The organism is Bartonella sp. CL70QHWL (assembly GCF_042194855.1).
Classification (GTDB): domain Bacteria; phylum Pseudomonadota; class Alphaproteobacteria; order Rhizobiales; family Rhizobiaceae; genus Bartonella.
Genome location: NZ_JBHINJ010000007.1, coordinates 1 through 57,671 on the forward strand (window position 1 = coordinate 1; position 57,671 = coordinate 57,671).

Here is a 57,671-nt window from a genome sequence, read left to right on the forward strand (position 1 = left end):
AACAAAAAGCGCGTTGCAATCACCTGTTTTGAAGCCAATGTATGCATGTGTCATAGAGGACAACTCGCATTAGCTCTCACTCAATTGCCTGATTGGAAATATGAAATTAAGCACATCTAAAAAATAAACTTACAGATTTTTTACATATGGAGGTGTTTCTCTTCACAAATGCCTCCTAGCACCCCCACCCTTCTTAACACTTTCAAGTAATGCGTGATTCACGCCACACGTGAATTGCATCTCAATGTAAGGAGAAAAGATATGGCGCCTCGTCCAGCTGCTATAACGCAACCAGCCATTGCACGCGCTTTAAGAGAAGCTAAAAAACAAGGTTGTGAACTCGTAGAAATCAAACCTACCGGTGAACTGCTTATCTATCTTAAATCCGATATTCCACTACCAAATTCAGTTAACCACCCAGACAAACTTTTAGACTTGTCAAAGAATGAATATTACGAAACCGCACTCTCTAAGATGTAAAATACCATGCCAAAACCACGTCCTCCTCATCTTGTCAAAGAAGTCACACGTCATGGTAAAATTATATGGTATGTACGTATTGGTCATGGACCACGTATTAGAATACGCGGCACCTATGGAACGCAAGAGTTTGTTGATAACTACAAAAGCGCACTTGCCGAGTTACAAGGGCTTATACTTCCTAAATCAAAAACTGGTAAGCTAGTCGAAGGTTCATTCGCATGGCTCCTTAAACAGTATTTTAATAGCTCCAATTGGCATAACCTCGCTAAAGCCACAAAGAAACAAAGAGAATACACTCTTATGAAAGTGTGCGATACTATAGGTCACATTTCATACCAAGCAATCGAAAAGAAACATATCATAGCCGGTGTTGAACGGCGCAAAGAAACACCAGCAATGGCTAGAGACTTTCTACAATCCCTAAATGGGCTTTTTAAATGGGCAATTGAACAAGGACTTTTGGAAAGCAACCCTACTTTAGGTATCACAAGACCTCCTCTTAAAAATAAAGAGGGCTTTCCCGTTTGGACAGAAGAAGATGTTGAAAAATATTACCAACGCTGGTCACATGGTACCCATGAACGCGTTTGGATTGATGTTCTTTTATATACGGGTCTGCGTCGTGGTGATGCGGTCCGCATTGGCTGGAAAGACGTCAAAGATAATATCATTCACATCAAAACAGAAAAGAGCCAATTTAAAACAGATGTCTTTCTCCCAATTTTGCCAGAATTAGCCAAAACGCTTGAAGTTGGTCCTATTGGAGAAGAAACATTCATTTGTGGTAAACGCGGGAAAAAAATACCCAAAAAAAGCTTCGGAATTACATTTTATAATGCTTGTACCCAAGCAGGTATCAAAAAATCAGCGCATGGCTTAAGAAAATTAGCAGCAACACGCGCAGCTAACTCTGGTGCAACAGTATCACAACTCAAAGCACTCTTTGGCTGGACAAATGACAGTATGGCATCTCTTTATACCAAGAGCGCAGATCGCAAAAAACTCTCCCTTGAATCGATACAAAAGCTCCAAAAAAGTTAGGGATAGAGATAAAAAAACATAATAGAATCAATAAGCACCTAATCCCTTACTACAAATATAACTTTTTGATTTAATTATTATTTGTTACCGTTGCTAGAAATAACAATGAAATAATGAGCTCAAATATTGATGAATGAAACGGAAGGTTTAAATTGAAAATATTAATTCCAGATGACTATCAAAAAGCCACCCTAACATTACAGTCTATTACAAAATTAATGAAATTGCATGAAGTGCTGGTTATAAATAATTTAGCTAAAGAATGTGATTTAGAAGATAAGCTCAAAGAGATAGATATTCTTATCTTAATCAGAGAGCAGACTATAGTTGATAGAAATCTTCTCCTGAAACTGCCAAATTTAAAATTAATCTGCCAAACAGGCCCTATAGGTTCACATATTGATATAGAAACTTGTAGAGACTTAGGAATTGAAATATTAGACGGTGGTGGAGATCCAACTTCTGCTGCTGAATTTGCGTGGCTCTTAATTATGTCTGCGCGTAGAAAACTCTGTAAATCTGTATCTGATATGAAAAAAGGACGATGGCAAACAACATTTGGCAACCAAATGAAAGGGGCTACTCTTGGAATATTCGGGTTTGGCCGTATTGGTAAAATGGTTGCTCAATATGCTCAAGCTTTTGGCATGTCCATTTTGGTTTATGGGAGCGAGCGTTCAACGCAAGAAGCAAAAAATTTAGGTTATCATTTTACGCATTCAAAAGATGAATTTTTTACACGTCCTGACATTATATCCGTCCATTTACGTTTAAGCGATAAAACCAGAGAAATCATAAAATTAGATGATCTATTGAGCATGAAACCTCATGCTATTTTTGTCAACACAGCGCGTTCAGCTTTGGTTGAAAAAGGGGCGATAGAAAAAAATACTAAGTTTGGAAAATTCAACTTACTTTGCACTGGATGTTTATGACAGCGAGCCAGTATATGAGAGCAAATTATTGCAATCAGATAGAGTTCTTTGCACACCGCATCTGGGCTATGTGACTGAAGAAAGCTTTGAGAATTATTTTGAAAAAGCTTGCCAAAATATAGCGTCTTTTATAAAGAGCGCTTAATGCCGGCTGAGCCAATGTTTGTAAAATTTATCTTATATCGCTAGCCTATCAAATTTGCACGACACATATTGGCTGGACAGATGACGCCATGTCATCTCTTTACACAAAGAGCGCAGACCGTAAAAAACTCGCTCTTGAAGCTATAAAAAAACTTCAAAAAGATGAGGAATAGAGGCAAAAAAACGTAATAGAATCAATAGCGAATAAAACCCTCACTATTAATATAACTTATTGACTTAATTATTATTGAGTATCCATACGGTAGTATTGAATATTCGGTTGAGTTAAAAAATAGCATTTTCGCTGCTACCACATAGAATATTGACAATTCTTATGAACAAAAAGGGGTCTATTACCCCTAGACCATATTTAATCTTTGAAAACCTTCCTGTTGATAGACAAATTAATACGTCACCTAATCCTTATAATTTAGATGCGTCTTGTAAAAGTGGCTATATTAGCGAAAATTTAATTATGATGTTTTCTTTAGTGATCGGAGAGCCTTATTCAATTAAGTTTGAAGGCGAACATATAGTAAATAACCTGCTTCCTTTAGAGGATAATAAAAAAGATTATACAGAATTAGGATCTGAAGTTGAGTTAGATTTTCATACAGAAAATGCTGCACTAAAATTTATAACGGGTTTAAATTTATCTCTTAAAGGGGATACTTTTATCTGGTGTTCGCAATGGCGTTGATGGCCCGTTAACGAGAATAGTCTGATGCACGTCTAGCTTTAAAATTTTTAAGTGAGGAGGATTTGAGTAGCTTAAGGGATAATTTATATATAATTAATGTTCCCTATAGATGGAGAAAAAATGGGGTAACCTCTACAAGTAAAGTGCCCCTAGTTCACAGGGACAGTGAATTCCCTGATATCAGCGCTGTTTTTTATCCTGGCATGTTAGAACCACAGTCAAAAAAGCCAAGGAAGCTTTAGATCATTTTTATGAAGCTATTAAGGCTGTATCTTTTGGAATTGATGTACCACTAAGGAAGATTATTATACATTGATAATAGAATGGCTCTACACTCTAGAGATAAATTTTCTGGATCATTTGATAGTTATGAAAATCCAATGCGATGGATTCAAAGAGTGTTTGTGTCTGCAGATTTATGGAATCATAGATATGTAGAACAAATAAAAGAAAGAGTATTTGATTTTCAATGCTAATGTCCTGATAATGATATAATGGTGAGTATTATTCTGGTTTATATATTGACGATACATCTCATATGTATAGGTTTCTCCCGCATAATCAGATGAGGTTACTACCTAATTATAAGCTATGGTGGCCAATTGATTTTCTATGGCTGCATTTGATCTTTGTTATTTTTTCCCTTCCTTCAAGCCGCTAGGGGGATTCCCCTATCAAGCCCTTGAAAAAGCGATTTGGAGTAATTTCATAAGGCGAAACCAAAACATAGTGACAAACTTTTCTATTGTTTTCACAAGTATGACGGTTTGCATGGTTGCCCCCTTCAAGCATAGTGGATTTTTTTCTTGCACGATGGAATCTTTCATATATGAGACAACATAATTAATTTATAACAGATAATTCAATGTATTATCTAAAAAATGCAACGAAATAGCTATTAATGTGAACATATGAATTAAAAAAACAAACATCGCGTACAAATAAATTCAAACATAATTGTGCACACGACTTATAACATTTTTTAGATGAACAAATAATAATACACCCCATGTCTTTAAACAAAGAATGAAAATCATAAAATGAGCTCTAAGGATAATAGGAACTCTCCACAAAGAAGAGACAGAGATGAGGACTCCAAAGACTTCATCATCACTATCCTTCACCATTTTGTTAACATATTAATTTTATACAAGAATCTTTCCCTCGGAAGAAATAGCATTTGCAATAGCTTCTTCGCTTGCCTCATCGGGTAATAACATCTCATTATGAGCACATCCCGATGGGATCATAGGAAAACAGTTTTCTAAATGATAAACACGACAATCAAAAAGAACAGGCTTATCACAGTCAATCATCTGCTGAATTTTATCATCAAGTTCATCGGGTTTTGAACAATGAATTCCCACGGCTCCATAAGCTTGTGCCAATTTCACAAAGTCAGGCATAGATTCCGTATAAGAATGAGAAAGACGATTACCATGCAGCAATTGCTGCCACTGGCGAACCATCCCCATATACTGATTATTTAAAATGAAAATTTTTACAGGTGTGTCATGCTGAATAGCTGTTGCAAGCTCTTGAATATTCATCTGAATGGAGGCATCACCAGAAATACACACAACAAGCGCATCAGGATGTGCTATTTGAACACCGATAGCCGCCGGAAGACCATACCCCATCGTTCCAAGACCACCAGAAGTCATCCAATGTTTTGGTTCATCAAAATGATAATACTGTGCTGCCCACATCTGATGCTGTCCGACATCCGTTGTAATATAAGCATTCGCATCTTTGGTAAGAGCATAAAGTCGTTCAAGAGCATATTGCGGCATAATGACATCTTTTTTCTCCGCATATGCCAATGAATTACGAGCTTTCCAACGGTTAATTTGCGTCCACCACGCCTCACGGACTTCACTGTTAAACGCTGGTTGCTGTATTTTTAAGAGTTGCGTCATATCTCCTAAAACACAAGCCACATCACCAATAATTGGAACTTCTGCTTTTACAATTTTATTGATGGAAGAAGGATCGATATCAATATGAATAATACGCGCATGAGGTGCAAATGCATCAAGGCGCCCCGTGATACGATCATCAAATCGTGCTCCAACAGCTAACATGACATCACAATCATGCATGGCCATATTAGCCTCATAGGTTCCATGCATTCCAAGCATTCCAAGCCAATTTTTACCGGAAGCAGGATAAGCACCAAGTCCCATTAATGTTGAAGTAATCGGAAAATCCCCCAATTGAACCAAATTACGTAAAAGCTGTATAGCTTTCATCCCCGATGAAATAACACCACCACCAGAATAAATAATAGGGCGTTTTGCCTCAACTAAAAGAGAAACGGCAGATTCAATAGCCTTAGTATTCCCTTTCAACGAGGGAAAAGAATGTAAAGACTCCTGAACTTGAGGTGCTCTATAAAGTCCTGAAGCAAATTGAACATCCTTAGGAATATCAATCAAAACCGGCCCAGGACGACCTGATTGAGCAAGAGAAAAAGCTTCATGAATAATAGCCGCAAGATCATTGACATTTTTAACCAGCCAATTACGCTTCGTACAAGGCTTTGTAATTCCAACTGTATCAGCCTCTTGAAAAGCATTTGTTCCAATCACCGTTGTTGACACCTGCCCAGAAAAACAAACAAGAGGTATCGAATCCATAAGAGCATCTTGCAAAGGTGTCACAGCATTCGTTGCCCCTGGACCAGAAGTCACAAGCATAACCCCTACCTTCCCTGTGCTGCGTGCATAGCCTTCAGCCGCATGCCCTGCAGCTTGTTCATGGCGCACCAAAATATGCTGGAGTGTATCTTGGTGATAAAGAACATCAAAAATAGGCAAAACAGCCCCACCAGGATAACCAAAAATATGTTCAACGCCTTGATCTATAAGAGCCTGAACCACTATTTCAGCGCCCGACATTATTTTTCCATCTGCACTCTCTTGCTTTCTTGGATCATTTCTCATTTTTCCCACTCACCTACTTTATAGGACAATAAAAAAGCCCCTAACGGAGCCCATAAAAAAAGCCCCCAAAGGAGCCCATTACACAACACATACTGTATGATTACCCCCCATTATTCCAACGTATAAAATATATAAAAAATTCCTTGTAGACAGATTTCTAATTCCATTGATACCATTCGTCAATAAAAAATTATATTTTCTAAAAAATTTCTTTTTTACGAATTATCTTTTATCTTTCGAAAGTTTCTTTGCAAGGCTCCAGCTCTTTTATCAAAAAGTAAGCATCCATTCTTCATCAAATTGATTACGAAACCATGTCATTTGTCTTTTTGCATATCTCCTCGTTTGTATTTTCACCGCTTCAAGAGCACTCTCAAAGCTTCTATATCCATCCAAATAAGCCATAAACTCAGGTATACCAATAGCCTTCATTGCTGGTAATGAAGGGGAAAGTTTAAGTTTTTTCATAGCCACCACTTCTTCTAAAGCTCCTCTTTCAATCATAGAATCCAAGCGTTTATGAATACGTTCATAAAGCAAAGGACGTGGTGGCATGAGAAGAATTTTTTCGGTCAAATTCGGCGCAATGAGAGGTGTTGTTTTTTGTTTCTGCCACCAACTGAGCGTCTTACCGGTTGCATCATAAACTTCCAAAGCACGGACAATACGCTGTCTATCATGCGAAGAAATTTTTTCAGCAACAACAGCATCAATCTGCAACAACTGGCGATAAAGACTTTCAGGTCCCTCTTTATCAAGCAGCAAACGCCACTGCTGCCGCACAACATCTGGAACATGAGGGACTTCCGAAATCCCCTCTAAAAGAGCACGAAAATAAAGTCCTGTTCCACCAACAAAAATAACTGATCTTAAAGAAAAAGTAGCCAATAGCTTCTCGACATCATACAACCATTGCCCTACTGAATAGTTCAAAGTAGGACTCACATGACCATAAAGATAATGGGGAACAATCGCGGTGTCAGCCTCCCCCGGCCGTGCCGTTAAAATATTTAAAACATCATAAACCTGCATTGAATCAGTATTAATAATGAGAGCATTCTTTTCTTGAGCCATTTGCAAGGCAAGTTCTGACTTCCCACTTGCCGTTGGCCCTGCTATCAATGTAATTGTTCTTTGTGCCATAAATAGCAATTTCTCCCAATCAATAACTTATTGCAACATACAGACACCCCCAAAGCCACTATCTTCTCTCCATTATCATAGAGTAAATACTTCAAACAAAAATACGAACACAAATTCTCTTCAATACAAAGAAAATCCTATGAAACTTATAAAAAAGAAAAAATAGACTTAAGAACAACACCAAAGGAATTTCCAAGCATTTTTTGCTATCATAATTCAATAACAAACCACAGCTATAATAATTTTGTCCGTTTAGGCCATTAAAAACATACTCTTTGTCATCATTTATGAAAATAATACTGAGCTTAACCTATACAATCAAACAGCTTTATTTTTTCCTATAAAAACAGCATGCTACTCTGATTTATAATAGGAGATTCAGAAATTGTCTTCTTCACGCTCTTTTTTTATAACTATTTTTTCATCCATCACCAAGAAAGGTGTAAATATATATATATAACTAATTTAGTCTAATATGATTTTTCTCTGAGAGAGCTTTTTTCAAACTGAAGTGAAAAAACGTTCTCTATAGCACACAAAATACAATCACAAAGTGCTAAAATTCTCACTAGATACAACATTATTTATAATAATAATTGACTTAAATACAAAACATAGATCTCCTATGCACTATTTTAAAGCCTAAGCTGTTGCAAAGTTGGAAATCTAGCAAATCTATGATGGTAGCAACTTGTACTTTTATTTAACGCAAAAATAGAGCTGCCCAATGAATTTTATATTGCACACCCCATGCTCTCTATCGTGAAATGAATTTGAGAAATATTGGACATCACATGCCTAGCTTGCAAAATATCCCATATACTAAGGCTGATAAAAAACAAAAAATAATTTTTAAGGATCAATCCATTAGGAGCGTTACGAACCGTAACTCTCCATCTGGACGCGCTACAATAAATAGAGCATTTTTTCGTCCAGCTTCACGTAATTTATGAATACGTTTTTTAGCCTCATCAATTGTTGTGATAGAACTCTGATTGATATCAACAATCACTTCACCAACGCGAATACGCTTTTTATCCGCTGCACTATTTTGTGCAACAGATGTCACCACTAGTCCTCGAAGTTTATCTGAAATTGAATAACGATGACGCAAATCCTCCGTCAGTTCAGATAACGTCATTCCCATAAATTGCATTGTCACGTTTTTCGACAGATCTTGATTTTTTTTATCATCAACTTCTTCTTCTGTATCTTCATTTGGATCTGTTTCAATCAAACGTCCAAGCTTAACTTTTACTGTTTCTTCTTGCCCATTCCGTAAAACAGTAACATCCACCACCTTTCCTTCTGAACTTTCTGCAACTAAACGCGGCAAATCACGTGCATGCTTAATTTTGGAATTACCAAAAGAAAGAATAACATCTCCAGTTTGTAACTGGCTATTATCTACATTATTTTCTTCCGTCTGTTCTATTTTACCAGCCACCAATGCTCCCACAGCATTGTCCAATTTTAAACTTTTTGCAATATCCTCTGTTACCGGCTGAATACGAATAGCCAACCAACCACGTCTTATTTCTCCAAAATCACGCAATTGATTAATAACAGAAAGAGCCATATCCGATGGAATAGCAAATCCAATACCGATAGATCCTCCCGAAGGTGAAACAATTGCTGTATTAATGCCAATGACTTCACCATTTCTATCAAATAACGGACCACCAGAATTGCCCCGATTAATTGCTGCATCTGTTTGAATAAAATTATCATAGGGACCAGCATTAAGATCACGGTTACGCGCAGAAATAATACCAACCGTCACACTTCCACCAAAACCATAAGGATTACCAATAGCCATAACCCAGTCACCAATACGTGCTTTTTCTGAGTCACCAAAACGCACAGCTTTTAATTTTTTACTTCCTGCATCGACTTGAAGCAACGCCAAATCAGTTTTGCTATCCTTTCCAAGAAGCTTTGCCTTTAGTTTTGTACCATCCGTAAAATTAACTTCAATATCATCAGCATCAACAATAACATGATAATTTGTAACAATAATCCCCTTTTGCGCATCAATCACAAAACCAGACCCTAAAGAACGCACCTTTTGAAATTGACTATCTTTTTGAGCATCTTTGGGTGTAAAAAAATCACTAAAATATTCCTCCAGCAATGAATCTTTTGGGATAACGGGTACCGAGGTATTTTCATCCTGTTCTGTTCCTTCAACAGTCTGTGCCGTGGAAATATTCACAACTGTTTCCAAAAGCTCAGAAGCTAAATCAGGAATAGAAAGCAATGCCTCGCTTGTCTCTGCTCCCCAAGACAAACCTGACCCTGATAGAAACAAAGTCACACAAAAAACAACTCTTGTGATAAAAAACTTTAAAAACGTATTTTTACTCACGACACTTCTATCCATGACATGCCTTTAATCAAAGATGCAAAGAGCCCCACTAAATTTATCTACATAAAACCAGCACGGCTCGATACTCTCTACCACTTTTACCATAAAAGAAAATGGTCACAGATCATTCTTTTCATGCAAAATCTCGTATCTGCAATCCATTATTTTATCTATTCTCTCCCGATTTTGGATCAGTTTTACTAATGCCAGTATTCATTGTCGGTAAGAATGCTTTATTTGCCTGCGGCGGATTACGAAAATAGAAAAAGAAATCCTCATTTGGAGAAATCACCATCGGTGTTTTCTCTAAATTCTTGTATTGTTCCATCGCCAACCAAAAATCGTAAAAAGACGGACTAGCCTCCCTCGCATTCAATAAAAGACGAATACTTTCAGCCTGACCTTCACCACGAGTAATTTCAGCATCACGCTTTGCCGCTGCTACAATTTCTTCATATTCACGATTAGCTTCTGCTACAATACGATCTCGCTCTTGTTGACCACGAGCACGGATATTTTCCGCAGCAGCTTCACGTTCAGCTGCCATTTGCCGATAGACATCTTCTGAAACAGCATCAGTCAAATCGGTTTTACGAATACGCACATCAACAATGGTAATACCCAACGAACCTGCATCTACAGAAAATTGCTTCTGTACTTCAGCCATCATCGCGCCTCGTTCATCCGATAAGGCTGCTTTAAATTCTCGCTTACCATAAACAGCGCGCAAAGCGTCAATAAACCGTGGTGCAAGGTTTTCACGTGCCGCAATTTGTGGACGCCCAGAAGCAATGCGCTGTAAAAACAACTTAGGATCTGTAATACGGTAAATAAAGAACGCATCCACCTCATAATACGCACCACCACGAACCTGTACAGATTGTGTAGGAACATCGTAACGCAATAACCGATTATCAACAATGATCATCTTATCGATAAAGGGCGCCTTGAAATAGATTCCAGGATTAGATTCTACCTGAACAATTTGTCCAAAACGCTTAATTGCTACTTGTTGACGAGGATAGACGATAAATACGGACATCCACAAAATCATCAAAACAAACACTATAGCACTAAAAACAAACAAAAAGCGAGATTGCTGCATAATTAATCTCCTCCAGAAATACGAGAATCTAAGAGTAACGCAGGACGCGCTGATGTTGCCTTTACTTTTTCCGATGACTTGCTACGCAACAATTCGTTCAAAGGTAAATAAGGCACCGCTGGAGAATTTGCCTGATCAAGAACCAGCTTATTTGGTGAAGAAAGAATCCGCCCCATCGTCTCCATATAGAGACGATAGCGAGCAGCTTCTGGTGAAATCGCAGCCTCACGAGCTATCGCCTGAAAACGTTCAGCACGCCCTGTTGCCTCTTCAACCATTTGTGCCTTTTCACCTTTTGCGATTTCCCGTGTGCGTGAAGCTTCACCATTTGCTAAACCAATTTTCGTAAAACGCACACGATTCCCCTCTTCAATCATTCTTCCACGTTCCTGCTCCGCCTGCTGAACAGAATTAAACGCAGCAGCAACCTTTGTCGGAGGAGCAGCTTCACTGATAGACACACGGCTTATTTCAACACCAAGTTGATATTTATCTACAGTCAACTGAATAATCTTTCTGACGTCATTAGCAACTTCTTCTTTCTTGTCACGTAAAACATCATCAACCGGCCGCGAACCAATGACCTCACGCATTGCACTCTCAGCAACTTGGCGGACTGTTCCCTCTTGATCATTCACATTGAATAAAAACTGACTAGGGTATGAAATCCGATAGTAAACGGAAAAATTAACATTAACGATATTCTGATCACTTGAAAGCATTAAGCCATCACTTTGTTGCGCCTGACCAGGCTTCCCACCAATCGCAATTGTTTTTTCCGTTAAAGGTACTTTCATATAGGTCTCAATTGGCCAAAAATGAAAATGCAACCCATCACCAATAATGCCTTCTTTAGGGATGCCAAAGCGCAACTCTACCGCTTGTTCATTTTGCTGAACAATATAAATTGACTGGTATAGCCAAAAAAACACAATAAGCAGAAGGAATAAAACAGAAAAACTGCTTCTCCCGAATTGTTTAAACTGATCCTGCCCTTTGCGCAAAATATCATTAAGATTAGGACCATTTTCGCCACCATTACCGCCACCAGAACCAAAGAGATTCTTAGCTGGTGTTTTTTTGTCACCACTGTTTTTATCGCCACTCCACGGGCCACCACCATTTTGATTTGTCCAGGGCATTATCACCTCTTTAACTGATTACCACTACTCGAACACCAACCATTTGCTTGATCTTATAGGGTGTCTCTTACCTCATTACAATACAACTGATAACCCCTTCCACTTCATATTACAAAAAATTATTTCCGCTCATAAACAACAAAACGTGTCGGATGACTATCTTTATCCCCTTTTGGAATATCTTGTGTTTGCACAATAGTCCACTTTTCTTTATCAAAAACAGGAAAAAAACTATCACCTTCTATAGAAGCTAAAACTTCTGTAAGAAATATTTTATCAGCCATATGCAACCCTTGTTGAAAAATTGCACCACCACCAATAATAAAAATTTCCTCTACATCATTTTGAGAAGCAACGCTTGTTGCAAGAGAACAAGCTTGCGATAAAGAGTGAGCAACAACAGCCCCCTCAGCACAAAAGGTACAATCACGCGTAATGACGATATTTGTACGCCCTGATAAAGGTCTCCCGATAGAATCCCAAGTTTTTCTTCCCATAATAATGGGCTTACGCAACGTCAAAGCTTTAAAGCGTTGCAAATCCGTCGATAAATGCCACGGCATTGCACCTTCACGACCGATAACACCATTTTCTGCAACAGCAGCAATTAAACAAATGGAAATCGTCATATTGCTACCGGCGCTTTAATATGAGGTTGTGCTTCATAATTAAGCAACTCAAAATCCTCAAATTGAAAAGAAAAAAGATCTGTTACCGCTGGATTTATGCGCATACATGGCAAAGCATTTGGTATACGAGACAATTGATATTTTGCCTGTTCAAAATGATTAGAATAAAGATGAGCATCTCCCAGAGTATGAATAAAATCGCCTACTTTAAGACCGCTTACTTGCGCAATCATCATCGTTAGCAATGCGTAGGATGCAATATTGAATGGAATACCTAAGAAAATATCCGCCGAACGCTGATAAAGTTGACAAGATAATTTACCCTCCGCAATGTAAAATTGAAAAAGACAATGACACGGAGGTAACGCCATTTCCTCTATTAATGCAGGATTCCAAGCTGATACAATCAAGCGACGAGAATCTGGCGTTTCCTTAATCATCGTTAAAAGATTGTTAATTTGATCAATATGGCGTCCATCAGGAGCAGGCCAAGAACGCCACTGATAACCATAAACAGGACCAAGATTTCCCTTTTCATCAGCCCATTCGTCCCAAATCGACACACCATGCTCTTTCAACCAAGCGATATTTGTATCGCCTTTAAGAAACCACAAAAGCTCATAAATAATTGAACGTAAGTGTAGCTTCTTTGTTGTCAACAACGGAAATCCTGCTTGTAAATCAAAGCGCATCTGATACCCAAAGATAGATCGCGTGCCAACACCCGTTCGATCTGTCCGATCAATACCCTGATTTAAAACATGAGATAAAAGAGCAAGATATGACTTCATAGGGCTATTATGTCCGATTCTTCTCATTATAGAAAATAAAAACTGTAAAATCCGTACAAACATAATTCAAATCTTTTTCCAAAAACATCTTACACAAGAAATTATCATGATCTGACTAAATTTTTGATGCAAAAGATAAAATACTATAGACAGCTTCTAAGAAAATGACATAAATGAACAAAGATGGATAAACATCAAATAAAGGGATCGACTATGGAAAAACAAGAAGCTTTAAAACCACATGATACAAGAAAACGTATCTGGGCTATCGTGTCCAGTGCATCAGGTAATCTAGTAGAATGGTATGACTTTTATGTTTATTCCTTTACATCCATTTACTTTGCATCACAATTCTTTCCCTCAGATGGCAATGACGTTACGCAACTTTTAAAAGCGGCGGGTGTTTTTGCTATTGGTTTTCTTATGCGCCCAATCGGCGGATGGCTTTTTGGCTTCATTGCCGATCGTTACGGACGCAAACGCTCAATGCTTATCTCTGTTTTTATGATGTGTGGTGGTTCGTTCTTAATCGCCCTACTTCCTACCTATGAAACCATTGGAGTGGCAGCAGGAATTCTTTTACTTTTACTCAGAATGCTTCAGGGGCTTTCTGTCGGTGGTGAATATGGTACAACAGCAACTTATATGAGCGAAATCGCCCTCAAAAATCGCCGTGGATTTTTTAGCTCTTTCCAATATACCACACTGATTGGTGGTCAACTTCTAGCCAGTCTCGTTATATTCATTTTAGCGCTTTATCTCACCGAAGATCAGCTAAAAGCGTGGGGCTGGCGTATTCCATTTGCCATTGGTGGATGCGGCGCAATTGTTGCGATTTATCTACGCCGCACACTCCATGAGACAACGACCAAAGAAAGTCGTTCTAGTGCACAAGCTGGTAGTATTAGGGGACTTCTGAGCAACCACCGAAAAGCTTTTTTTCTAGTTATCGGCTTTACCGCTGGAGGATCGCTCACATTTTACACCTATACGACTTACATGCAGAAATATCTGATCACAACCACCGGCTTTGATAAACATACAGCCACAACTATAATGACTGCTGCACTCTTTGTTTTCATGTTACTCCAACCCCTCTTTGGTTCTCTCGCAGATAAAATTGGAACAAGAACTTCTCTCCTTATTTGGAGTGTCTTATCTATTATCTTTACCATTCCTGGACTTAGTATGATTGGTAATACTGATAGTACATGGATTGCTTTATCAGTCATTACTGGAATGCTCTGCATTATGAGCTTTTATACATCTATCTCTGGCATTGTAAAATCAGAAATGTTTCCCGCTTCAGTACGAGCGATAGGAGTTGGGCTCTCTTATGCTATTGCCAACGCACTGTTTGGCGGTTCTGCTGAATATGTCGCGCTTGGATTAAAAGATCTTGGATATGAATCTGTCTTCTATTTTTATATAACCGGCATGATGATTATTGCATTCATTGCTGTTCTCTTAATGCCAGATGCTCGCAAAAAAGGGTATTTACAAGGAGACGATATTCATTAACCTTTAATGTTAACAAACAAGGGTTTCAACAAAAAAAGCAAAGCCCAGTATTCTGGGCTTTTTTATATTCTTTCCAATAGAAGTTTAAAGCTCACAGTTTTTTATCCCTTCAAACACTCTAAAGAAGCAATGTTCCCTCCTACACACGCCGCTTATAAAAACAAATGGCTTCATATTATTATGTAATAAATACTTCTTTTGCTGAATTTAATTCACTGAAGATAAAAAACTTTTGATTTATTTTAATATTCCCATTCCCACTCAACGTTGAAGAAAAGTGATTATCTTTCAAGAAATTTTATCAATAATAAAGATTACACTCATGATTTTGTTTAATACGTTCTTAATAGTACCCCCTCATGCAAAACAAATCCTTTCATGAAAAATAGAAAATACCATTATATTATGAATTCGCACACTTTTTTGAGAAACATTTCTCAATGCACCCAACTCCATTTCACAACGACACCCGTGAATGACATAACGTAAAAGCCCCGTAAAGTATAAACATGGGCATCACTCTCTTTACACTTAATAAAAGTGCAAGCCGCTATCATTATACTATTGAGGAACTCTTAATATTGTACTCCCCCTTAACACTTAAGATCATTCCTAAAAAGTATTTTAACTGATACACCAACCTCGCATGCAATAGTCAATAACATCATTTTACGAAACAACATCAAGCATATAAACTAAAGAGTATCATATCTTCATAAGCACTCTGCATATGCAAATAATTCACAATCAAACAAAAAATAATATTTCCTTAAGGATAGTAAAAAGCGCATGATTTACGCAATATAACAACACCATAAGCCCAAAACAGCACTGATATCTCTAGAAAAAATCTTTATGTTTCCCTGAAAAATTATCATGGTACAATGGCGTTTTTATAATGCACATCGTAAATAGCTTTAAAAAGAAGAAAAGTTATAAATCTAAAAGGGGAATACTTCATGAATAATCAAACAACTTTAGACCCACATGATACAAGGAAACGTATTTTTGCTATCATGTCCAGCGCATCAGGAAATCTGGTAGAATGGTACGACTTCTATGCTTACTCCTTTGCATCGGTTTATTTTGCCTCACAATTTTTTCCTGAAGATGAAGATATCGTTACACAACTGTTAAAAACGGCAGGAATCTTTTTTATTGGCTTTCTTATGCGTCCAATTGGAGCATGGCTCTTTGGATTCATTGCGGATCGTTATGGACGTAAACGCTCAATGCTTATTTCTGTTTTTATGATGTGTGGTGGCTCTTTTCTCATTGCCATACTTCCCACTTATAAAACCTTGGGAATAACAGCAGCATTCCTTCTCCTTTTTGTCCGTATGTTTCAAGGACTTTCCGTTGGAGGTGAATATGGTACAGCAGCAACTTATATGAGCGAAGTTGCACCCAAAAATCGTCGCGGGCTCTTTGCTTCTTTTCAATATGCAACAACGATCTCAGGTCAACTTCTCGCAAGTTTTATAATATTTATTTTAGCCCTTTACCTTACTGAAGATCAGTTAAAAGCGTGGGGATGGCGTATTCCTTTTGTGATTGGTGGCTTTGGAGCAATCGTTGCAATTTATCTGCGTAGTTTGCTCCATGAAACAACAACCCACAAAAGCCGCTCTGAAAAACATGCTGGTAGTCTTCGAGAACTTTTTCGCAATCATAAAAAAGCTTTCTTTTTGGTTGTTGGCTTTACAGCTGGTGGATCACTCACATTTTATACATACACTACTTATATGCAAAAATATCTGATCACAACCACCGGCTTTGATAAACAAACTGCAACAACGATAATGACTGCCGCCCTCTTTATTTTTGTGCTACTCCAACCCCTTTTTGGTTCCCTAGCCGATAAAATTGGAGCAAGAGCTTCACTCATTAGTTGGGGGCTATTATCCATTATCTGCACTATCCCTGTACTTAAAATGATCGGTAATGCCCATAATCCATGGACAGCACTCTTAATCATTATTGGAATACTCTGTGTTATGAGTTTTTATACGTCCATTGCTGGTATCATAAAAGCAGAATTGTTCCCTGCTTCAATCCGAGCAATTGGTGTTGGATTTGCTTTTGCCATTGGCAACGCACTCTTTGGCGGTTCTGCCGAATATGTAGCGCTTGGATTAAAAAATATGGGATACGAATCTGTTTTCTTTTTTTACATAGTTGGTATGATGGTCATTGCACTCATCTCTATTCTTCTTATGCCCGATATAGATAAAGGAGGATATCTCGATAAAGACGATAGACTTCATTAAACTTATTTTCTGGATAAAAAAAAGCCCAAGAAATTGGGTTTTTTTTATCTCCTCTCCATCCTAACAAAGAACGAAAATTCTGCCCCGCATTCGTCTTACAAACAACTCAGTTTCTCTTAAATTGTCTATAGTTACTGCCCTCTTTATGTAATTTACTTGATAAGATTCTATAGGCAAGCCCTACCCTAAATATTTATCATGATATCTGAAAAATACCTCATACGGAAAACCTTATCTGAGCCTTACCTCCCCCTCCTAAATAATGATGTGTGGTGATACAACAAGATAAGCAAGGACACAAAAATCCACTTTTACATTATTTAAGCTTTATGAAATGTCTTCAGTTTTTGGGCTTTCTGCTCATAAAGACCATCTCTTCTATAATCTTCCGGTATGCCAATAATTGCATTCTTCTCATAAAGTTTAAAGGTATCTTGATCTACTTTTCAATGTTCTCTCCCTTTAAATGCAACGTGATAACTTTTTATTCTATAACACAAGTAAAAATCTTAAAACGAATGACAACATAACTCTAATAAATCATCTTAAAGAGTTTCCCTAAGAAATTATTATAATACAATTGAATTTTTCTGGAAATCATAAACAATTATGTTTAGAAAATATAAAATATAAATCCAAAAGGGGAACAATTCATGAAAAATGAAACAACTTCAGCATCACAGGATGCAAGAAAACGTGTTTTTGCTATTATAGCAAGCGCATCAGGAAATCTCGTAGAATGGTATGATTTTTACGTTTACTCATTTGCATCAATTTATTTTGCATCACAATTCTTTCCCTCCGATGGTGATACGATTACGCCACTGTTAAAAACCGCAGGTGTGTTTTTTATTGGCTTTCTTATGCGCCCTATTGGAGCTTGGTTTTTAGGATTTGTCGCCGATCGTTATGGACGTAAACGCTCGATGCTTATATCCATTTTTATGATGTGTGGTGGCTCTTTTTTCATCGCCATACTTCCCACCTATGAAACCTTAGGAATAACATCAGCAATCCTTTTACTTTTAGCTCGAATGATGCAAGGACTTTCAGCGGGTGGTGAATATGGTACAGCAGCCACTTATATGAGCGAAGTTGCTCTCAAAAAACATCGTGGGCTTTTTGCTTCTTTCCAATCAGCCACCCTTATTACAGGTCAACTTCTTGCCAGCTTCATTATATTTATTCTAGCATCTTATCTCTCTGAAGATCAGTTAAAAGCATGGGGATGGCGCATTCCTTTTGTGATTGGTGGTTTCGGGGCAGTGATTGCGATTTATCTGCGTCGTTCTCTCCACGAAACAACCACGAAAAAAAGCCGCTCTCACAAACACTCTGGCAGTCTTAAGGAACTTCTCACCAAGCATACAAAAGCCGTTGTCGTAATTGCATGCTTTGCATCAGGAGGATCACTCACATTTTACACCTTTACGACTTATATGCAAAAATATCTAATCACAACCACCGGCTTTGATAAACATACCGCAACAACGATTATGACAGCTGTACTATTTATTTTCATCCTATTCCAACCCATAGCTGGTATCATAGCCGATAAAATTGGAACAAAAACTTTACTTATCATTTGGAGTATACTCTCTGTCATCTTTACATTTCCTGGACTCTGGATAATCGGTAATACGCATAGTATATGGGTTGCCTTTTCCGTCATTATTGGCTTGCTCTTCATTATGAGCATGTATACATCCATCTCTGGTGTCGTCAAATCAGCAATGTTTCCCTCTTCAATACGCGCATTAGGCGTTAGCATCTCTCATGCCATTGGCAACGCCTTATTTGGTGGTTCTGCTGAATACATCGCGCTTGGATTAAAAAAGTACGGTCATGAATCACTCTTTTATTTTTATATAACCGTCGTGATGATCATGGCATTCATTGCTCTTCTCTTTGTCCCGAGTATGCGTAAAGGAGGCTACCTCCAAGAGGATGAAAAACATTAACCCTTTTTATCAACGAAAAAGCCCAAGAAATTGGGCTTTTTTTATCATTATCACAAATTTAATATTGTTTAAATTTTATGAAGTGCATTAAGGTGCTTAGCAACTAGATAATAAAAAGTCAGTCGACTTTTTCTACGCTCTCCAGACATCATCTCAGCCACTTTTGAAACAGCCATTTTAGCACTCTTCTCATCGGCTTCTAAAACATCTTGAACCCATTTTTCAACACGTTCTAACTCTTTTGGATCCGATGTAGCAACAAGCGCTGCATCCTGCTTTTTCATCACTAAAGCTAAACGACGGCTAAGTCGTTCTACTGCTGCTTCATCGGGATTTGAATCATATAGTTTAATATCTGCTAAATTATTTGTCATTTTGCATCATCTCCTCTCCAAAAATGAGCGGACTATACTTTACAGCCCGCATCATATAGCTCCATAAATAATTAGAGGATTAAAAATATTAACAACCCCCCCTTTTCCTAAGACTGTTCTTCATCTATATTTAGAGGGCTGGTTTACCAGCTATGGTAATAAATGGACGGTGAAATAAACCTATTGGACCCGGGGGCGGTACCCGGCGCCTCCACCAAAATATAAGAAACCAAAGTTATATTTTGGTGGGGGCGAAATAGGATCGACAAGGGTGTAAAGATCGCTCTTTTACTCGGCATTGTACCACCGTTATCGGGCTAAATGAGTAGTTGCAAATGACAACTATGCGGAAGCACGTCTCGCCGCTTAAGGTGGTGTGAATGTTTCAATTTGAGCCTTAAACCGTCGCAGGTTTAAGCGGGGTTCGGAGGCACCTGGCAACAGAAGCCTTCACTTTTTTAAATGTTGTTGATTGATCTTTCAGACGTTATCAGACATTATTTACCATAGAGTTTCGTATTTATTCGATTTATTGAGGTGCATCGTAGAAAAAATACTGCTAATTTAAAATATATTCTGTCACACAATATCAATACGCCCCATTCTGCTACGTGAAATAAAAGGAATAAACTTCGATGGTTAAAGATCAAATCCGTTACGATATTCTCGTTCAGGATGCGCTTCGTGGAGTTATCCGTAAAGTTTTATCGGAAGTTGCCAAAGCAGGTCTTCCGGGAAATCATCATTTTTTTATAACTTTTTTGACCAATGCCCCAGGCGTTAAAATTTCTCCTCGGCTAAAAAATCGCTATCCCGAGCAAATGACAATCGTCTTACAACATCAATTTAGAGATCTCAGTGTTTCAGAAACAGCTTTCGAAGTAACCCTCTCTTTCAGGGAAATAACCGAAAAGCTCGTGATTCCTTTTACTTCCATTCAGGTCTTTTATGATCCTGTAGCAGCATTTGAAGCAGCATTTGATCTGCCCTCAAATCTGACCTCTGGAGAAAGTGAAAATTCAGAAAATACCTCAACTACGCCCATTACCTTATCAAACAAACAAAAAATAGAAAATACGCTTACAAAAGAACAAAATCTCAGTACAAACAAAGAACCTTCAAATAACGATGCAAAACAAAGTCAAAGTGCTGATGTTGTCTCTTTAGATTCCTTTCGGAAAAAATAATTTTTCTCATGACTGAATTGATTAATCTTCGCCAATTTCGAAAACAAAAAAAACGTACAGAAAAATCTCTTCGTGCTGAGCAAAATCGTTATCGTTTTGGACGAACAAAAACTGAAAAAAATTTTGAGCAACAAAAATCTTTAAAAACGCAAAAATTTCTTGATCAAAATCGTTTACGAAACGACGAATAAAGGTGGAAAAATGCACGAAAATAATTCTATCGATTGGTCAAAAGTCATTCCACGAAAGATATCTGTTCGCGTTGATGGACACGCAACAAGCGTCTCTTTAGAACCACCATTTTTAGATATTCTAAAAGATATAGCCCGCCAAAAAGGACAATCTTTAGCCTTTATTATCACCGATATTGATAGCAAAAGACCACAACAAGTAAATCTTTCGGCTTCGTTACGCGTTTATGCCCTTCAAAGCGTTCTCACCCAGCGCCTTTAATGTTTGTGCTTATTTTTTTACGTTCTCTTTCTGTCTGTTTAACTGAAACTGTTGTGACTTTTTAAGAGAAGTTCTTTTAATCTAGAACTTCAATAAAAAAAAGACTACAAAAGAGAGATAATGAGTAATTTTTCTGATCACAACATACCTTTCTTTGAAGAAGATTCCCCTCCAGACCATGATAAGAAGAGCTCTGGTTTTTTCTCCCATACTCTAAAAGAACAAAAATCATATAACACAGATTATTTAGAACAACTCAATCCAGAACAGCAACAAGCTGTTATGAATACTGAGGGACCTCTTTTAGTTCTTGCAGGTGCTGGTACAGGAAAAACGCGCGTTTTAACAACCCGTATTTCTCACATTTTACGCTCTGGACTTGCCTCTCCTCAGCAAATACTTGCTGTCACTTTCACCAACAAAGCAGCACGTGAAATGAAAATACGTATTGGTGAACTTATTGGAGAAGTTGTTGAAGGTATGCCTTGGCTTGGAACCTTTCATTCCACTGGCGCTAAAATTTTACGCCGTCACGCAGAACTTGTTGATTTAAAAAGAAACTTTACAATTCTCGATAGCGATGATGTTCTTCGACTTTTAAAACAGCTTATTCAAGCTGAAGGATTAGACGATAAGCGTTGGCCCGCACGAAACCTTGCCATGATGATTGATTCTTGGAAAAATCAAGGACTTTCACCAAAACATATCTCAAAAAGTGATGCTCATTCCTTTGGTAACGGCATGGGACGTGAACTTTATCACAATTATCAAAATCGATTAAAAGATCTTAATGCTTGTGATTTTGGTGACCTTCTACTTCATTCTATCTCTATCTTCCAACATAATCCAGATATTCTTCGCGAATATCATTCTCAATTTCGTTATATTCTTGTCGATGAATATCAAGATACAAATACAGCACAATATCTTTGGCTTCGCCTTTTGGCCCAACATCCTCAAGGTCAACATGTTAATCTTTGTTGTGTTGGCGATGATGATCAATCCATTTATGGATGGCGTGGTGCAAAAGTCGAAAACATATTACGTTTTGAAAAAGATTTTCCTTCTGCTAAAATTATTCGTCTAGAACGCAATTATCGCTCAACATCCCATATTCTCAAAACCGCCTCCCATCTCATTGCTCATAATGAAGAAAGGCTGGGAAAAGTCCTTTTTTCTGCTCAAATAAAGAGTGAGGAAGAAAAGGTAAAAATTCATTCAGCATGGGATTCGGCAGAAGAAGCACGAGCAATCGGAGAAGAAATCGAACGCGCACAACAAACCGGTCATGCATTAAATCATATGGCTATATTGGTACGCGCATCATTTCAAATGCGTGAATTTGAAGATCGCTTTGTAACACTTGGCCTTAATTATCGCGTCATTGGTGGTCCTCGTTTTTATGAGCGAATGGAAATACGTGATGCCATGGCTTATTTACGCGTTGTTGTCCAACCTACTGATGATTTAGCTTTTGAGCGTGTTATTAATACACCAAAACGCGGCATAGGAGATGCAACCCTGCGCATTCTTTATGAGAGTGCACGTGCACGTGCTGTTCCTCTCTTTTCTGCTGCCGCTGACATCATTGAAACAGATGAATTAAAGCCTAAGGCGCGCAGTGCGTTACGAAGCCTCATTGAAAGCTTCCGCCGCTGGCAAAATATGCTTCAAGACACTCCTCATAGAGAACTTGCCGAGATCGTCCTTGATGATTCTGGTTATACAACCATGTGGTTAGAAGATCGCTCACCAGAGGCTCCTACAAGACTAGAAAATCTTAAAGAAATGATTCGTTCCATGGAACAATTTGAAAATCTTCAAAGTTTTTTGGAACATGTTGCACTCGTTATGGAAACGGAAAATAATGAAAATATAGATGCAGTCAACATCATGACACTTCATTCAGCCAAAGGACTTGAATTTGAAACAGTTTTTCTTCCAGGTTGGGAAGAAGGACTCTTTCCCCACCAACGCTCATTAGATGAAGGTGGACGTTCAGGATTAGAAGAAGAACGGCGCCTTGCTTACGTAGGTCTAACAAGAGCAAAAAAACATTTGCATATATGGTTTGTATCTAATCGAAGAATTCATGGACTTTGGCAACCTGCTCTTCCCTCCCGTTTTCTAGATGAATTACCAGCAGAACATATAGAAGTTGTAGAAATGGAAACATCCTATGGTGGTTATGGAAAATCTTCCTTTCAACATCACGATTCCTTTTATACTGACTATGCAACAGCAAGACAAAAGCGTGCACAAAAAAACAAGAATATTGAAGGGAAAGTTATCTCTCAATCAATCTCTCATGCACCATCAGATTTTTCTGTCAATGATCGGATTTTTCACATAAAATTTGGTTATGGTCATATTACAGCAATAGACGATCATAAATTGACAATAATGTTCGAAAAAGCCGGAGAAAAGCGTGTACTAGACAATTTTGTAAACAAAGCTTAATTACAAGTAAACCACGATCAGTTTTTTCAAGAAACCACTTTATTTTATTCTGAATGTCATTTCCATTTACGAACAAAGGCTTCAATAGGCAAATTTTGCATATCAGGCAATGCGTTGTGAATTTTATCAAGCGGCCAATCCCACCAAGCCATATCTAAAAGGCATTCTATCACATTATTGGGAAAACGCATCCGCAACCGTTTAGCAGGCACCCCAACGACAATCGTATAAGGCAAAACATCTTTCGTTATAACAGCGTTCGCGCCAATGATAGCGCCATGACCAATAGTCACCCCAGGCATAATAACCGCACCATATCCAATCCACACATCATGCCCAATAATAACACGTTTTGCACAACGCCTTTCACGAAAACCACTATCTAATGCCATATAACGAAAATATTCGTTTGGACGATAGGTTATTTTATGCGTTGAAACGCGCTCCATAGGATGCTCCAACGCATTCATCCGTACATGAGATGCAATAGAACAAAAACGCCCAATATCGCTATAAATAGCCTCACTATTACGTTCTAAATAAGAAAAATCTCCAACGGTTACATCCCGTAAAATCACCCGCTCATTAACTTCCACATAGCGCCCTAATTTACAACCATGCAGCCGTGCCGTCGTATGGATACGAGGCTCACTTTCATGAAACCGAAGATCGTTCTCAATATTCATGCATCTTTCACCAATGTTTCATCATAGATATGGAAAGACATACCAATCAAGCCAATAAAATCAACCATGAAACACACATTGCAAAACAAACCTGCCGATGTTACAATTTCTCGATCTATTTAAGAGAGTCAAACTATGAAAAATGTAATACGCATCTTGGGGCTGACAATCATATTTCTTGCAGGTGTTTTTATTTATGATACGCTGACAAATAAGCCTTTAGGTGATAACTTTACTCTCACTGATTCTAATGGAAAAAATATTACTGAGGCTGATGTTCGAAGCAAGCCTTCAATAATTTTTTTCGGCTTCACTATGTGTCCTGAAAGCTGCCCTACCACACTGATGAATCTTGATCGATGGCTTACAGCCCTTGGGCCTAAAGCTGATAAATTAGGTATATGGTTTGTGACTGTTGATCCTGAACGAGACACACCAAAAGTACTCCATGATTATCTCAGTAATTTTAACAATAAAATTGTTGGCATCAGCGGAGATCCTGAAAAAGTTCATAAAATGGTCAATTCTTTCAACATCGTTGCTGAAAAAGTCCCTGAAACAGATGGAAACTATACATATAACCATACAGCAGCAATTTTTTTACTCAAAAAAGGTGGAAAATTAGCTGGCGTTATCCGTTATGACACGAAAGAAAGCGATAGCGAATTAAAAGATGAAATCGCCATTGAACGGTTAAAAAAACTCATCTTAAACTAAAAAAACCGATCAAAAGAAAGAACAGCATGTCGCAACAAATTCGCCTCTATTATACTGCTTCTAAAAATGAAGCAGAACGGTTCTATACCCTTATAGAAACAGCCTTTGACGAAGAAGGGTATCCTCTTGCTCTCACAGAGATAGATGAACAAAATGCTGTATATGAGCTTTCTCTATATGTCGATCAAGACAATCAAGAGAACGCATTGAAACGTTTTGCTCAAATCCTTTCTATAGATTTTGATAAAATTAATATGGAAGTTTTACCCAACATTGATTGGGTACAAAAAAGCCTAGAAGGACTAAAACCTGTGCAAGCTGGTCCTTTTTTTCTTCATGGAAGTCACAACCGAAACGCCATTCCAGCAAATGTTCTCCCTATTGAAATTGAAGCTAATCAAGCTTTTGGCACTGGACATCATGGAACAACAGCCGGTTGTTTAGAAATGATTGCCAAAGTCATGAAACACGAAAATCCAAAAAATGCCCTTGATCTTGGTACTGGGAGCGGTGTACTAGCCATTGGCATAGCAATGCTCAAACCAATTACTGTTCTTGCATCCGATATTGACCCAATTGCTGTTCAAGTTGCACAACACAATATCGAATTCAATGGTGTCAAGGAATATATTACAGCTATTACAGCAACAGATTTTGCCCATGATGCAATTGCATCACGAACCCCTTTTGATCTCATCGTTGCCAATATCCTTGCTAATCCGCTTATTGAACTTGCGCAAGAAGTGGTAAAGGCACTTCAAAAAGGGGGATCACTTATACTCTCTGGAATTCTTGAAGAACAACATGCCCATGTTTTGGAGACTTATATAAAACAAGGAATGAAGCATATCGAAACATACCACCGGCAAGGATGGGTTACAATACATCTGAAATAAAATAAAAGAAAAGGACGTCGTTATGTATCAATCTTTTGAGGCGACAACAAATCCTGCTTATGCAGCAGAACGCATTTCTTGCCTTCGTAAAGAACTCGATCACCTTGGACTCGATGGTTTTCTTGTTCCGCGGTGCGATGAGCATCAAGGAGAATATATCCCCCCTCATGCTCAACGCCTTAGCTGGTTAACCGGCTTTACTGGATCAGCTGGGATTGCACTGATTTTAAAAAACAAAGCCATCATATTTACAGATGGGCGATATAAGCTCCAAGTTCGCCAACAAACTGATCCTGATATTTTTAATTATGAAGATCTCATAACTTGTCCTCCCTCACAATGGCTTGAAAAAAATGGTCAAAAACTTTCTATTGGCTTTGATCCATGGCTCCACACGATTGCTGCCACCGATGCATTGAGAAACGCATTAGAAACGAAAGCAGGTGGAAAACTTGTAGAAGTTCAACATAATCCCATTGATTTGCTCTGGCATAATCAACCAAAATTACCACAATCTGCCTTATCAATTCACCCTCTCAAATATGCTGGGTGCAATACAGATGAAAAACTCGCTTTGATTTACAAAGATATACAGCAAACTCATGCAAATGCTTTTATTTTTACAGACCCCTCTTCCATTGCATGGACATTCAATATACGGGGCAATGATGTTTCCAACACGCCTTTTTCCCTTTGTTTTGCTCTCATTCCACTTAACGAAACACCAGCCTTATTCATTGACAGCAAAAAACTTGGTGTAGAACAGAAACAATATCTGGAACGTTATGCAAAATTATATGAACCAGAACAGCTTATTCCCAAGATCAAAGAGTATGTTCAAAAAGGGACCGTGTTTGCCTTAGATCCACAGCTAACATGCGAAAAATTACGAACTGTTATTGAAGAAAAAAATAGCTCTTTTATCACACTTACCGATCCTGCTGCTCTACCACGTGCCATTAAAAATGACACAGAACTCAATGGCGCACGCAAAGCGCATCTACGCGATGGTGTTGCCCTAACCCGTTTTTTTTCTTGGTTAGATAAACAAATACCAGGGTCAATAAGTGAAATTTCTGCTGCTCAAAAATTAGAAGAATTTCGCATAAATACAGCAAACGAAATGGGAGAAAAACTTAAAGATCTTTCTTTTGATACAATTTCAGCAGCAGGAGAAAATGGCGCCATTATTCATTATCGTGTAACAACACAAACAAATAAACAACTCAATGCTGGTGAACTTTATCTTGTTGATTCAGGTGGCCAATATCGTGATGGAACGACAGATGTCACACGTACAGTAGCAATTGGGAATATTGGAGAAGAAGAAAAACGCTGTTTCACTCTTGTTCTCAAGGGCATGATTACTCTTTCAACTGCTTGCTTTCCCAAAAGAACCCGTGGACAAGACATTGATATTCTAGCACGCATTGCATTGTGGAAAGCTGGTTTTGATTATGCCCATGGCACCGGTCATGGTGTTGGATCTTATCTTTCTGTCCATGAAGGACCGCAAAATATTTCTCGCAAAGGGTGCCAAGAACTCATCTCCGGTATGATTCTTTCAAACGAGCCAGGCTATTACCGCGAAGGCGCTTTTGGTATCCGTCTTGAAAATTTGATGATAGTAAAGCCAGCACAAAAAATTGATGGTGGAGATATAGAAATGCTCTCGTTTGAGACACTCACACATTGCCCCATTGATCGACGGTTAATCCTTCCAGAGCTTTTGACACAAGAAGAACGGCAATGGCTCAATGATTACCATGCGCGCGTTTATCAGATGAATGCACCTTACTTAAATGAAGAAGATAAAAAATGGGCAAAAGAAGCAACAATGCCCCTTTAAATCAAGCAACCTATAACTTTTACCCTTTCTACAAAAACAGCACCGTCTTTTTTTAGAGAAAAATATGTACTTGCGTCAGGAAATACAAAAAATATTTCTACAAGATACTTCACGTTTTTTCTGATATGTCAAACACTGACCTAGGTGAAGCAGAGTGAGATACGCCTGCACGTGGTAATGCTTATTTTGGGTATTACCATCTAGACACTACCATATCCCTAGTTTCTTTATATGGAAACTCTCGTTATATTTTGTAATCCTTCGCATCGTATTTCTAAAACACCTATTATAACCAGCTTATTACGCTGTTTGGATTCAAAAATTCTGCATATTTATTCGAATAAATTTTACCTTTTTGTTTGCTTCACAATGATAATTTATATTATTTTAATTCTTGAATCATTTTCAATAGTTGTAATTCATTATAATACATATTGCTACAATAAAATAGAATCTGCTATGAAATAAAATTAAGTTAGAATTAAAAGAAGGAGCATACTGATAACATCAGCGTTAAAGTTTTTTATTTATTTGCATAGTTAACAGTAAAATATTATTTTCTAGACTATTACTTACTGTTGAAAAAAAGTTACCCACAATATAGATAGTTTCCAACTACACAGTATAAAAACAACATATATGGAGGCATGTGTTTTGACCTGAATGTGTTATTCAGCTAAAAATTAACAACAATAACAGAGGATATGAAAAACTAGATAACACAAAAACAGTCACGTAAATAAAGAAGATTCAAACTCTCTACAGAGTTTTACAAATGCTCTGAAAAATACACAATAAAACGTGTGTCTTATAGCTTGTTAGTTAACAAAATCTTAAGCACAGATCTTAGTAATCTATATCCTTTCCTTATCCAGTATTTTAGAAATAAAGTGACTATCCTAATGCGTATAATTTTATTTTGTTCCGTAATATTATTATTTGGATGCTATATTGGGCCTTCTGTATTGAAGGAAATTACTAAATTTAAGCGAATTCCTATTGCTTTATTTTCTGAAAATCAAGTCATTACTCCAAATCAGTACGATAAATTATACGAAGAGTACGTAAAGACACAATATCCTGATAATATATACGAAGAGCGCCTAGAAATTGCAAAAAAATATCTGGATAATAAGAGTTATGGTGTATATCATGTTCTAAGCCTTGGGATGGTAGTACTAATTCCTGAAAATATAAATCTTATCCATGCGAAAGTTGTTTGGTGTGCATGCCTTGTGGACTTATTACAGGGAGAGTACAATAAAAAATTTCCAGCATTATCCCTACCTACCTACATACATACATAAGCTACGTTCTCAATATAATTGGAAAGAAAACGATTTCATTTGGGCAAAAAATTTGGTCATGAACTCGACAGATCCAATGTTTAGATACGCACGAATGATATTTAATTCTGAAATATTCTCAATCCAAATACTAGCTCTAATAAACGAAATTTCCTATGCTGAGAAATTTGAGAGAGATGAAGGAAGTCAGGAAAAAAATTATGCTGCTAGACGCATTAGCGAATATCCGAAATTTTGTAATGAAATTGGACAAGTGTACCATCTAATAATGCCTGATAAGTATAGGTACCAGTAATCTTTTATAAATTCAACATAATAAACAACTCGCATTTATATTCCTTATTCATTTATAGCGGAATGTTTTATTATATTTTGTAATCTTCCGCGTTACATTTCTATTACGGCATTTTGGATTAAATTCTACATATTTGTTCAAAAATTTTACCTTTCTTCACAGTAATAATTTATATCTTTTACTAATAATAACCTTGCATATTCTTCATCATAATAGTTTAAGTTTAATATTTAAGTTCAACGTTAATTATTTTAATAACTTAATAAATATCAAAGTATATGGCGCTCTATTTTTGCAAAAAACAGCTCCTATTATCCCCTTTTTGATTTCATCCCCCCAAAAAATGTAAGAAAGATAATCATATCAACAGTATACGATCTTCTGGGAAACACCCTTTAAATATTATGTTTCTCAATCAGCTGTAGCCAAACCTCTTCATCGATAACCTCAACACCTAATTCTTCAGCTTTAGCCAATTTGGAGCCCGCTCCAGGTCCTGCAACAAGAAGATCTGTTTTTTTAGAAAGTGAACCAGATGTTTTAGCCCCTAATCGCTCTGCCAATGCTTTTGCTTCATCGCGTGACATATGCGACAAAGTTCCTGTAAAAACAATGATCTTCTCCGCTATTGGTGAAGAATCTGCTATGATAGGCTCTTCATCAAGAGGTGTTACTTCTTCAAGCAAAACAGATAAAATCTCACGGTTATGCGCTTCTTGATAAAAATCAACAATTGCGCTCCCTACCTGTGGTCCAATTCCTTCGATATTGGTAAGCTCCATCCAAGCCTCATTTCCTTCTTCATTTTTCTTATCACATGGCATAAGTGCTTCCATAGCCGCGGTCTCAAAAGCTGTATAATTTTTATAAGCACGTGCAAGGCGGCGTGCATTCACTTCGCCAACATGACGAATCCCTAATGCAAACAAAAAACGGCTCAAAGGAATTTCTCGGCGCGCATTAATGGCATCATACAATTTCCGCACTGAAACAGTACCAAAACCTTCCATATTTTCCAAACGTATCAAAGATTTTTCTTGGCGCCGTTGTAACGTAAAAATATCGGCTGGTGTATGAATACAAAGCGCTTCATCTTGAACATGGAAAAAGAACTCCACTTGTTTTTTACCCAAGCCCTCAATATCAAAAGCATTGCGTGAAACAAAATGACGAATACGTTCAATCGCTTGTGCCGGACAAATAAGCCCCCCTGTACAGCGACGCACGGCTTCTCCCACTTCACGAACAGCATGACTCCCACAAGCTGGGCACAAATGAGGAAAAATAAAAACAGCAGCATCTTTCGAGCGTTTTTCAATGATAACATCAATAACTTGAGGGATCACATCACCAGCACGTTGTACAATCACGCTATCGCCTACACGGATATCACGTCCTTCACGAATGGGCTCTCCTTTATGACCAATTCCCTTAATATAATCCTCATTATGCAAACTAGCATTGGTCACCACCACTCCACCAACAGTAATAGGCGTAAGACGTGCAACAGGTGTCAAAGCTCCCGTGCGACCAACTTGAATGTCAATATCTTCCAAAAGCGCTATCGCTTTTTCTGCTGGAAATTTATGGGCGATAGCCCAACGCGGCGAACGAGAAACAAACCCCAAACGCTTTTGGAGCATCAAATCATTAACCTTATAAACAATGCCATCAATATCATAGCTTAAAGAATGACGGCATTCTTCGATATCGTGATAATACGAAATAATTTCTTTTACTGTCTTAAAGACTTTTGTTAATGGATTGATAACAAAGCCATATTCTTTTAGCTTTTTCATCATCTCCATTTGACTTTCTGCCAATATTTCACTCACCTCACCACAAGCATAAGCAAAAAATTGAAGTTTTCTGCTAGCGGTTATCCGTGAATCAAGCTGACGGAGTGAACCAGCCGCCGCATTTCGAGGATTGGCAAAAGTTAACTTTCCCTTCTCTTGTTGGCTGATATTCAGTGCTTGGAAATCTTCCCGCCCCATATAAACTTCACCGCGAACCTCAATGATATCAGGAAAATCACTTTGTAAAACTTGTGGAATATCAGCAATTGTTCGGGCATTTGCCGTCACATTTTCACCGACAGTTCCATCCCCACGCGTTGCCGCACGCACAAGCCGCCCCTTTTCGTAGCGTAAAGACAAAGATAAACCATCAATTTTTGGCTCCGCTGTTATTTCCAACACTTGTGTTTCTGGAAGCCGTAAAAAACGACGAATACGCTCAACAAATTCACTAACATCTTCAGAGCTAAACGCATTATCAAGTGAAAGCATAGGCTGTGCATGAACAGATTTTTCAAACTTTTCAGAAATTGGTGCCCCAATTTTATGTGAAGGAGAATCAATACGTATAAGCTCTGGAAAAAGAGCTTCAATTTCTGCATTACGGCGGCGCAAAGCATCATATTCTGCATCAGAAATTTCAGGCTGATCATCACGATTATAAAGCACATCATGACGTGCAATTTCTTTTGCCAACCACTCTAATTCACGTTCTGCTTCAACAGCTGTGAGATTTTTATCTGCATCTTTGTTCATAAAATCTATTCCAAATTACAAGCACTGCCACAAGGATTTCCACACGCATCCTCATCAAGTGAATCTCAATAAATACAAGCTTTCCAGTATTTTTATCGCTGACTAATTACCTTTATGCTAGAAGCTTTTGAGCCGCTGCACGCGCTTCTTCAGTAATCTGTTCTCCAGCCAACATACGGGCAATTTCTTCTGCACGCTCATGCTCTTCCATTTTATGAATCGCAGTAACAAAGCGTCCTTTATCATGACTCTCAATTTTTGAAATAAGAAAATGACCATGCGCTTTCGATGCAACCTGTGGAGCATGCGTAATAGCGAAAACTTGGACATGTTCTGATAAGCATTGCAACCGTTGCCCAATAGCCGCTGCAACAGCCCCCCCAACGCCTGTATCAATTTCATCAAAAATCAGCGTCGGTGCTGATCCTCGATCAGATAAAACAACTTTTAATGCCAGCAAAAAACGAGATAATTCACCGCCAGAAGCCACACTAAGCATGGGACCGGCCCGTGTGCCAGGATTTGTTCGTACCCAATATTCAACACGATCACATCCCTCTGCACTCCGCTTTTCCATATCACTTTGCATTTCAACAATAAATTCAGCCCTCTCTAATTTCAATGCCGGTAGCTCAGTCATCACGCTTTCAGACAAGTTCTTTGCAACCTCTTGACGTTTTATTGACAACGCTTGCGCTAACATATCATATTTTTTTTGTGCTTGTCTTGCCTCATCTTCAAAGCGTGTCAATATAGTCTGAGCCTCTTCAAAATCAGCGAGTTCTGCATCCATTTTATCGCGTAACTGAATCAATTCATCCGCTGAAACTTGATATTTACGAGCAAAACCCCGAAGAGAAAAAAGACGCTCTTCTATCCGTTCCAATTCATCAGGTTCAAAATCTAATGCTCGTATTGCCGTCTCAATACCTTCTTGTGCTGTTGCAAGTGCATGCAATGCCTCATCAATAGATTTCACCACTGGTACAATAAGTTCTTGCGCCTCAGGAATTTTCCGCTCCAAACGCCTCACCAAATTAGAAAGTACTGGGATTGGTGATTTTTGACCCGTTAAAAGATCATCCGCTTCTTTAATATCTGTCGCTATTTTTTCTAATTTAAGCATATCAGCACGACGAAGAGAAAGAGCTTCCTCTTCACCAACTTTAAAATCAAGCTTTTCAAGCTCTTCTACACACGCACGAAGATAATCAACCTCACGTACGGCACTCTCTACTTTAAGACGCTGCCGTTGCAAACGCTCCTCAAATTCACGCCATGAGTGATAACACTGACGCAAATTTTCCACTTCATCTTCAAGACCACCAAAGGCATCTAATAATTGGCGATGTGTAGCAACATCAACAAGCGCACGATCATCATGTTGTCCATGGATTTCAACCAGCAAACGGCCAACACTCCGCATCAATGCAACACTAGACACCTGATCATTGATAAAAACACGGCTACGTCCATCACTTGATTGCACACGTCGTAAAATAATATCACCCTCATCATCAAGACCATTCTCACGAATAAGTTGACGTGCAGGATGTGAAACAGACACATCAAAAACAGCTGTGACCTGCCCGCGGTCAGCACCATGACGCACAAGCGAAGCATCACCCCGCCCCCCTAGAGCAAGTGATAAAGCATCAAGGAGAATAGACTTCCCCGCACCTGTTTCTCCAGTTAAAACCGTCAACCCCGCCGTAAAATGAATATCAAGCGTTTCGATCAAAACAATATTATGAATCGAAAGCTGTACCAACATAGAGAATCAACGTACCCTCTTCTTATCACCACCTAAAGCATTTGAGATCCAAGAAGATTTATGCTCACGTGGCGATATTTTATTCTTCTGCAAGAGATTATAAGAAAATTTATACCACTCACTTTTGGGATAATTACGTCCTAAAATAGCTGCTGCCGTCTGTGCTTCCGCCGTTAAGCCGAGAGCAAGATTAACCTCAGTCAAGCGGAAAAGCGCTTCTTCAATTTGATTTGTATCAGAATACTCTTCAACCACGGTACGAAACCGTCTACTTGCCGCAAGGTAACGCCGCCCCTCTTCATAATAACGGCCAATCTGCATTTCTTTACCAGCCAGCTGTTCGCGACCAAAACGGATTTTATCCTTAGCATCCTTGACATACTCAGAATTAGGATAACGCTCTATAAGAAGCTGCATAGCAGCAATAGCACGTTTCGTATCACGTTGATCACGTGTAACATCAGGAATCCGACGGAAAGAAGAAAGACCAATAATATAATACGCATAAGCCGAGTCAGTCGACCCTGGATAAAGAGTAATATAGCGTTGAGCCATACTAATTGAATCATCATACTTTCCGAGTCGATAATTAGTAAAAGCACCCATGACCAAAGATTTACGCCCCCAGTCTGTATAAGCGTACTGTTTTTCAATCTTCAAAAACTTCTTCGATGCATCCCCAAGCCGCCCACTTTCAAGGCTAGCAAGCGCCTGATTATAGAGAACATCTGGTGGCTCTATTTTCAAAACATAAGCAGATGGATCAAGGGTTTTTTTCTCTTTAAAGAGACATCCCGCTAACATACAGGTGCTTCCTAAAAGTACCACCCCCAATATCTTGCGTACAATGTTAGATTTTCTATATGTCATATTTCCAATGCACACATGAGATTTTTTCATAGTTTTTCCGGCCTCCAGAGAATATCACCTTGTAGCAAAAACAATTTATTAAAGTTTTTATACCATATCACTTTAAAATCCACATAACCAATTTAGCAGTTTAGGTCAATCATCCCCTTAAAAATCAAATAAACGATAAAAAAATCTTGTCAATTTTCTTTTACTCTTTCTCTAAAAAGCTTTTTTGGTAATATGATTCGTCTGCCAAAACAGCTTTCACCAATTGCGCATTAATTCTATGCCCACTACAATAAGAACGAAATAATCCAATAAAAGGTGCTCCCAGCAAAGCAGTATCACCAATCGCATCAAGCATCTTGTGCCGAACGCATTCATTCTCCCAATAAGGACCATCGGGATTTAAAATTTTATCATTAAGGTCGATAACAAGAGAATTTTCCAAAGAAGCACCTCTCGCCTTTCCAGAAAGCCTTAATTCTTCCACGTCTTTGATAAAACCAAAAGTGCGCGCACGTGACAAATCATCCCTAAACCCTCGTGTAGTAAGATCAAAACTGAAATGTTGCTTACCAATAGCAGAAGAAGGAAAAGAGATCGTTATATCAAAACGACGTCCATCGAATGGCAAAAGCTCTGCAACACCATGAGATCCTTCAACTCGCACCGGCTTTTTTATAATGAAATAAGAACGCAACGCATTTTGCTGTACAATACCAACATCTTCAAAAGCTTGGCAATATAGCCACGCTGAACCATCCAAAATAGGAATCTCATTATGTGACACTTCAATAACAAGATTATCCAAATTATAAGCAGCAATTGCTGCCATCAAATGTTCAATTGTTTCAACCCTTACATCTCCATCTCCAAGTACTGTTGATAATTCAGTTTCTCCTGTTTGCGATGCATGAGCTTGAAATATTTTCTCTGTTCCGTCTAATCCACAACGCTTAAAAACAATACCACACCCAACATCCGCTGGACAAACCTTTACCACTGACAAACAGCCACTGTGAACGCCAATCCCCTTAAATGTTACTGCTTTTTTAAGAGTAGACTGATATTTTGGTACTAAATTCATCATAATCATTTTATTAAATTGCTTGTACATCTTTTAACAAAATTTATAAAATTATAAAGAATATTCATAGTAAATAATAAAAAAAAACCGCTTATAATAAGCGGTTTTTTTTTAAAACAAAGTATTTTATCAAAAAAACAGCAATATATTTTACTGTATAATTTTTGACTGATCATTAAAGAAATAATAATTTTTCTTACTTTATCTCACTTTTCATCAATTAATTTGCCTGACGACGTAAAAATGCTGGTATTTCCAACTGATCTTCTTCACTTATAAAAGTACGTTGATCTTGTGGTACCTGAGGGTGCAGCTCACCAGAACGACGTGGAACATACACAGAAGCATCTTGAGAAAGTGCCTGAGAATTTTTATTGTAAACATGAGACTCTTTCTGCTGAGATGATCTAACAGCAGGCTCCAGCCTCGCTTCTGGCTCAGCTTCTTCACGATGTGTCAAGCTCTGTTTCAAACGCTGCCAAAGATTACGAGGACCTTGATCAGTCACAAATGTTCTTTGACTTTGTCCATGAGCAACAGGAGGAAAATCCTTTAACTCAGGCATACGCATTGGAGCGCGCGCTTGCATTTGTTGCATTTGTTTTGGTTGCACAGGCTTTTCTTTTTGCTTCACAACCCCTGTCATCTCATCAAGAACATGTGCTGTTGCCTCCATACTCACAGGAGCTGTCATCGCCTGTTGAGAACCACGGCTTACTTGCATACGAGGCACATTGGATCTCTGTTCCTGAACAGCATTTGAACCATACGCAACAGCATTCGTGGCACTTCGTGTCGTCATTGCTTCTGCAGGTTGTGCAAAAATTTGACTTTTGGGACGGAACTGTTCTCCGGTTGATTTACCCTTCTCTATTTCAAGTGATTCGATCACTTCTACCATTGACTCAGAACGCAGAGGCGATGACTGAACATGAAAAGAACTGTGTGACGTTCCAGGATCGCTCTTGCGTATTGAAGAAGCAGGTCTTTGAATCTGAGGATGAGAGGACTGAACAACATCACTAACTTCACGATCAATACCGGTGGCAACCACAGAAACACGAATAACACCTTCCAATGACTCATCATCAATAGCGCCAAAGATCACATTCGCATCTGCATCCACTTCTTCACGAATACGATTAGCAGCTTCATCAACCTCAAAGAGAGTCATATCACGACCACCCGTAATAGAAATCAATAAACCACGCGCCCCACGCATAGAGGTATCATCCAACAGTGGGTTTGCAATAGCAGCTTCAGCCGCAGCCAAAGCACGCCCATCACCAGATGCCTCACCCGTTCCCATCATGGCTCGCCCCATTTCGTGCATAACAGAACGAACATCAGCAAAATCAAGGTTAATTAAACCCTCTTTAATCATCAAATCCGTAATGGAAGCAACACCAGAATAAAGCACTTGGTCAGCCATAGCAAAAGCATCAGCAAACGTTGTCTTATCATTTGCAATACGGAAAAGATTTTGATTGGGTATAACAATCAATGTATCGACAGACTTTTGTAATTCTTCAATACCAGCCTCTGCCGTTTTCATACGACGTGCGCCTTCAAACTGAAACGGCTTTGTCACAACACCAACAGTCAAAATACCTTTTTCACGCGCTGCGCGAGCAACAACGGGAGCAGCTCCTGTTCCAGTTCCTCCCCCCATACCAGCAGTAATGAAAACCATATGAGAGTCTGCAAGATGATCAATAATTTCATCAATACATTCCTCTGCCGCCGCTTGTCCAACTTCCGGCAAAGCCCCAGCACCCAAACCTTCTGTCACAGCTGCCCCAAGTTGGATAACACGTTCAGCCTTTGACATAGCCAAAGCCTGTGCATCCGTATTTGCAACAACAAAGTCAACTCCCTGAAGACCAGCATTTATCATATTATTCACGGCATTCCCGCCACCACCTCCAACACCAAAAACGGTAATGCGTGGCTTCAATTCCGCGATATCTGGCCGATGCAGATTAATCGTCATTTTCTTTTCCTTCTCATAAGACACCGCAAGCCAAAGCGATGAAATTTATCCAACTAGACTTAACTAAAAACTCTCACGCAACCACTCACCAACACGCTGAAAATACCCACGCGTGCCCATCGATAAATGATTTCCTGCCGCCTGCATTGTTTTTTCTTCAAAACCCACCAATTGCGGATAAATTAACAACCCAACAGCAGATGTAAACGCCGCCCCTTTTGCAAGAGAAGGAAGCCTCGAAATACCTAAAGGCCGCCCGATACGAACATTTCTTCCTAATATAGTACGTGCCATTTCTGGCAATCCTGTTAACTGGCTTGCTCCCCCCGTCAAAATAACACGTTTACCAATGATGTGACCAAAACCAGAACGATTTAAACAATCACGGACCATTTCTAAAATTTCTTCAACACGCGCACGAATGATACGCCCAAGAACCGCGCGAGGATATTGAGTTTCACGCTGTTCACTCCCAATTTCTGCTACATTAATCATTTGCCGCTCATCAGCACTTGTTAAAAGTGCTGAACCATAAACAACTTTTAAACGTTCCGCCTCTGTTAAAGACATAGAAAATCCGCGCGCAACATCAAGAGTGACATGATGCCCCCCAACAGCAAGAGCATCCGCATGAATAAATTTTCCTTCAAAAAACACTGAAAATGTTGTTGTTCCACCACCAAAATCAATACACGCAGCCCCTAAATGCGCCTCATCATTCATCAAGACAGCAAGACCACTTGCAAAGGGAGTAGCAACCATTGCTTCAACACTCAAATGTGCACGATTAATACAAGTTTCTAAATTACGCAAAGAGGCTGTTTCTGCTGTTACCACATGCACGTCAACACCAAATGTTTCCCCTGCCATGCCAATAGGATCAAAAATTCCTTTATCTCCATCCAATACATAAGAAACTGGAACTGAGTGCATAACATGACGTTCAGCATCAAAGGCTTTACGCGAAACATCTGAAAAGGCCATACGCATATCACGCTTGGTGACTTCACGACCATTCAAATGGACCTTTCCATTAATCAAAGCACTTTGTAATCGACTTGAGGAAAAATTCACAATCACTGAATCCACCACCAAACCCGCCATTTTTTCTGCCGCATCAACAGCCAATCTTATTGATTGTTCTGCTGCAAACATATCCATGACAACACCGGATTTAATACCACGTGAACGCTGCACTCCAAAGCCTAGAATTTCCGTAGAATGTGTACGACCATGTAAATAGTGTGCATGCTTCAAAGGACGCAAACAAGCAATAAGACAAACAATCTTACTTGAACCGACATCAAGTACCGTTAAAAAACGTGTTTTACGCCCCTTCAAATGATGTGATCTGAGTAGCATCATAGGCTTCCTGCCTTTCGCGCTTTTAAAATACGTTCTTCTTCTGCTACAGTAGCATGATAACGCTCCAACGTTTCATCTGATAAAGAAACAGTAATTCGATCAGCAAGACGTAAATCAACACTGAGAATATCGCGAGATAAAAGATCTTGCATTGTACCGGACGAAAAAAGAGAAGAAAGCCTTTCAAGAGCACCATTTTCAGGCAACATAACGCGCATTCCATTATTCAAAACAAGATCCCAACGTCGATCACCTACCCGCACAAAAGCACGAATACGATCATATACTTCCGGATAGACTGACAGCGCTTGAATAAACACTTTAGCAGCATTTTGTGCCCCCTGCCCAACCACAAGAGGTAAATCCCGAACAATTTCCCCTTTAAAAGGCACAATGACACGACCTGTATGATCAACAATATCCATTATGCCATCATGTTGCCAAATGGCATAGGGTTCACGCTCCACGATGGAAATGCGCATTTTATTAGGATAAATTTTCTGAACATTAGCCGATTGCACCCAAGCCTGTTTTTCCAAAAGAGAACGCGCTCTTTCAACATCAAAAGTGAATATAGAAGGCGCAACATCAAGTTTTAAAATTTTAAAAATATCCTGCTTTGCCAAGCGCTTATTACCGCTTATATCAACATGAGTGACCACAAAACTACTATCCAATATGATCGTGTTTACGATCACAGTCATCTGACCACTTGATGAAAGTCCATAAAAAGCCGTAACAAAGAAAAACCATACAACAGCAAAAGAGCCAAAATGGCGTGGAATGTGAATATTAACAAAAACAAACTCAAACATAAACCGAAGAAAACGACGATAAAGACGTGGCAAAGCCGGCACTGAAAGCACCTCCATCGGAACATTTGTTTTACTAACATTCAACGCATACATGATGCGTCCTCCACCATCCATTGAACAATATCGCCGTAAGTACGGCCGCTCGCTTTTGCAATATCAGGAAGAAGAGACGTCGATGTCATACCGGGTTGCGTATTAATTTCAAGCCAAACCAACTCTCCCGTTTTTTCATCAAAACGAAAATCAGAACGGCTAACACCTCGACACCCTATCGCCTGATGGGCTGCTAAAGACATTCTTTGCACACTTTGGTAAATATTTAGTGAAAGTTGTGCAGGACAAATGTGAAGAGAACCACCCGTTTTATATTTTGAGTCATAATCGTAGAATGGAAAGTGTTTATCGGGAAGAATTTCACACACATCCAGCACTTCATTCCCCAAAACAGCACAAGTCAATTCACGACCAGGAATATATTTTTCAATCATCACCTCATCGGCATATCCCCACTCAGCTCCCCCAATATTATGCGGCGGTACAGCTTCATTTCCTTGGACAATGACAACACCAAAACTTGATCCTTCACACACAGGTTTAATTACATAAGGAGGCTCCATGGGATGCGTTCGGCCCAAAGCAAAGCGGCTCATGATACGAGAAGGAGCAACACAAACCCCAACATTTGCAACGATAATTTTTGCACGTCCCTTATCCATTGCCAAAGCAGATGCCATCACGCCAGAATGAGTATAAGGAATTTTTAAATATTCAAGAATCCCCTGAATCCGGCCATCTTCACCAAATGGACCATGCAATGCATTGAAGGCAATATCGGGCTGCAACTGTTCAAGAACAGAAGCAATACGAGCATCAACATCCACGCGGCTCACGCGATACCCCTGTACCTCTAGAACATCAGCACAAGCCGCCCCTGAAGATAAACTTACAGACCGCTCAGAAGAAAAACCTCCCATTAACACAGCTATATGTTTATCTTTCATAATAAATCACCCTCTTTCGCATACTATATGTAGTCTATATAGAATACATCAGCACCATATACAGGAAAAACAAAGTTTATCCTTGCGAATCAATAACCTAGCATTTTGCATAATGAATCAGACTCAAAAGCCTGATGCAAGAGATTCTTTGTTAATTTATTGATTCTTAATAGAAATTTTTTATTATCTCTTTGAAATGACTCAATTTTTTATTTTCACTTTTTTAGTGAACAATAAATCAATGAAATGGATCAAAAGGAGAAACACTTCGACCACGCTCAAATTGACCAATACGCTCTATTTCCCATTGTAAAAGGTGGGCTGAATTTGCAAAAACACGTGCACGCACTGTTTCTCCCAATGCTTCAAGATCATATCCTGTTGCTTGCCCTGTATTAATCATAAAATTACAGTGCATTTCACTCATTTGAGCGCCACCAATCCGTAAACCACGACACCCTGCTTCATCAATCACGCGCCACGCAGATCCATTCCCAGGATTTTTGAAAGTTGACCCCCCTGTTTTTTCACGAATAGGTTGCACTGTTTCTCTGTGGAGGGCAACTTCATCCATAGCAGCACGAATATCATCTTTATTGCCGAGTTTTCCTTCCAATAAAGCAGCCGTAAAAATAAAATCTTTAGGAACATCACAATGGCGATAGGAATAATGCATATCTTTCACACTCAAGATATGACGTTGCCCTTTACGATCCAGCGCATAGACCTCGACAACACGCGCTGCGGTTTCAACACCATTCGCACCAGCGTTCATTTTGAGAGCTCCTCCAAGACCTCCAGGAATACCATGATAAAAATGAAAACCTGCAATCTCAGCTTCTAAAGCGGCAGCAGCTAAATGTTTATCCGCCGCACCAGCACCAACTAAAAAGCCTTTTGGAGAAACCTGCTTCACTTGCCCAAAACTTTTTGGCGAAAGACGAATCACAACACCAGGAACCCCCCCATCACGCACCAGAAGATTAGAACCGATACCGACAATTGTTACAGGAACAAATTCAGGCAAATTTTGAAGAAAGAGAGCCAAATCTTCTTCATCAACAGGCTGATAAAAAAGCTCTGCCAATCCGCCCGTGCGAAACCACGTTACCTTACGCATCTCAACATTAGGTGTAAGTTTTCCTCTCACGCCACCCAACAATGGTTGCAATTGCGCCAATAGCGCCTCACCATCAATGTGCTGAAAATTTATCATGACCATCCAATACCGCTAACTGATGAGGCAACGCACAAGCCCATTGTGTGATATTGCCAGCACCAAGAAAAACAACATAATCCTCTGCCTGAGCAAATTTTGAGACAAGAGACACAACATCTTCCAAACCATGTATCAAGCGCACATCACGATGACCCGCCATTTTAATATGCTCTACCAATTCTTGAGAACCAAATCCTACAATAGGCTCTTCACCAGCCGCATAAACGGGCGTAATCAACACTGTATCTGCATCATTAAAACAAGCAGCAAAATCATCAAATAAATGATACAACCGTGAATACCGATGGGGTTGTGCAATCGCAATAACACGCCCTTTTGCACTCTCACGTGCAGCACGCAAAACAGCCTTTATTTCGACAGGATGATGTCCATAATCATCAAATATTTCAATGCCACGCCAACTTCCTGTTCGCGTAAAACGCCGTTTTACTCCGCCAAATTCTGCTAAGCCCCTTTTTATAGCTTCATTTGAAATGCCAAGTTCATGCGCAATAGCAATCGCCGCCGTTGCATTGGCAACATTATGCTGCCCTGCCATAGGCAAAAGCATATTTTTCAACTCAATCTTTCTTCCTGTTTTGCGTGAGCGAACAAGAACATCAAAATGCGTTTTTTGACCATCCATCGAAAGATTAAGAAAACGAACATCTGCTTGTGGATTTGCACCATAAGTGATCACCCAACGATCATCAATACGGCCCGCCAATGACTGAACCTCTGGATGATCAAGGCACAAAACAGCAAAACCATAAAAGGGAACATTTTCTACGAATTGCCGAAAAGCCTCACGCACAGCATCAAAACTTCCATAATGATCCAAATGCTCAGCGTCAATATTAGTAATAACAGCAATATCAGCAGGCAGCTTTAAAAATGTACCATCACTTTCATCAGCTTCAACAATCATCCAATCGCCATCTCCTGTACGAGAATTCGTACCATAAGCATTAATAATACCGCCATTAATCACCACTGGATCAAAATGACCAGCATCAAGAAGGGCTGCAACCATTGATGTGGTTGTTGTTTTACCATGTGTACCACCCACCGCAATTGCACGCCGAAACCGCATCAGCTCCGCCAGCATTTCTGCACGTCTAACAAGCGGTAAATGTCTTTCCTTTGCAGCAATATACTCAGGATTTGTTTTTTTAACGGCAGTAGAAAAAACAACAACCTCTGCATTCCCTAAGTTTTCAGCACAATGACCTATATGAACGTTAATTCCCTTTTTCCGCAAACGTTCAACATTTGCACTTTCAACTTGATCTGACCCTTGAACTTTATAGCCAAGATTATAAAAAACCTCCGCAATTCCACTCATACCGATCCCCCCGATTCCGATAAAATGGATAACGCCTATATCAAGTGGCATTTTCATTTAAAAGCTCCTCTTTTATATCTGACAACAATCGCCCTGCAATTAAGGATTCAGCCATATCAGCAAGGCAACGGGTTGCATGAGGTTGCCCAACTTTTTTTGCAGCAAGCGCTTGTTTTTCTAATAAATGGGGTGCACAACAAGCGTGCATTAAAAGAGAAAAAAGCTTTTGTGCATTCAAATCTTTTTCTGATACAATTTGCGCACCACCTACACGAGCAAGCAGAGCTGCATTGGCAGCCTGATCATGATCTAAAGCATGGGGATAGGGAACAAGCAAAGCAGGTCTACCAATCACCGCTATCTCACAAACGGACGAAGCCCCAGCGCGCGACAAAATAAAATGAGCATGTGCCATACGTTCAGCCATATCATCAAAAAAAGGAGCAACCTCTGCTTGTACGCCCATATCACGGTAGATTTTGATCAACCCTCCTGCTTCACCGCGGACTTGCTGTACAATTCGTAAACGTTTACGGTTCTTATCATCAAATAAAGCAATAGCTTCTGGAACAATATGTGAAAAAGCAGAAGCCCCTTGGCTACCTCCAAAAATCAAAAAATGAAATGGCTCTTCACCAGTTGAGGGATGATAAGGAATTTTGGCCGCCTTCAATACAGCCTCACGGACAGGATTCCCCGTCAAAAGTATTTTATAAGCATAAGCACCATTTGGCGACAACAAACCACCAGCGATTGCACGCACAAAAATTGCCAACACCCGATTAGCACGCCCCATAACAGCATTTTGTTCATGAATAAATGTTACACGCCTCGTTAAGGCCGCAATAAAAAGAGGAGGAAAGCTCGGATACCCCCCAAATCCTCCAACAAGAACAGGACGTAATTTATAAAACAGCGCCATCGATTGCCTCATGCCCCTTAGCAAAGACCAAAATGTCTTTATCAGAGCAAAAGGATGGCGTCTTATAAATGTTGCCGATGAAACGATATGAGTATGCTCTTCATCAAAGCACCGAACAAAAGGTCGTGCTCTTTCATCTGTTATTAAATGAACATCATATCCACGCTGCCTTAATTCAACAGAAAGAGCTTCAGCAGGAAAAAGATGTCCACCTGTACCACCAGCCACCAAAACAATAACTTTTTTATCATTCATGAAGGAGTATCCAAGACAGAAGAAGAAAAAGCTGAAAGGCGTGCTTCTGGCCAACGACGTGTTAAACTGAGCAAAATGCCCATTGAAAACGCAATCGCCACCATCGAAGAACCACCATAAGAAATAAAAGGCAATGTCATGCCTTTTGGAGGAATTAAGTGAAGATTAACGGCCATATTAATAGCTGATTGAAAGCCAATCATCATTGCTATGCCAGTAATACCAAGACGTATAAAGGAATCACGTGTATTCATGGCTATATACAATGAACGCATAACGATAAAGCCAAACAGAATCATAATTAATAAACAAAGAATGATACCATATTCTTCAGCAGCAACGGAAAATACAAAATCTGTATGGCTATCAGGAATGATACGTTTTACTGTTCCCTCCCCAGGACCTTGCCCAAACCAACCACCATTCAAAATAGCCTCACGTCCTACATCCACTTGAAAAGTATCTCCTTCACCTGTCAAAAAACCATTGATACGCTCGCGCACATGATGCAGAAAAAGATAAGCTAAAATAATTCCTACAACGCCTAAAATGAGAAAGAGAAAAATAATGGTAAGCGGTACACCCGCAATAAAAAACAGCCCCCCCCATGTTGCACTTATTAAAACTGTTTGTCCAATATCAGGCTGTAAAACCAGAAGCACACAACAAATGGCATAAAGTAGAATCGCTAACGTATAACCCAGAATTCCCCTCCTGCGTATCTGTTCTGAAAAAAGCCAAGCGGACATAACCACAAAAGCTGGCTTCATAAACTCTGAAGCCTGTACAGAAAAACCAAATAGTAGAATCCACCTCCGTGCTCCCTTTAATTCTGGACCCCAAAATAAGGTTGCAACCATAAGAGCAAGCGTTACAATGAGCAAAAGAGCACATAAACGACGAATATTAGAAAGCGAAAAAAAGGAAATGGTAACCATCGTAAAAAATGCTGAAATGCTAAAAATGATATGCCACCGAACAAAATAAAAACTATCAGCAATTCCGATTTTTTTTGCAATAATAGGGCTGGCAGCAAAAGACAGCATAATGCCAATTCCCATTAAAATTAAACAAGCTGCAAAGATAGAGCGATCAATCGTCCACCACCAATTAGCAATTGGATCTCTATCTGCACGCGTAACCATGGTATCCACCTTATCCATTTTATAAATTATCTCAAAGTGAGATGGTTCCCCAGCCTATTTAACAAACACTTTAAAAACTAAATTACACAAAAAAAGATTCTGGAGTCTTAACGCAAAAATATTTTTTTATAACTGATGCTTTTTTTATTGTAACTGCATCACAAAAGAGACAAATGCTTCGCCTCGCATTTCATAATTTTTAAATTGGTCATAACTTGCACAAGCAGGTGACAAAAGAACCGTCACCTCTTTTGCCTTACAGCCTATTGCGTCAACAGCTGCTTCACGCACCGCATTTTTCAAAGTTAAGCTCATAGAAAAGGGAAAAGAAGATCCAATAGTGCGAGCAAATTCTTCCGCCGCGCTCCCAATCAAATAGGCTTTACGAATTTTAGGAAAAAATTCTCTAAGAGACTCTATACCTCCCTTTTTTGCCTGTCCCCCAACAATCCAAAAAATATCATTAAAGGTGGAAAGCGCAGGAGCTGTTGCATCTGCATTAGTCGCCTTGCTGTCATTGATAAACAAAACCGCCCCCATTTTACGCACCTGCTGCATACGATGATCCAACCCTTTATAACCTGCTAAATGCTTGTTCATAGAAGGATCGGTTATTTTTAAAGCCTGCAACGTTGCTAATGCCATAAGGGCATTTTGCGCATTATGACTCCCACGTAACACCGCCATAGGAGCAAGATCTGCAAGCATATGACGCTGTCCTTGACGAACAGAAAAGAGCTTGGTCCCATCTGCATAAAAACCATTTTCAACAAAATGATCCTTGGAAATTGCCTCAATTTGCTTCCCCTCATGAAGTAACTGTTGATATAAAACTCGGCAAGCTGCATCATCAACTGAAATAAAAGCCTGAGAAGCCTGAGCAATCAGATGCCTTTTGGTTTGCACATAACAGGCAAAACTTCCATGTCGATCAATATGATCAGGTGTGAGATTTAATAAAAGTCCAATAGTCGGCTGAAGAGAGGGAGTAAGATCAATTTGAAATGATGAACATTCAATCACATAGATACGTTTTTTAACAAAGGGCTTAAGCGTCAATATTGCCTTTCCAATATTGCCCCCCATCTGCACATCATAGCCCATTTTTTCCAACAAATGCGCAAGTAAAGATGTTGTGGTTGACTTCCCATTCGTCCCCGTAATCGCAATGAAAGGAACGTCTTTGTCACAAAAACCATAATGCTGTAAAAATTGATGGCGCGCCCGAACAAATAATTCAATATCACCGATAATTTCTATATTTTTTTTTCGTGCTTTTTCAACAACCCAATGGGGTTGAGGATAACTTAAAGGAACTCCAGGAGCTACAATCAATGCAACAAATTCTGACCAATCTTCATAACGGAGATCTCGTGTTGGAATATTGTGCCGAAAAGCCATTTGCACGCTTGAAGGACTATCATCCCACGCCACCACTTCTGCACCACCACACATCAATGCTTGTGCCGTTGCTAGTCCAGACTGTCCCAATCCAAACAGAGCAACTTTTTGACCTTTATAACACGTAACAGAAATCACATTCTCACCGCAATTTAAGTGTTGAAAGACCTATGAGAGCGAGAACAATCGAAATAATCCAAAAGCGTATCACGACTTGGCTTTCAGTCCAGCCTTTTTTCTCAAAATGGTGATGTATCGGTGCCATAAGAAACACGCGTTTTCTTGTTAATTTGAAATAACCAACCTGAATAACGACCGAAAAAGCTTCCACAACAAAAAGCCCACCAATAAGAACCAAAACAATTTCGTGTTTCGTAGCAACCGCAACAGTCCCTAAGAGTCCTCCAAGAGCCAATGAACCAGTATCTCCCATAAAAATAGCTGCAGGTGGTGCATTAAACCATAAAAAACCAAGCCCTGCCCCAACAACAGCTCCCAATAAAACAGCCAATTCACCTGTACCCGATACATAATGGATTTGGAGATAATCAGCAAAATTCATATTACCAGAAAGATAAGCAATCAGAGCAAAAGATAAAGCTGCAACCATCACAGGAACAATAGCAAGCCCATCGAGTCCATCCGTTAAATTAACCGCATTACCCGTCGCGACAATGACAAACGCAGAAAAAGGAATAAAAAACCAGCCCAAATTGATAAGATAATCTTTTAAAAAAGGCAAAGCGAATCCAGATGAGCCAATTTTCAGAATAACAAAAGCCGCAATTGCGGCAACACAAAACTCTAAGCTTAACCGTGCTTTCCCAGAAAATCCTTTGTCTGTTTGTTTTGTGACCTTAAGATAATCGTCATAAAATCCAATTGCCCCAAAAGAAAGCATAACCAATAGCGATACCCAAAAGTAAATATTCGATAAATTACACCACAAAAATGCCGATACCACAATGCCGGTTAAAATCATCAATCCACCCATTGTAGGTGTTCCAGCCTTTTTAAAATGTGTTTGAGGACCATCAGCACGAATCGGTTGTCCCTTACCCTGCCGCAATTTAAGAGAAGCAATGATGCTAGGTCCAAACAAAAAGACGATAAGTCCCGAAGTAAGCATAGCCGCTATCGTGCGAAAAGTAATATAACGAAATACATTCACACCTGGAAGCCAATCACTAAACGAAGAAAAAAACAGCATCATTGTACAAAAAACCTCTTAAAACTATGAAGAAACCGCTTTATAGCGATCAAGCAATGCAGTCACAATATTTGATGAACAAAGGCTATTGGATGATTTAACCATAAGCAGATCCCCAGAAGAAATTTCTGCTAAAAGAAGCGGTAAAATTTTCTCAATATTTTCAGCATAATGAACCTTAACACCAGTAGACAAATCACTGACTAAAGATTTCATCGCCTCACCAAATAGAAAAACCGGATTAGCACCGGAAAGACGTATTGGTTTTATTAAATCACGATGAAGCTTTTCACTATACTCCCCTAATTCTAGCATATCCCCTAAAATAGCAATTCGCCGCCCCTCTTTCCCTACAGGTCCTGTAGCAAGAAGCTCAAGTGCAGCACGCATAGAAGCAGGATTTGCATTATAGCTTTCATCAATGAGATAAAATTCACCCCCATTTGATAAAGACAATTGATAACGAACACCTCGCCCCTTTTGAGAAGAAAAATGGCGAAAAGAAAGAAAAACAGGCTCTAACTCAACCCCCATAGCATCACAAGCAGCAATAACCCCTAAACTATTTTGCACAATATGGCGTCCTGGAGCACCAATTTGAACCTCCCTATCCCGCCCCCCAATACGCACAATCATAGAAGTACTATCAGTTAGAAGACGTATACCTCGCGCTTGATAATCAGCATCTTTAGTCTCACCAAAGCTTAAGATCTTCTTTACACCGCATTTCTTTGCTTTTTGAACGAGATAAGAAAAAAAATCACTATCCGCATTTAAAATGGCAATTCCTTTTTCATCTAATCCTTCAAAAATTTCAGCTTTTGCCTTTGCTATTTCTTCAAGATCTTTGAAAAAACCCATATGTCCTGCACAAATATGCGTAATGAGAGCAACATGCGGACAAACCAGTTTGACCAGAGGGCGAATTTCATCTCTATGATTCATACCAATTTCAAAGATACCATAATCACTCTCCATAGGCATCCGCGCTAAAGTGAGTGGAACCCCCCAGCAATTGTTTAAAGAAGCGAGATTCGCATGAACATTCCCAGCAGTTGCAAGAGCTTGTTTCAAAGCTTCTTTTGTCGTTGTTTTTCCCACTGATCCTGTTACCGCGATAATCTTAGCTCTTGAACGTTTGCGTGCAGCTTGTGCAAGTTGTTCTAAGGCTTGCAAAACATCAGGAACAACAATGAGTGGAGCCGATATCTTTTTCATATCCCTCAAACGGTGTTCCGCAACGATAAGAACGCCTGCACCTCGTTCATAAGCTTGCGCAGCAAAATCATGACCATCAAGATGATGCCCCTTAATGCAGAAAAAAACATCCCCTTCCGCAAGAGTACGGCTATCAATGGAAACCCCAGAAAAAGTTTCTGGCATGCTTCCCATTACAACACCATTAATTGCAGCAACAAGTGCTTGCTTATCCCATAAAGCTGTCATTTCTTTCGGTCCTCTAAAGCTTCTATCGCTTTCAGACGATCTGAAAAAGGATAAGTTGTCTGCCCTATAATTTGGCCATCCTCATGACCTTTTCCAGCAATGATTAATGTGTCACCAACTTTCAAAAGCTCCACCGCGTAAGAAATAGCCTCACCACGATCTGCTATCTCTATTGCTGTTGGCACCGCCTGTAAAATATCCTTGCGTATTTTTTCTGGCATTTCTGTGCGAGGATTATCATCCGTTACAATAACAATGTCCGCTTTATCCGCCGCAATTTTTCCCATCAAAGGTCTTTTTCCTTGATCACGATCTCCTCCACAACCAAAAACAACGATCAAGCGCCCTTGCGTAAAGGGACGAACAGAAAGCAAAACCTGCTCCAAAGCTTCTGGTTTATGGGCATAATCAATATAAACAAGCGCATTATTTTCTGTCTTTCCCACAAACTCTAATCGCCCAGGTGCCCCCTGCAAAGTTTCAAGCGCAGAAAAAACCTTACGAGGTGAAGCACCCGTTGCAATTGCTAACCCCGCTGCCATAAGCGCATTGGCTACCTGAAAATCTCCAGCTAAAGGCAAAACAAATGTATAAATATTGTTTTCCACACGACACTCAATACACTGTTTTGAGCGTTGATGTTCAACACGATTAATCGTGATAAATTGCCCCTTACGACCAATTGTCAAAACACGGCGACGCGCTTGTGTGACAACATCAATAACCTTTTGTGAATAGACATCATCAGCAAAAATCAAAGCAGGAGCAGATACAGGCAAAAGTGTATCAAATAACCTCATTTTAGCCCGCAAATAATCCTCTACCCCCGTGTGATAATCCATGTGATCTCGCCCTAAATTGGTGAAGGCACCAGCCGTTAAACGGACTCCATCAAGTCGCCCTTGATCAAGCCCATGCGAAGAAGCTTCAAGAGCTGCATGTGTCACACCTTCATGAGAAATTTCATAAAGAAGACGGTGCAAGACGACCGGATCAGGTGTTGTGAGAGAACCATAAACATTCCGTTTAGGAGAAACAACACCAACCGTTCCTATACTCGCAGCACAAAATCCAACATAAGTCCAAATTTGCCGAAGAAAAGAGACAACAGATGTTTTACCACTTGTACCAGTCACAGCAACGACCGTTTCAGGCTGAGAACCGTAAAAACGTGCAGCTGCCAACGCTAAACTATGACGAACATTAGAAACACGTAAAATGGGAACAGATAAATCCTCAAGAACAGCATGACAATCTGTAACGATTGCTCGTGCACCACGCTTTATCGCATCATCTATATAGTGTCTTCCATCACTTTTTTTTCCTTGAACAGCAACAAAAACATAGCCTGGCAAAACTTGTCGAGAATCCGCACTTATTCCTGTTATTTCTATTGAAGAAAGACTTTCATCTTCAACGCATTCTGTAAAAACTGTTCCCAACAACATGATAACGCACCTTTATATTCATTTTACCGTTGTTTAACGAAACTTGAATTGCTCTTTTTACTTAAAAGAGGCTCATATTCTTTTTTAAAATCGGGTTGTACACCAAGAAAACTAGCTGTGCGACGAACAATATTAGCAAGCATTGGTCCAGCATTCATCCCCGCTGTTGCTGAACGCTGTCCCTCAGCAGGCTTTGGTTCATCAATAATTGTTAAAACAACATAAGCAGGATCCTCAATAGGAAAAGCAGCAAGAAAACTATTAAAATTTTTTGTTTTAGAATATTTTCCATTTTCAACTTTTTCAGCTGTTCCTGTCTTACCACCTACACGATAACCTTCAACTTTTGCATTACGTCCAGAACCAATATCACTATTTAATTTATAAAGGTAACGCATATTTTGACTTGTTTTAGCCTGCAAAACCCGTTTTGCATGGTGCAAAGTTTGTTCTTTTGGCCGTTTTAAAAATGTCGGAGCAATTAACCAACCACCATTCATTAAAGCAGCAGCCCCGACAGCTGTTTGCAAGGGTGTTGTTGCCATACCATGCCCAAAAGAAATCGTCATAGAATGGATATCCTTCCAATGATTTGGCACAATAGGGTGGGCAACTTCAGGCAACTCTGTTGTGAGACGATCCAGTAATCCAAGTTTTTGCAAAAAACCACGATGTTTATCAATCCCTATCGCCAACGCCTCTTTAGCAGAACCAATATTAGAAGAATAAATAAAAACCTCCCATAACGTTAAGGGTCGATTTTTTCCATGAAAATCATGAATAGTATAGCCACTACTTGCTTTTATTGGCTTTGAAGCATCAATAATACTGTTTAAATGAAAAATATCGGAATCAAGAGCCATAGCGGTCGTAAAACTTTTAATGATCGATCCCATTTCAAAAGCTCCTGCCGTCATCCGATTGAGACGATCACTTTTTAAAGCTTCAACAGGATTTCCAGGATCAAAGTCTGGTAGTGATGCCAAAGCCAAAACTTCCCCCGTATGTATATTTAAAATAACAGCTCCTGCAGCAATTGCCTTATAACGCTTCATAGCCTGAATAAGTTCATCATGAACAATTGACTGAACACGCACATCAATCGAAAGCTGAACTTGTTTTAATGATTCTTCCATGGCAAGACCAGCGGCACGCAAAGCACTCAGCCCCGCATCATCAATGTATTTTTCCATACCTGCAATGCCCTGATTATCAACATTCACCATACCGAGAATATGAGAAGTTACAGGTCCATCAGGATAAAAACGACGAATTTCAGTCCGAAAACCAATTCCTGGTATACCAAGAGCCATAATTTGCGTCTTCTGCATTGGTGTTAACCCACGCTGTATCCAAGAAAAACCAGATTTTCTTTTTAAGCGCTTATAGGTTTCCTGCCAATTAAGATCAGGCAAAACTGTTGAGAGCAATTCAATTGTTTCATCCACATCAATAATACGCCGTGGCTCAGCAAAAAGTGAATAAGTTTTAATATCTGTTGCCAATAAACGACCATTACGATCAACGATATCAGGCCGTGCCATCAATTGAAGTATTCCTGGCCCCTTTGCTTCTTCAATCTGTCCACCTTCCAACCCATAAGAAATAAGGCAAGCCCCCATGATTCCATATAAAATTAAAAAGCAGAACAACGAAAAAAGCAAACGTGGACGACTAGAATAGGGACGACGAACAGAAACATTATGATTATTCAACGAATTCTTTAAACGCTTTTTCTTCTGTGAGAATAAAAAAGTCGATTTCATTACTGCGCGCCTTTTTGGACAACACTATTGATCTGAGAAGCTCGATTATTTGTCAAAATATCCTGATTATCTTCCAAGATATTTTGTTTAATCACTTCTTCAATTTGATCATGTACCTGTACCGGAATGTCTTTAAACTCCACGATTTGACGCGGCTGTATAACCTCTAACCCAAGTTCTTTCTGATAACGTTTCGCAAGTTTTTGCATGCGTGAAGGCCTTATCATCACAGCCCACTCAGCATGAAGCAAACTTACCGTATTTTTTGCTGCAGCAATTTCATGCTCAAGATGAAGAACTTCGTTCATTCGTTTTTGAACATCATATTTTACCTTATAAGTAAGTCCTGCCATACAAATCATAATCAACACTAAAATCATATCAAATGTACGAAAAACTGTCATTTTTTGCTGCCTTCAAAACTGGCAATCTCTGCTAAACCAAATAATTTCATATCTGCTGCAAGAGCCTCTGCTTCAGTCCGTACACCAATACGCAACCTCGCAGAACGTGAACGAGGATTTTTCTGTAACTCCTCTTTAGTTGCCGTGATCCCACCTTTAAACAAAGGAAAAAATGTTGCTGGAGCAGCCTTCATTTCAGGCAGATAGCGTGATCTCATACATTCTCCAGAACGAGCCGAAAAAAATCTTTTGACCATACGATCTTCAAGAGAATGAAAACTGACAACCCCCAAACGGCCTCCAGCTTTTAAAACGCGTTCAGCAGCAAATAAACCACATGCCAATTCACCAATTTCATCATTAACATAGATACGAAGAGCCTGAAATACACGTGTTGCTGGATGAATACGATCTCCCGGTTTACGTCCTATCAACGCTTCGATAGCATACGCCAAATCACCTGTACGCAAAAAAGGCTGTACAACACGACGCTTTTCAATCATCCGTGCAATTCGCCCCGCATAACGCTCTTCTCCTAATATCTTAAAAATACGTGCCAAATCCCTTGCTTTTAAATGATTGACAACATCGCTGGCTGTAAAACCAGTCTGAGCCATTCGCATGTCCAATGGACCATCTTTTTGAAAAGAAAAACCTCTTTCTGCTTCATCCAGCTGCATTGAAGAGACACCAATATCCAAAATAACTGCATCCACCTTCTCTTCAACGACACGATCGAGCTGTGAAAATGCCATATGGACCAAACGAAGACGTGGAAAAAATTCTTCAACAAGCGATTGTCCTGCACTGATAGCATGAGGATCACGATCAAGAGCGATCACCTGTGCCCCTGCCTTTAACAAAGCGCGCGTGTAACCACCAGCACCAAAGGTGCCATCAATTACTTTTGCTCCAACCAATGGCATAAGCCCAGTCAAAACTGGCTGCAACAACACTGGAATATGGCGTTCAGCTCTTTGATCCTGATTTATCAAAATAATCCGTCTTGAAGTTATGCTGTCTCAAATCAACAGCTCTCTCATGGCAACTGATCTTAGAATAACCTAGCCTTCAACTTTCATATTAATCACAATGAACGAAAAAACTAAAGTTATCCCAAAACAGATCCTAACGCATTATACTTAAAGAAATGTTATAATTTTTTAAAACACTCTTTGCTCAAGTGTCCATTTCAAACACATAGACTCCATAAAAGATCATATATAATTGATCTTATAAAATATCGCGTATCATCATGAAATATCAGTCGGCCTATAAGCCGGGTTCTGTAGAGTAAAGCTTACACTTTACATGGCAACCATTCATCTGGGACGGATGTTACCATCCGCCTCGTGCAACCTACCCGAATGACTCGCCCGGAAATCGGCTGCAAATTAAATTTTGCACGTCATTTCTATTTGGTCTTGCTCCCGGTGGGGTTTACCTTGCCACATTCATTACTGAATGCGCGGTGGGCTCTTACTCCACCCTTTCACCCTTACCTATAAAAATAGGCGGTTTACTTTCTGTGGCACTTTCCCTAGGGTCACCCCCGCCGGGTGTTACCCGGCACCGTCTTTCCATGGAGCCCGGACTTTCCTCACCTGCCATATTTCAGCATCAGACAAGCGCGGCTGCCCAGCCGACTGACGCATTAATTTATAAAACATTTTCTGCTCAATGAAAATAGCATCTTAAAATATTTTATGACAAACCTCTCTCAACAGATGTTTTTATTTTAATGAAGCCAGATAAGTTTTCACTTTTGCGCAATATTTCGCCGAAATGGAATTCATTTTTTTTGCAGCATGACCTGCGTTATATTTAAGGATTGTACCACACGTACTTCCACCACTGAGTTTATACGCCCGTGCCAAATAACGCATACCATATTCAAGATTGGTCGCAGGATCGTACAAATCCTGTACAGAACCACTAAAGCCCAACCCTCGTGCCGTAGAGGGTTTAATTTGCATCAAACCTATTTCGCCAGCAGCCCCCTTTATACCTGCCTTATAATTACTTTCAACTTTTACAACAGCATGTGCTAAATTAACGGGAACATTATATTTATTCGCAAGTTTCTGAATAAGAAACTCATAAGGGCGATCAGGAATCTTAGGAGCAACAATCACTGAGGCTTCTCCTGATTCCGAAACATTTAAGACACTATGAGTCCAACTTATGTCAAATACAAAAAATACAGCACACGCTGTATTTAACAAGATTTTCAAAAATTGCATTTTCTTTCTCTTCACTCAAACATTCTCAAATTCTAGCCGCAAGTAATTTGCAAACGTATTATACAAAAAAAGAAAGCAAAAGAACGGCTTGAAAAAGGAAAGAGTAAGACAATTTCAAGATAAAATCATGTAACAAAAGAATATCTCTTTATTCACAAATCATAGATTTCTCTATATCATAAAATAAAAAAATAAAGAAACTATGGTTAATCTTATAGCGTATTAAATAAAATGATATAATCTATAAATTGCTGCTATCGCTATTGTATCACTTAATTTTTATATTAAAAAAATAGCATCTTAACTAGATGTAATATTTTTTACATAAGATTATTAATTTTTTTATTGGGATCAATCCCACAAAGTAAGAGAGACAAGAGCATCTTTTTACCGAAGATGCTCAATATCAAGAAAGTTTCATAAAAATATAAACCGCTATCAACGCTTCTCTCTGGTTAAAACACCCACAGCACTCTTTATATCCGATAAAACCTCAACAAATCACAAAACAAATCCCCCCATTATCGCACATAAAAAATTCATAAATATACTAAAACCATCATACTCTTTACCAATTCAAAATATTGCAACAGACTTTTAGCTCTCAAGATGTCTCAAAGAAGCTTTTTAATTCCTTTTTAAAAGAGCTGTTATCCACACAGTCCTCCCACTGGTAGTGTACTAGAAACTAATTTTGATTTTTTCACCATGAATAAATTTAAAATGAGAAAATTTTACAATTCTTAAGATTCTTATTCAATATAATAATGATAATTTATCATTATAAAACAATATACTAAAGAAGTTACATCCGTCTTTGTCTCTACAATAAAGCCTAACAATTACTTGTGTCTGTTTTTTTGAAAAATGTTAGAAAACTCAATACCCCCAAAGCCTTTTTAAATAAAAATAGACCTCTCACCTTCATTCAAATATTTTTTCTTTGTCACAGACTATCACCTTATCAGCCTTGCACTTCATTTTCAGAAATCATACAAGTGGATAAATATCCTAAAATCCGTAGAACAAAGAAAGCTTAAATCCTTTTAAAAAATTTTATTTTCTCATATCAAATAAAAAAATAACTGGCATATAAAATGCGATTAACGTATTTTATTATAGTCAATACTGCTTTTGTCATTGTAGCGATTGATAATGCAATTAACTTGACCAATACCCTTGATAGATTTTCTATCTCTCCTGTAATGATTGCAACATTACCGTTATACTCCGACTGCACACCTTTTGAGTAAGATAAATTTGTTAATTATCTTACAAATTGATTATCTCCTCGCACTTTTCAAAACTTCACGAAAAGCTCTTTCTCCTTTAAAACCCAAAAGCGCAATTAAAAAATAGCTAAAAATAAGCATTAGCAATGGAAGGACGAGAAATCGCTTTTGAGAGAGCCATAGCAACAGTTTCACCAGATTTTTGAGCCTGCTCACGACTCTGACCACTTTTAGCAGCAAGCGCAATTACATCACGACGCAGCTGCGCAATAAACAACTCTTGCTGTTGAGGGTCCATCTTAGAAAGATGCTTGATAATATCTGGAAAAGACACGGACAATCTCTCTAACAACTCCTCCTCTGTTACATCAAGCTTCTGAGAAGAAAAAGAAGAACGACCGGAAAAAAACTGATAAACAACACCACTTCGAGAAGCAAAAAAGACAGCGCCAAAAATAAAAAATACGAATAAAATAAAAATAATACGATGCGAAAAAGATCCCATTATCTCTTACCTAAAGATCACAGAATACAAACATAGATTCCTTTTATGATTCCCCTTATAGCATTCAACAATGCCTCAATAAAGAAAAATCAAATTATTAAAAATGAATACGCTAACACTCTCCGCCCAATAAGACCCACCCCTCTATGTATTTAGGTACTATAGGCGAAACAATAACAGATCTTACACTTCCCCCCTAATAACACTTTACATTTCCTAAAATAATTACAAAAAGCCTGACTGAGGGAATCCTCAGTCAGGCCAGACAATCTAGGGGATCCAC

The 57,671-nt window shown here is 39.0% G+C and carries 46 protein-coding genes, 2 other RNA genes and 1 pseudogene; 18 read left to right on the plus strand and 31 right to left on the minus strand.

All coding sequences use genetic code 11. From position 1 onward, the window contains the following. Positions 1–261 precede the first annotated feature (261 nt). The 5 genes and pseudogenes from ACFIJZ_RS04460 to ACFIJZ_RS04480 all read left to right on the plus strand — a co-directional run bounded on the left by ACFIJZ_RS04460 (position 262) and on the right by ACFIJZ_RS04480 (position 3,303). The gene (locus ACFIJZ_RS04460) at positions 262–480 is read left to right on the plus strand and encodes a hypothetical protein (RefSeq protein WP_273791657.1); all 219 of its coding nucleotides are present in this window, start codon (positions 262–264) and stop codon (positions 478–480) included. A gap of 6 nt (positions 481–486) precedes the next feature. Further along, positions 487–1,524: a tyrosine-type recombinase/integrase gene (locus ACFIJZ_RS04465; protein ID WP_375631159.1), complete on the plus strand. Its 1,038-nt coding sequence runs from the start codon at positions 487–489 to the stop codon at positions 1,522–1,524. Positions 1,525–1,676: 152 nt separating this feature from the next. Continuing rightward, positions 1,677–2,459, plus strand: a complete 783-nt coding sequence (locus ACFIJZ_RS04470) for an NAD(P)-dependent oxidoreductase (RefSeq protein ID WP_375631160.1) — start codon at positions 1,677–1,679, stop codon at positions 2,457–2,459. Between the two features lie 215 nt (positions 2,460–2,674). Continuing rightward, positions 2,675–2,776, plus strand: a pseudogene (locus ACFIJZ_RS04475) (integrase); the annotation flags it as partial. A gap of 161 nt (positions 2,777–2,937) precedes the next feature. Beyond that, complete coding sequence (locus ACFIJZ_RS04480) at positions 2,938–3,303, plus strand: hypothetical protein (protein WP_375631161.1); 366 nt, start codon at positions 2,938–2,940, stop codon at positions 3,301–3,303. A gap of 1,145 nt (positions 3,304–4,448) precedes the next feature. Here the strand turns inward: ACFIJZ_RS04480 and ACFIJZ_RS04485 are convergent. The 7 genes from ACFIJZ_RS04485 to ACFIJZ_RS04515 form a co-directional block, all read right to left on the minus strand. Continuing rightward, entirely contained in the window at positions 4,449–6,248 is a 1,800-nt protein-coding gene (locus ACFIJZ_RS04485; protein ID WP_375631162.1) for an acetolactate synthase 3 large subunit, read from the minus strand. A gap of 270 nt (positions 6,249–6,518) precedes the next feature. Further along, positions 6,519–7,391, minus strand: coding sequence for a tRNA (adenosine(37)-N6)-dimethylallyltransferase MiaA (gene miaA, locus ACFIJZ_RS04490; protein ID WP_375631163.1), 873 nt, complete (start codon positions 7,389–7,391; stop codon positions 6,519–6,521). Between the two features lie 859 nt (positions 7,392–8,250). After that, the gene (locus tag ACFIJZ_RS04495; protein WP_273790754.1) at positions 8,251–9,774 is read right to left on the minus strand and encodes a Do family serine endopeptidase; all 1,524 of its coding nucleotides are present in this window, start codon (positions 9,772–9,774) and stop codon (positions 8,251–8,253) included. Positions 9,775–9,925: 151 nt separating this feature from the next. Continuing rightward, positions 9,926–10,864: a protease modulator HflC gene (gene hflC / locus ACFIJZ_RS04500; protein ID WP_375631164.1), complete on the minus strand. Its 939-nt coding sequence runs from the start codon at positions 10,862–10,864 to the stop codon at positions 9,926–9,928. A 2-nt stretch (positions 10,865–10,866) separates the two neighbouring features. Further along, positions 10,867–12,006, minus strand: coding sequence for an FtsH protease activity modulator HflK (hflK, locus tag ACFIJZ_RS04505; protein ID WP_273790756.1), 1,140 nt, complete (start codon positions 12,004–12,006; stop codon positions 10,867–10,869). 119 nt (positions 12,007–12,125) lie between these two features. Further along, complete coding sequence (locus tag ACFIJZ_RS04510) at positions 12,126–12,635, minus strand: dihydrofolate reductase (protein ID WP_273790757.1); 510 nt, start codon at positions 12,633–12,635, stop codon at positions 12,126–12,128. Further along, positions 12,632–13,426 (minus strand): thymidylate synthase, encoded by a 795-nt coding sequence (locus tag ACFIJZ_RS04515; RefSeq protein WP_273790824.1) that lies wholly within the window; start codon positions 13,424–13,426, stop codon positions 12,632–12,634. Before ACFIJZ_RS04515 ends, ACFIJZ_RS04510 begins: the two co-directional genes overlap by 4 nt. A 213-nt stretch (positions 13,427–13,639) precedes the next feature. Here ACFIJZ_RS04515 and ACFIJZ_RS04520 point away from each other — a divergent pair, with 213 nt between their 5' ends. From ACFIJZ_RS04520 to ACFIJZ_RS04530, 3 genes are all read left to right on the plus strand, one after another. Further along, positions 13,640–14,947: an MFS family transporter gene (locus ACFIJZ_RS04520; protein ID WP_375631165.1), complete on the plus strand. Its 1,308-nt coding sequence runs from the start codon at positions 13,640–13,642 to the stop codon at positions 14,945–14,947. A 959-nt stretch (positions 14,948–15,906) separates the two neighbouring features. Further along, entirely contained in the window at positions 15,907–17,217 is a 1,311-nt protein-coding gene (locus ACFIJZ_RS04525) for an MFS family transporter (RefSeq protein ID WP_273790759.1), read from the plus strand. Positions 17,218–17,870: 653 nt separating this feature from the next. Then, positions 17,871–19,178, plus strand: a complete 1,308-nt coding sequence (locus ACFIJZ_RS04530) for an MFS transporter (RefSeq protein ID WP_375631166.1) — start codon at positions 17,871–17,873, stop codon at positions 19,176–19,178. Positions 19,179–19,246: 68 nt separating this feature from the next. Here ACFIJZ_RS04530 and ACFIJZ_RS04535 read toward each other — a convergent pair whose 3' ends face one another. Further along, entirely contained in the window at positions 19,247–19,552 is a 306-nt protein-coding gene (locus ACFIJZ_RS04535) for a DUF2853 family protein (RefSeq protein ID WP_273790761.1), read from the minus strand. A gap of 98 nt (positions 19,553–19,650) precedes the next feature. Between ACFIJZ_RS04535 and ssrA the strand changes: the two genes are divergently transcribed. The 5 genes from ssrA to ACFIJZ_RS04560 all read left to right on the plus strand — a co-directional run bounded on the left by ssrA (position 19,651) and on the right by ACFIJZ_RS04560 (position 23,652). Then, positions 19,651–20,007, plus strand: a transfer-messenger RNA (tmRNA) gene (gene ssrA, locus ACFIJZ_RS04540). Between the two features lie 180 nt (positions 20,008–20,187). Then, the gene (locus ACFIJZ_RS04545) at positions 20,188–20,739 is read left to right on the plus strand and encodes an SspB family protein (RefSeq protein WP_375631167.1); all 552 of its coding nucleotides are present in this window, start codon (positions 20,188–20,190) and stop codon (positions 20,737–20,739) included. 8 nt (positions 20,740–20,747) lie between these two features. After that, positions 20,748–20,930, plus strand: coding sequence for a DUF4169 family protein (locus tag ACFIJZ_RS04550; RefSeq protein ID WP_273790763.1), 183 nt, complete (start codon positions 20,748–20,750; stop codon positions 20,928–20,930). 10 nt (positions 20,931–20,940) lie between these two features. Then, on the plus strand, positions 20,941–21,192 hold the full coding sequence (locus tag ACFIJZ_RS04555; RefSeq protein ID WP_273790764.1) for a ribbon-helix-helix domain-containing protein: 252 nt from the start codon (positions 20,941–20,943) through the stop codon (positions 21,190–21,192). 120 nt (positions 21,193–21,312) lie between these two features. Continuing rightward, positions 21,313–23,652 carry an ATP-dependent helicase gene (locus ACFIJZ_RS04560; RefSeq protein ID WP_375631168.1) on the plus strand — a complete coding sequence of 780 codons (2,340 nt, stop codon included), beginning with the start codon at positions 21,313–21,315 and terminating at the stop codon, positions 23,650–23,652. Between the two features lie 56 nt (positions 23,653–23,708). Here the strand turns inward: ACFIJZ_RS04560 and ACFIJZ_RS04565 are convergent, their stop codons facing one another. Next, positions 23,709–24,338: a DapH/DapD/GlmU-related protein gene (locus ACFIJZ_RS04565; protein WP_375631169.1), complete on the minus strand. Its 630-nt coding sequence runs from the start codon at positions 24,336–24,338 to the stop codon at positions 23,709–23,711. Between the two features lie 135 nt (positions 24,339–24,473). Here ACFIJZ_RS04565 and ACFIJZ_RS04570 point away from each other — a divergent pair, with 135 nt between their 5' ends. The 4 genes from ACFIJZ_RS04570 (at position 24,474) to ACFIJZ_RS04585 (ending at position 29,107) form a co-directional block, all read left to right on the plus strand. Further along, positions 24,474–25,055 carry an SCO family protein gene (locus tag ACFIJZ_RS04570; RefSeq protein WP_375631170.1) on the plus strand — a complete coding sequence of 194 codons (582 nt, stop codon included), beginning with the start codon at positions 24,474–24,476 and terminating at the stop codon, positions 25,053–25,055. 26 nt (positions 25,056–25,081) lie between these two features. Next, positions 25,082–25,951, plus strand: coding sequence for a 50S ribosomal protein L11 methyltransferase (locus tag ACFIJZ_RS04575; protein ID WP_273790768.1), 870 nt, complete (start codon positions 25,082–25,084; stop codon positions 25,949–25,951). A gap of 22 nt (positions 25,952–25,973) precedes the next feature. Further along, positions 25,974–27,800, plus strand: a complete 1,827-nt coding sequence (locus ACFIJZ_RS04580; protein WP_375631171.1) for an aminopeptidase P family protein — start codon at positions 25,974–25,976, stop codon at positions 27,798–27,800. A 902-nt stretch (positions 27,801–28,702) separates the two neighbouring features. Continuing rightward, positions 28,703–29,107 carry a hypothetical protein gene (locus tag ACFIJZ_RS04585; protein ID WP_375631172.1) on the plus strand — a complete coding sequence of 135 codons (405 nt, stop codon included), beginning with the start codon at positions 28,703–28,705 and terminating at the stop codon, positions 29,105–29,107. A 690-nt stretch (positions 29,108–29,797) separates the two neighbouring features. On the opposite strand, the gene ligA is transcribed toward ACFIJZ_RS04585, so the two are convergent. From ligA to ACFIJZ_RS04690, 21 genes are all read right to left on the minus strand, one after another. Next, on the minus strand, positions 29,798–31,957 hold the full coding sequence (ligA, locus tag ACFIJZ_RS04590; RefSeq protein WP_375631173.1) for an NAD-dependent DNA ligase LigA: 2,160 nt from the start codon (positions 31,955–31,957) through the stop codon (positions 29,798–29,800). Between the two features lie 112 nt (positions 31,958–32,069). Then, a complete protein-coding gene (gene recN / locus ACFIJZ_RS04595) occupies positions 32,070–33,731 on the minus strand; it encodes a DNA repair protein RecN (protein WP_375631174.1) in 1,662 nt (553 codons plus the stop codon). A gap of 6 nt (positions 33,732–33,737) precedes the next feature. After that, positions 33,738–34,631, minus strand: a complete 894-nt coding sequence (locus ACFIJZ_RS04600) for an outer membrane protein assembly factor BamD (RefSeq protein WP_273790773.1) — start codon at positions 34,629–34,631, stop codon at positions 33,738–33,740. 160 nt (positions 34,632–34,791) lie between these two features. Further along, positions 34,792–35,676: a UDP-3-O-acyl-N-acetylglucosamine deacetylase gene (gene lpxC, locus ACFIJZ_RS04605; protein ID WP_375631204.1), complete on the minus strand. Its 885-nt coding sequence runs from the start codon at positions 35,674–35,676 to the stop codon at positions 34,792–34,794. Between the two features lie 217 nt (positions 35,677–35,893). Then, positions 35,894–37,666: a cell division protein FtsZ gene (ftsZ, locus tag ACFIJZ_RS04610; protein ID WP_375631175.1), complete on the minus strand. Its 1,773-nt coding sequence runs from the start codon at positions 37,664–37,666 to the stop codon at positions 35,894–35,896. 63 nt (positions 37,667–37,729) lie between these two features. Continuing rightward, a complete protein-coding gene (ftsA, locus tag ACFIJZ_RS04615; protein ID WP_273790775.1) occupies positions 37,730–39,031 on the minus strand; it encodes a cell division protein FtsA in 1,302 nt (433 codons plus the stop codon). Then, entirely contained in the window at positions 39,028–39,939 is a 912-nt protein-coding gene (locus ACFIJZ_RS04620; protein ID WP_375631205.1) for a cell division protein FtsQ/DivIB, read from the minus strand. The genes ftsA and ACFIJZ_RS04620 overlap by 4 nt, the downstream gene beginning before the upstream one ends. After that, positions 39,927–40,847 carry a D-alanine--D-alanine ligase gene (locus tag ACFIJZ_RS04625; protein ID WP_375631176.1) on the minus strand — a complete coding sequence of 307 codons (921 nt, stop codon included), beginning with the start codon at positions 40,845–40,847 and terminating at the stop codon, positions 39,927–39,929. Before ACFIJZ_RS04625 ends, ACFIJZ_RS04620 begins: the two co-directional genes overlap by 13 nt. A gap of 238 nt (positions 40,848–41,085) precedes the next feature. Beyond that, a complete protein-coding gene (gene murB / locus ACFIJZ_RS04630; RefSeq protein WP_273790778.1) occupies positions 41,086–42,063 on the minus strand; it encodes a UDP-N-acetylmuramate dehydrogenase in 978 nt (325 codons plus the stop codon). Next, positions 42,041–43,468 (minus strand): UDP-N-acetylmuramate--L-alanine ligase, encoded by a 1,428-nt coding sequence (gene murC / locus ACFIJZ_RS04635; RefSeq protein ID WP_273790779.1) that lies wholly within the window; start codon positions 43,466–43,468, stop codon positions 42,041–42,043. The genes murB and murC overlap by 23 nt, the downstream gene beginning before the upstream one ends. Then, positions 43,452–44,588: a UDP-N-acetylglucosamine--N-acetylmuramyl-(pentapeptide) pyrophosphoryl-undecaprenol N-acetylglucosamine transferase gene (locus tag ACFIJZ_RS04640; RefSeq protein WP_375631177.1), complete on the minus strand. Its 1,137-nt coding sequence runs from the start codon at positions 44,586–44,588 to the stop codon at positions 43,452–43,454. Before ACFIJZ_RS04640 ends, murC begins: the two co-directional genes overlap by 17 nt. Continuing rightward, positions 44,585–45,733: an FtsW/RodA/SpoVE family cell cycle protein gene (locus tag ACFIJZ_RS04645; RefSeq protein ID WP_375631178.1), complete on the minus strand. Its 1,149-nt coding sequence runs from the start codon at positions 45,731–45,733 to the stop codon at positions 44,585–44,587. The genes ACFIJZ_RS04640 and ACFIJZ_RS04645 overlap by 4 nt, the downstream gene beginning before the upstream one ends. A 144-nt stretch (positions 45,734–45,877) precedes the next feature. After that, the gene (gene murD, locus ACFIJZ_RS04650) at positions 45,878–47,272 is read right to left on the minus strand and encodes a UDP-N-acetylmuramoyl-L-alanine--D-glutamate ligase (RefSeq protein WP_375631179.1); all 1,395 of its coding nucleotides are present in this window, start codon (positions 47,270–47,272) and stop codon (positions 45,878–45,880) included. 4 nt (positions 47,273–47,276) lie between these two features. After that, positions 47,277–48,347, minus strand: a complete 1,071-nt coding sequence (gene mraY / locus ACFIJZ_RS04655) for a phospho-N-acetylmuramoyl-pentapeptide-transferase (RefSeq protein WP_273790783.1) — start codon at positions 48,345–48,347, stop codon at positions 47,277–47,279. A gap of 21 nt (positions 48,348–48,368) precedes the next feature. Further along, entirely contained in the window at positions 48,369–49,790 is a 1,422-nt protein-coding gene (gene murF / locus ACFIJZ_RS04660) for a UDP-N-acetylmuramoyl-tripeptide--D-alanyl-D-alanine ligase (RefSeq protein WP_375631180.1), read from the minus strand. Further along, positions 49,787–51,238, minus strand: coding sequence for a UDP-N-acetylmuramoyl-L-alanyl-D-glutamate--2,6-diaminopimelate ligase (locus ACFIJZ_RS04665; protein WP_375631181.1), 1,452 nt, complete (start codon positions 51,236–51,238; stop codon positions 49,787–49,789). The genes murF and ACFIJZ_RS04665 overlap by 4 nt, the downstream gene beginning before the upstream one ends. A gap of 23 nt (positions 51,239–51,261) precedes the next feature. Further along, positions 51,262–53,004 (minus strand): peptidoglycan D,D-transpeptidase FtsI family protein, encoded by a 1,743-nt coding sequence (locus ACFIJZ_RS04670; protein WP_375631182.1) that lies wholly within the window; start codon positions 53,002–53,004, stop codon positions 51,262–51,264. Further along, positions 53,004–53,408, minus strand: coding sequence for a hypothetical protein (locus ACFIJZ_RS04675; protein ID WP_273790787.1), 405 nt, complete (start codon positions 53,406–53,408; stop codon positions 53,004–53,006). Before ACFIJZ_RS04675 ends, ACFIJZ_RS04670 begins: the two co-directional genes overlap by 1 nt. Then, positions 53,405–54,403 carry a 16S rRNA (cytosine(1402)-N(4))-methyltransferase RsmH gene (rsmH, locus tag ACFIJZ_RS04680; protein ID WP_273790788.1) on the minus strand — a complete coding sequence of 333 codons (999 nt, stop codon included), beginning with the start codon at positions 54,401–54,403 and terminating at the stop codon, positions 53,405–53,407. Before rsmH ends, ACFIJZ_RS04675 begins: the two co-directional genes overlap by 4 nt. A gap of 264 nt (positions 54,404–54,667) precedes the next feature. After that, positions 54,668–55,058, minus strand: an RNA gene (gene rnpB / locus ACFIJZ_RS04685) — RNase P RNA component class A. Positions 55,059–55,141: 83 nt separating this feature from the next. Further along, positions 55,142–55,651, minus strand: a complete 510-nt coding sequence (locus ACFIJZ_RS04690) for a lytic transglycosylase domain-containing protein (protein ID WP_375631183.1) — start codon at positions 55,649–55,651, stop codon at positions 55,142–55,144. Positions 55,652–56,748: 1,097 nt separating this feature from the next. Between ACFIJZ_RS04690 and ACFIJZ_RS04695 the strand changes: the two genes are divergently transcribed. After that, on the plus strand, positions 56,749–56,904 hold the full coding sequence (locus ACFIJZ_RS04695; RefSeq protein WP_273790790.1) for a hypothetical protein: 156 nt from the start codon (positions 56,749–56,751) through the stop codon (positions 56,902–56,904). A gap of 106 nt (positions 56,905–57,010) precedes the next feature. On the opposite strand, the gene ACFIJZ_RS04700 is transcribed toward ACFIJZ_RS04695, so the two are convergent. After that, the gene (locus ACFIJZ_RS04700) at positions 57,011–57,388 is read right to left on the minus strand and encodes a hypothetical protein (RefSeq protein ID WP_375631184.1); all 378 of its coding nucleotides are present in this window, start codon (positions 57,386–57,388) and stop codon (positions 57,011–57,013) included. Between the last annotated feature and the right edge of the window lie 283 nt (positions 57,389–57,671).

Excerpts from the sequence above, each read along its gene's own strand:
- ACFIJZ_RS04700 (WP_375631184.1), bottom strand. The coding sequence starts at position 57,388 with ATGGGATCTTTTTCGCATCGTATTATTTTTATTTTATTCGTATTTTTT.
- ACFIJZ_RS04485 (WP_375631162.1), bottom strand. The coding sequence starts at position 6,248 with ATGAGAAATGATCCAAGAAAGCAAGAGAGTGCAGATGGAAAAATAATG.
- ACFIJZ_RS04480 (WP_375631161.1), top strand. The coding sequence starts at position 2,938 with ATGAACAAAAAGGGGTCTATTACCCCTAGACCATATTTAATCTTTGAA.
- ACFIJZ_RS04555 (WP_273790764.1), top strand. The coding sequence starts at position 20,941 with ATGCACGAAAATAATTCTATCGATTGGTCAAAAGTCATTCCACGAAAG.
- ACFIJZ_RS04460 (WP_273791657.1), top strand. The coding sequence starts at position 262 with ATGGCGCCTCGTCCAGCTGCTATAACGCAACCAGCCATTGCACGCGCT.
- ACFIJZ_RS04620 (WP_375631205.1), bottom strand. The coding sequence starts at position 39,939 with ATGTATGCGTTGAATGTTAGTAAAACAAATGTTCCGATGGAGGTGCTT.
- ACFIJZ_RS04510 (WP_273790757.1), bottom strand. The coding sequence starts at position 12,635 with ATGACGATTTCCATTTGTTTAATTGCTGCTGTTGCAGAAAATGGTGTT.
- ACFIJZ_RS04665 (WP_375631181.1), bottom strand. The coding sequence starts at position 51,238 with ATGTTGTTGGGAACAGTTTTTACAGAATGCGTTGAAGATGAAAGTCTT.
- murF (WP_375631180.1), bottom strand. The coding sequence starts at position 49,790 with ATGACAGCTTTATGGGATAAGCAAGCACTTGTTGCTGCAATTAATGGT.
- hflK (WP_273790756.1), bottom strand. The coding sequence starts at position 12,006 with ATGCCCTGGACAAATCAAAATGGTGGTGGCCCGTGGAGTGGCGATAAA.
- ACFIJZ_RS04690 (WP_375631183.1), bottom strand. The coding sequence starts at position 55,651 with ATGCAATTTTTGAAAATCTTGTTAAATACAGCGTGTGCTGTATTTTTT.
- ACFIJZ_RS04565 (WP_375631169.1), bottom strand. The coding sequence starts at position 24,338 with ATGAATATTGAGAACGATCTTCGGTTTCATGAAAGTGAGCCTCGTATC.
- ACFIJZ_RS04535 (WP_273790761.1), bottom strand. The coding sequence starts at position 19,552 with ATGACAAATAATTTAGCAGATATTAAACTATATGATTCAAATCCCGAT.
- ACFIJZ_RS04530 (WP_375631166.1), top strand. The coding sequence starts at position 17,871 with ATGAAAAATGAAACAACTTCAGCATCACAGGATGCAAGAAAACGTGTT.
- ACFIJZ_RS04520 (WP_375631165.1), top strand. The coding sequence starts at position 13,640 with ATGGAAAAACAAGAAGCTTTAAAACCACATGATACAAGAAAACGTATC.
- ftsA (WP_273790775.1), bottom strand. The coding sequence starts at position 39,031 with ATGATGCTACTCAGATCACATCATTTGAAGGGGCGTAAAACACGTTTT.
- hflC (WP_375631164.1), bottom strand. The coding sequence starts at position 10,864 with ATGCAGCAATCTCGCTTTTTGTTTGTTTTTAGTGCTATAGTGTTTGTT.
- murC (WP_273790779.1), bottom strand. The coding sequence starts at position 43,468 with ATGAAAATGCCACTTGATATAGGCGTTATCCATTTTATCGGAATCGGG.
- ACFIJZ_RS04695 (WP_273790790.1), top strand. The coding sequence starts at position 56,749 with ATGCGATTAACGTATTTTATTATAGTCAATACTGCTTTTGTCATTGTA.
- ACFIJZ_RS04545 (WP_375631167.1), top strand. The coding sequence starts at position 20,188 with ATGGTTAAAGATCAAATCCGTTACGATATTCTCGTTCAGGATGCGCTT.
- mraY (WP_273790783.1), bottom strand. The coding sequence starts at position 48,347 with ATGATGCTGTTTTTTTCTTCGTTTAGTGATTGGCTTCCAGGTGTGAAT.
- recN (WP_375631174.1), bottom strand. The coding sequence starts at position 33,731 with ATGTTGGTACAGCTTTCGATTCATAATATTGTTTTGATCGAAACGCTT.
- ACFIJZ_RS04575 (WP_273790768.1), top strand. The coding sequence starts at position 25,082 with ATGTCGCAACAAATTCGCCTCTATTATACTGCTTCTAAAAATGAAGCA.
- ACFIJZ_RS04600 (WP_273790773.1), bottom strand. The coding sequence starts at position 34,631 with ATGAAAAAATCTCATGTGTGCATTGGAAATATGACATATAGAAAATCT.
- lpxC (WP_375631204.1), bottom strand. The coding sequence starts at position 35,676 with ATGATGAATTTAGTACCAAAATATCAGTCTACTCTTAAAAAAGCAGTA.
- ACFIJZ_RS04550 (WP_273790763.1), top strand. The coding sequence starts at position 20,748 with ATGACTGAATTGATTAATCTTCGCCAATTTCGAAAACAAAAAAAACGT.
- murB (WP_273790778.1), bottom strand. The coding sequence starts at position 42,063 with ATGATAAATTTTCAGCACATTGATGGTGAGGCGCTATTGGCGCAATTG.
- ACFIJZ_RS04640 (WP_375631177.1), bottom strand. The coding sequence starts at position 44,588 with ATGAATGATAAAAAAGTTATTGTTTTGGTGGCTGGTGGTACAGGTGGA.
- miaA (WP_375631163.1), bottom strand. The coding sequence starts at position 7,391 with ATGGCACAAAGAACAATTACATTGATAGCAGGGCCAACGGCAAGTGGG.
- ACFIJZ_RS04515 (WP_273790824.1), bottom strand. The coding sequence starts at position 13,426 with ATGAAGTCATATCTTGCTCTTTTATCTCATGTTTTAAATCAGGGTATT.
- ACFIJZ_RS04645 (WP_375631178.1), bottom strand. The coding sequence starts at position 45,733 with ATGGTTACGCGTGCAGATAGAGATCCAATTGCTAATTGGTGGTGGACG.
- ACFIJZ_RS04670 (WP_375631182.1), bottom strand. The coding sequence starts at position 53,004 with ATGAAATCGACTTTTTTATTCTCACAGAAGAAAAAGCGTTTAAAGAAT.
- ACFIJZ_RS04580 (WP_375631171.1), top strand. The coding sequence starts at position 25,974 with ATGTATCAATCTTTTGAGGCGACAACAAATCCTGCTTATGCAGCAGAA.
- ACFIJZ_RS04585 (WP_375631172.1), top strand. The coding sequence starts at position 28,703 with ATGCGTATAATTTTATTTTGTTCCGTAATATTATTATTTGGATGCTAT.
- ACFIJZ_RS04675 (WP_273790787.1), bottom strand. The coding sequence starts at position 53,408 with ATGACAGTTTTTCGTACATTTGATATGATTTTAGTGTTGATTATGATT.
- ftsZ (WP_375631175.1), bottom strand. The coding sequence starts at position 37,666 with ATGACGATTAATCTGCATCGGCCAGATATCGCGGAATTGAAGCCACGC.
- ACFIJZ_RS04495 (WP_273790754.1), bottom strand. The coding sequence starts at position 9,774 with ATGGATAGAAGTGTCGTGAGTAAAAATACGTTTTTAAAGTTTTTTATC.
- ACFIJZ_RS04570 (WP_375631170.1), top strand. The coding sequence starts at position 24,474 with ATGAAAAATGTAATACGCATCTTGGGGCTGACAATCATATTTCTTGCA.
- ACFIJZ_RS04560 (WP_375631168.1), top strand. The coding sequence starts at position 21,313 with ATGAGTAATTTTTCTGATCACAACATACCTTTCTTTGAAGAAGATTCC.
- ACFIJZ_RS04465 (WP_375631159.1), top strand. The coding sequence starts at position 487 with ATGCCAAAACCACGTCCTCCTCATCTTGTCAAAGAAGTCACACGTCAT.
- ACFIJZ_RS04625 (WP_375631176.1), bottom strand. The coding sequence starts at position 40,847 with ATGAAAGATAAACATATAGCTGTGTTAATGGGAGGTTTTTCTTCTGAG.
- ACFIJZ_RS04525 (WP_273790759.1), top strand. The coding sequence starts at position 15,907 with ATGAATAATCAAACAACTTTAGACCCACATGATACAAGGAAACGTATT.
- ligA (WP_375631173.1), bottom strand. The coding sequence starts at position 31,957 with ATGAACAAAGATGCAGATAAAAATCTCACAGCTGTTGAAGCAGAACGT.